This window comes from Neobacillus sp. BF23-41 (assembly GCF_041106275.1).
In genome coordinates, this window is record NZ_JBGBPR010000007.1 from 103,933 (window position 1) to 161,603 (window position 57,671).

The 57,671-nt window shown below is 37.4% G+C and carries 55 protein-coding genes, 4 pseudogenes and 1 riboswitch (2 of these 60 only partly in view); of the genes and pseudogenes, 8 read left to right on the plus strand and 51 right to left on the minus strand.

The features are described 5' to 3' along the window. A protein-coding gene (locus tag AB7942_RS13160; protein WP_369447187.1) for a sigma-54 interaction domain-containing protein crosses the window boundary here: on the plus strand, window positions 1-1,679 show its 3' portion. 367 nt of this gene lie to the left of the window's left edge; 1,679 of the gene's 2,046 nt are visible here — the last part of the coding sequence; its start codon lies off the left edge, out of view; the stop codon is at window positions 1,677-1,679. A 1,113-nt stretch (window positions 1,680-2,792) separates the two neighbouring features. Here the strand turns inward: AB7942_RS13160 and AB7942_RS13165 are convergent. The 10 genes and pseudogenes from AB7942_RS13165 to AB7942_RS13210 all read right to left on the minus strand — a co-directional run bounded on the left by AB7942_RS13165 (window position 2,793) and on the right by AB7942_RS13210 (window position 13,582). Then, window positions 2,793-3,395, minus strand: coding sequence for a HutD/Ves family protein (locus AB7942_RS13165; RefSeq protein ID WP_369447188.1), 603 nt, complete (start codon window positions 3,393-3,395; stop codon window positions 2,793-2,795). Window positions 3,396-3,448: 53 nt separating this feature from the next. After that, window positions 3,449-3,854 (minus strand): annotated as a pseudogene (locus tag AB7942_RS13170) (aromatic amino acid lyase); the annotation flags it as partial. A 182-nt stretch (window positions 3,855-4,036) separates the two neighbouring features. Further along, window positions 4,037-5,335, minus strand: a complete 1,299-nt coding sequence (gene hutI / locus AB7942_RS13175; protein ID WP_369447189.1) for an imidazolonepropionase — start codon at window positions 5,333-5,335, stop codon at window positions 4,037-4,039. 26 nt (window positions 5,336-5,361) lie between these two features. Next, the gene (gene hutU, locus AB7942_RS13180) at window positions 5,362-7,035 is read right to left on the minus strand and encodes a urocanate hydratase (RefSeq protein WP_369447190.1); all 1,674 of its coding nucleotides are present in this window, start codon (window positions 7,033-7,035) and stop codon (window positions 5,362-5,364) included. Window positions 7,036-7,240: 205 nt separating this feature from the next. Further along, window positions 7,241-8,539 (minus strand): Glu/Leu/Phe/Val family dehydrogenase, encoded by a 1,299-nt coding sequence (locus AB7942_RS13185; protein ID WP_369447191.1) that lies wholly within the window; start codon window positions 8,537-8,539, stop codon window positions 7,241-7,243. Window positions 8,540-8,612: 73 nt separating this feature from the next. Continuing rightward, on the minus strand, window positions 8,613-8,795 hold the full coding sequence (locus AB7942_RS13190; protein ID WP_026568610.1) for a YolD-like family protein: 183 nt from the start codon (window positions 8,793-8,795) through the stop codon (window positions 8,613-8,615). Between the two features lie 251 nt (window positions 8,796-9,046). After that, window positions 9,047-10,564 carry a histidine ammonia-lyase gene (hutH, locus tag AB7942_RS13195; protein WP_369447192.1) on the minus strand — a complete coding sequence of 506 codons (1,518 nt, stop codon included), beginning with the start codon at window positions 10,562-10,564 and terminating at the stop codon, window positions 9,047-9,049. 112 nt (window positions 10,565-10,676) lie between these two features. Next, window positions 10,677-11,126 (minus strand): histidine utilization transcription antiterminator HutP, encoded by a 450-nt coding sequence (hutP, locus tag AB7942_RS13200; RefSeq protein ID WP_369447193.1) that lies wholly within the window; start codon window positions 11,124-11,126, stop codon window positions 10,677-10,679. 724 nt (window positions 11,127-11,850) lie between these two features. Further along, window positions 11,851-12,720, minus strand: coding sequence for a hypothetical protein (locus AB7942_RS13205; RefSeq protein ID WP_369447194.1), 870 nt, complete (start codon window positions 12,718-12,720; stop codon window positions 11,851-11,853). A gap of 370 nt (window positions 12,721-13,090) precedes the next feature. Further along, window positions 13,091-13,582 carry a hypothetical protein gene (locus AB7942_RS13210; protein ID WP_369447195.1) on the minus strand — a complete coding sequence of 164 codons (492 nt, stop codon included), beginning with the start codon at window positions 13,580-13,582 and terminating at the stop codon, window positions 13,091-13,093. A gap of 498 nt (window positions 13,583-14,080) precedes the next feature. On the opposite strand from AB7942_RS13210, the gene AB7942_RS13215 reads away from it, so the two are divergent. After that, window positions 14,081-14,260 (plus strand): Spo0E family sporulation regulatory protein-aspartic acid phosphatase, encoded by a 180-nt coding sequence (locus AB7942_RS13215; protein ID WP_369447196.1) that lies wholly within the window; start codon window positions 14,081-14,083, stop codon window positions 14,258-14,260. Window positions 14,261-14,364: 104 nt separating this feature from the next. On the opposite strand, the gene AB7942_RS13220 is transcribed toward AB7942_RS13215, so the two are convergent. The 7 genes and pseudogenes from AB7942_RS13220 to AB7942_RS13250 form a co-directional block, all read right to left on the minus strand. Next, entirely contained in the window at window positions 14,365-14,595 is a 231-nt protein-coding gene (locus tag AB7942_RS13220; protein ID WP_369447197.1) for a hypothetical protein, read from the minus strand. 391 nt (window positions 14,596-14,986) lie between these two features. Beyond that, complete coding sequence (locus AB7942_RS13225) at window positions 14,987-15,127, minus strand: JAB domain-containing protein (RefSeq protein WP_369447198.1); 141 nt, start codon at window positions 15,125-15,127, stop codon at window positions 14,987-14,989. Between the two features lie 596 nt (window positions 15,128-15,723). Beyond that, window positions 15,724-15,912: a hypothetical protein gene (locus tag AB7942_RS13230; RefSeq protein ID WP_369447199.1), complete on the minus strand. Its 189-nt coding sequence runs from the start codon at window positions 15,910-15,912 to the stop codon at window positions 15,724-15,726. A 332-nt stretch (window positions 15,913-16,244) separates the two neighbouring features. Continuing rightward, on the minus strand, window positions 16,245-16,376 hold the full coding sequence (locus AB7942_RS13235; RefSeq protein ID WP_369447200.1) for a hypothetical protein: 132 nt from the start codon (window positions 16,374-16,376) through the stop codon (window positions 16,245-16,247). 192 nt (window positions 16,377-16,568) lie between these two features. Beyond that, window positions 16,569-16,697, minus strand: a complete 129-nt coding sequence (gene yhfH, locus AB7942_RS13240; RefSeq protein ID WP_168243678.1) for a protein YhfH — start codon at window positions 16,695-16,697, stop codon at window positions 16,569-16,571. A gap of 201 nt (window positions 16,698-16,898) precedes the next feature. Beyond that, window positions 16,899-17,182: pseudogene (locus tag AB7942_RS13245) on the minus strand (DDE-type integrase/transposase/recombinase); the annotation flags it as partial. A gap of 868 nt (window positions 17,183-18,050) precedes the next feature. Next, window positions 18,051-18,473: an organic hydroperoxide resistance protein gene (locus AB7942_RS13250; protein ID WP_369447201.1), complete on the minus strand. Its 423-nt coding sequence runs from the start codon at window positions 18,471-18,473 to the stop codon at window positions 18,051-18,053. A 179-nt stretch (window positions 18,474-18,652) separates the two neighbouring features. On the opposite strand from AB7942_RS13250, the gene AB7942_RS13255 reads away from it, so the two are divergent. Next, a complete protein-coding gene (locus AB7942_RS13255; RefSeq protein WP_369447202.1) occupies window positions 18,653-19,090 on the plus strand; it encodes a MarR family winged helix-turn-helix transcriptional regulator in 438 nt (145 codons plus the stop codon). A 79-nt stretch (window positions 19,091-19,169) separates the two neighbouring features. Here AB7942_RS13255 and AB7942_RS13260 read toward each other — a convergent pair whose 3' ends face one another. Further along, window positions 19,170-19,832 (minus strand): TetR/AcrR family transcriptional regulator, encoded by a 663-nt coding sequence (locus tag AB7942_RS13260; RefSeq protein ID WP_369447203.1) that lies wholly within the window; start codon window positions 19,830-19,832, stop codon window positions 19,170-19,172. Between the two features lie 233 nt (window positions 19,833-20,065). Here AB7942_RS13260 and AB7942_RS13265 point away from each other — a divergent pair, with 233 nt between their 5' ends. Then, window positions 20,066-20,704, plus strand: coding sequence for a nitroreductase family protein (locus tag AB7942_RS13265; protein WP_218346854.1), 639 nt, complete (start codon window positions 20,066-20,068; stop codon window positions 20,702-20,704). A gap of 32 nt (window positions 20,705-20,736) precedes the next feature. After that, on the plus strand, window positions 20,737-21,033 hold the full coding sequence (locus tag AB7942_RS13270) for a putative quinol monooxygenase (protein ID WP_218346700.1): 297 nt from the start codon (window positions 20,737-20,739) through the stop codon (window positions 21,031-21,033). A 135-nt stretch (window positions 21,034-21,168) separates the two neighbouring features. Here AB7942_RS13270 and AB7942_RS13275 read toward each other — a convergent pair whose 3' ends face one another. From AB7942_RS13275 to AB7942_RS13285, 3 genes are all read right to left on the minus strand, one after another. Further along, the gene (locus AB7942_RS13275; protein ID WP_369447204.1) at window positions 21,169-21,738 is read right to left on the minus strand and encodes a hypothetical protein; all 570 of its coding nucleotides are present in this window, start codon (window positions 21,736-21,738) and stop codon (window positions 21,169-21,171) included. Then, complete coding sequence (phaQ, locus tag AB7942_RS13280; RefSeq protein WP_369447205.1) at window positions 21,713-22,159, minus strand: poly-beta-hydroxybutyrate-responsive repressor; 447 nt, start codon at window positions 22,157-22,159, stop codon at window positions 21,713-21,715. The genes AB7942_RS13275 and phaQ overlap by 26 nt, the downstream gene beginning before the upstream one ends. A gap of 390 nt (window positions 22,160-22,549) precedes the next feature. Continuing rightward, window positions 22,550-22,642: a putative holin-like toxin gene (locus AB7942_RS13285; RefSeq protein ID WP_256358119.1), complete on the minus strand. Its 93-nt coding sequence runs from the start codon at window positions 22,640-22,642 to the stop codon at window positions 22,550-22,552. Between the two features lie 361 nt (window positions 22,643-23,003). Here AB7942_RS13285 and AB7942_RS13290 point away from each other — a divergent pair, with 361 nt between their 5' ends. Continuing rightward, complete coding sequence (locus AB7942_RS13290) at window positions 23,004-23,150, plus strand: hypothetical protein (protein ID WP_335397621.1); 147 nt, start codon at window positions 23,004-23,006, stop codon at window positions 23,148-23,150. Between the two features lie 8 nt (window positions 23,151-23,158). On the opposite strand, the gene AB7942_RS13295 is transcribed toward AB7942_RS13290, so the two are convergent. The 30 genes and pseudogenes from AB7942_RS13295 to AB7942_RS13440 all read right to left on the minus strand — a co-directional run bounded on the left by AB7942_RS13295 (window position 23,159) and on the right by AB7942_RS13440 (window position 56,553). Beyond that, window positions 23,159-23,632: a hypothetical protein gene (locus tag AB7942_RS13295; protein ID WP_369447206.1), complete on the minus strand. Its 474-nt coding sequence runs from the start codon at window positions 23,630-23,632 to the stop codon at window positions 23,159-23,161. 360 nt (window positions 23,633-23,992) lie between these two features. Then, a complete protein-coding gene (locus AB7942_RS13300; RefSeq protein ID WP_214733298.1) occupies window positions 23,993-24,166 on the minus strand; it encodes a hypothetical protein in 174 nt (57 codons plus the stop codon). Window positions 24,167-27,022: 2,856 nt separating this feature from the next. Next, a complete protein-coding gene (locus tag AB7942_RS13305; protein ID WP_369447207.1) occupies window positions 27,023-28,405 on the minus strand; it encodes an L-cystine transporter in 1,383 nt (460 codons plus the stop codon). 976 nt (window positions 28,406-29,381) lie between these two features. Beyond that, window positions 29,382-29,522, minus strand: a pseudogene (locus tag AB7942_RS13310) (GNAT family N-acetyltransferase); the annotation flags it as partial. Window positions 29,523-29,607: 85 nt separating this feature from the next. Further along, the gene (locus AB7942_RS13315; protein WP_369447208.1) at window positions 29,608-30,381 is read right to left on the minus strand and encodes an SDR family oxidoreductase; all 774 of its coding nucleotides are present in this window, start codon (window positions 30,379-30,381) and stop codon (window positions 29,608-29,610) included. A gap of 688 nt (window positions 30,382-31,069) precedes the next feature. Next, entirely contained in the window at window positions 31,070-31,819 is a 750-nt protein-coding gene (locus tag AB7942_RS13320; RefSeq protein WP_369447209.1) for an ABC transporter permease, read from the minus strand. After that, window positions 31,820-32,581 carry an ABC transporter ATP-binding protein gene (locus AB7942_RS13325; RefSeq protein WP_369447210.1) on the minus strand — a complete coding sequence of 254 codons (762 nt, stop codon included), beginning with the start codon at window positions 32,579-32,581 and terminating at the stop codon, window positions 31,820-31,822. A gap of 170 nt (window positions 32,582-32,751) precedes the next feature. Next, entirely contained in the window at window positions 32,752-32,910 is a 159-nt protein-coding gene (locus tag AB7942_RS13330; RefSeq protein ID WP_483310873.1) for a DUF1048 domain-containing protein, read from the minus strand. 13 nt (window positions 32,911-32,923) lie between these two features. Then, window positions 32,924-33,262 carry a DUF1048 domain-containing protein gene (locus tag AB7942_RS13335; protein WP_369447211.1) on the minus strand — a complete coding sequence of 113 codons (339 nt, stop codon included), beginning with the start codon at window positions 33,260-33,262 and terminating at the stop codon, window positions 32,924-32,926. Continuing rightward, window positions 33,259-33,603 (minus strand): PadR family transcriptional regulator, encoded by a 345-nt coding sequence (locus tag AB7942_RS13340; RefSeq protein ID WP_369447212.1) that lies wholly within the window; start codon window positions 33,601-33,603, stop codon window positions 33,259-33,261. The genes AB7942_RS13335 and AB7942_RS13340 overlap by 4 nt, the downstream gene beginning before the upstream one ends. A gap of 810 nt (window positions 33,604-34,413) precedes the next feature. Continuing rightward, window positions 34,414-35,289 carry a hypothetical protein gene (locus AB7942_RS13345; RefSeq protein WP_369447213.1) on the minus strand — a complete coding sequence of 292 codons (876 nt, stop codon included), beginning with the start codon at window positions 35,287-35,289 and terminating at the stop codon, window positions 34,414-34,416. A 31-nt stretch (window positions 35,290-35,320) separates the two neighbouring features. Then, complete coding sequence (locus AB7942_RS13350; protein ID WP_369447214.1) at window positions 35,321-37,741, minus strand: heavy metal translocating P-type ATPase; 2,421 nt, start codon at window positions 37,739-37,741, stop codon at window positions 35,321-35,323. A gap of 92 nt (window positions 37,742-37,833) precedes the next feature. Continuing rightward, window positions 37,834-38,073, minus strand: a complete 240-nt coding sequence (gene copZ / locus AB7942_RS13355) for a copper chaperone CopZ (protein ID WP_369447215.1) — start codon at window positions 38,071-38,073, stop codon at window positions 37,834-37,836. Window positions 38,074-38,169: 96 nt separating this feature from the next. After that, window positions 38,170-38,375: pseudogene (gene copZ / locus AB7942_RS13360) on the minus strand (copper chaperone CopZ). 16 nt (window positions 38,376-38,391) lie between these two features. Further along, entirely contained in the window at window positions 38,392-38,733 is a 342-nt protein-coding gene (locus AB7942_RS13365) for a metal-sensitive transcriptional regulator (RefSeq protein ID WP_088091082.1), read from the minus strand. Between the two features lie 311 nt (window positions 38,734-39,044). Then, window positions 39,045-39,167 carry a GapA-binding peptide SR1P gene (locus tag AB7942_RS13370; protein WP_369447216.1) on the minus strand — a complete coding sequence of 41 codons (123 nt, stop codon included), beginning with the start codon at window positions 39,165-39,167 and terminating at the stop codon, window positions 39,045-39,047. 882 nt (window positions 39,168-40,049) lie between these two features. Beyond that, window positions 40,050-40,307: a hypothetical protein gene (locus AB7942_RS13375; protein WP_369447217.1), complete on the minus strand. Its 258-nt coding sequence runs from the start codon at window positions 40,305-40,307 to the stop codon at window positions 40,050-40,052. Window positions 40,308-40,561: 254 nt separating this feature from the next. Further along, window positions 40,562-41,329: a response regulator transcription factor gene (locus tag AB7942_RS13380; RefSeq protein WP_369447218.1), complete on the minus strand. Its 768-nt coding sequence runs from the start codon at window positions 41,327-41,329 to the stop codon at window positions 40,562-40,564. Then, window positions 41,326-43,164 (minus strand): sensor histidine kinase, encoded by a 1,839-nt coding sequence (locus tag AB7942_RS13385; RefSeq protein WP_369447219.1) that lies wholly within the window; start codon window positions 43,162-43,164, stop codon window positions 41,326-41,328. The genes AB7942_RS13380 and AB7942_RS13385 overlap by 4 nt, the downstream gene beginning before the upstream one ends. Before the next feature lie 99 nt (window positions 43,165-43,263). Then, window positions 43,264-44,289 carry a TRAP transporter substrate-binding protein gene (locus AB7942_RS13390; RefSeq protein WP_369447220.1) on the minus strand — a complete coding sequence of 342 codons (1,026 nt, stop codon included), beginning with the start codon at window positions 44,287-44,289 and terminating at the stop codon, window positions 43,264-43,266. A gap of 54 nt (window positions 44,290-44,343) precedes the next feature. Continuing rightward, entirely contained in the window at window positions 44,344-45,639 is a 1,296-nt protein-coding gene (locus tag AB7942_RS13395; protein ID WP_369447221.1) for a TRAP transporter large permease, read from the minus strand. Window position 45,640: 1 nt separating this feature from the next. Beyond that, window positions 45,641-46,138 (minus strand): TRAP transporter small permease, encoded by a 498-nt coding sequence (locus tag AB7942_RS13400; protein ID WP_098934086.1) that lies wholly within the window; start codon window positions 46,136-46,138, stop codon window positions 45,641-45,643. A gap of 637 nt (window positions 46,139-46,775) precedes the next feature. Continuing rightward, window positions 46,776-48,560 (minus strand): phosphomethylpyrimidine synthase ThiC, encoded by a 1,785-nt coding sequence (thiC, locus tag AB7942_RS13405; RefSeq protein ID WP_369447222.1) that lies wholly within the window; start codon window positions 48,558-48,560, stop codon window positions 46,776-46,778. A gap of 142 nt (window positions 48,561-48,702) precedes the next feature. Then, window positions 48,703-48,817: riboswitch (TPP riboswitch) on the minus strand. Between the two features lie 173 nt (window positions 48,818-48,990). After that, window positions 48,991-50,199, minus strand: coding sequence for a Ger(x)C family spore germination protein (locus AB7942_RS13410; protein ID WP_369447223.1), 1,209 nt, complete (start codon window positions 50,197-50,199; stop codon window positions 48,991-48,993). Continuing rightward, a complete protein-coding gene (locus AB7942_RS13415; RefSeq protein ID WP_369447224.1) occupies window positions 50,196-51,287 on the minus strand; it encodes a spore germination protein in 1,092 nt (363 codons plus the stop codon). The genes AB7942_RS13410 and AB7942_RS13415 overlap by 4 nt, the downstream gene beginning before the upstream one ends. Before the next feature lie 25 nt (window positions 51,288-51,312). Continuing rightward, window positions 51,313-52,884: a spore germination protein gene (locus AB7942_RS13420; RefSeq protein ID WP_420490873.1), complete on the minus strand. Its 1,572-nt coding sequence runs from the start codon at window positions 52,882-52,884 to the stop codon at window positions 51,313-51,315. A gap of 445 nt (window positions 52,885-53,329) precedes the next feature. Next, window positions 53,330-54,025 carry a polysaccharide deacetylase family protein gene (locus AB7942_RS13425; RefSeq protein ID WP_369447225.1) on the minus strand — a complete coding sequence of 232 codons (696 nt, stop codon included), beginning with the start codon at window positions 54,023-54,025 and terminating at the stop codon, window positions 53,330-53,332. Between the two features lie 281 nt (window positions 54,026-54,306). Beyond that, entirely contained in the window at window positions 54,307-54,666 is a 360-nt protein-coding gene (locus tag AB7942_RS13430) for a protoglobin domain-containing protein (RefSeq protein WP_369447226.1), read from the minus strand. A 154-nt stretch (window positions 54,667-54,820) separates the two neighbouring features. Further along, a complete protein-coding gene (locus AB7942_RS13435) occupies window positions 54,821-55,474 on the minus strand; it encodes a vWA domain-containing protein (protein WP_369447227.1) in 654 nt (217 codons plus the stop codon). Between the two features lie 77 nt (window positions 55,475-55,551). Further along, window positions 55,552-56,553: a macro domain-containing protein gene (locus tag AB7942_RS13440; RefSeq protein WP_369447228.1), complete on the minus strand. Its 1,002-nt coding sequence runs from the start codon at window positions 56,551-56,553 to the stop codon at window positions 55,552-55,554. A gap of 208 nt (window positions 56,554-56,761) precedes the next feature. Between AB7942_RS13440 and AB7942_RS13445 the strand changes: the two genes are divergently transcribed. After that, complete coding sequence (locus tag AB7942_RS13445) at window positions 56,762-57,088, plus strand: winged helix-turn-helix transcriptional regulator (RefSeq protein WP_308160760.1); 327 nt, start codon at window positions 56,762-56,764, stop codon at window positions 57,086-57,088. Window positions 57,089-57,110: 22 nt separating this feature from the next. Continuing rightward, window positions 57,111-57,671: the 5' portion of a DsbA family protein gene (locus AB7942_RS13450; protein ID WP_369447229.1), read on the plus strand. It continues 369 nt past the right edge of the window; 561 of the gene's 930 nt are visible here — the first part of the coding sequence; the start codon lies at window positions 57,111-57,113; the stop codon falls past the right edge of the window.

A 57,671-nucleotide genomic window follows, 5' to 3' on the forward strand; every position in this document is an offset into this window, starting at 1 on the left:
AATTTATCCCTTTTCGGAAAGGTAACTTGTTTTATGAGAATGTTGAAATTGCCGTTTCACCAGGAGAAACACATCTTTGTCCCTCTTATATAAAAGAAGTAATTGACATAGGTGTGCGTCTTTTTGATATGACAACAATTCTGGAAGTTGTAGAATGCTGCGGTTTGAACAAGGATATATCCTCGAAGATTTCAGAAAGATATATTAGCAATATTATTGAATTACAACGTAAACTGCTATATGCAGAGCGTGATGCGAGGCAAATGAGCGAACACATCCAAAATGTGGTAGGAACTATCGATGATGGAATATTGGTAGTCAACCAGGAAGGTCGGATTACAGTATTCAATCATCGGCTTGCTGCATTGTTTCATGTTGTAGCGCAAAATACAGTTAATAAGGATATAGAACATGTGATAAATTGCCGGGATATCACCGATTTCATCATGAACGGTAAGGATGAAAGCAAGTTCTTTGACATAGATGGCGTAGGTGTCGTAATTTTTCGAGTGCAAATGATGAAAGAAAATACAATTATCGCAACTTTCAAGAGTGTGCATCAAGCTTTTGAAATTGAAAAGACAGCGCAAAGAGAAATGCGTAATAAAGGATTTCATACAAAATACGGATTTGATGATATTATCGGCGAGCATGATGTAATGAAAGATCGGAAGAGGATCGCCAAGAAACTTGCCTTGTCGGAGCATCCGATTTTAATTCAGGGAGAGACAGGAACAGGAAAAGAACTGTTTGCGCATGCGATTCATGAGCATTCATTGCGGAAAAACGGGCCGTTTCTGGCTGTAAACTGCAGCGCATTAACAGAAAGCCTGCTTGAAAGCGAATTGTTCGGCTACGAAGAAGGGACATTTACAGGAGCACAAAGGGGAGGCAAGAAAGGTTTGTTTGAATTGGCGGACAACGGGACTATCTTTTTAGATGAAATTGGTGACATAAGTCTTACAGTTCAATCACATTTGCTGCGCGTTCTACAGGAGGGGGAAATTCGCAGAATCGGTGGTGGAAGAATTATACCTATTAATGTTCGAGTGATTACCGCAACGAATAAAGATCTTCAAGGGAAGATACGGGACAGTTCATTCAGATCAGACTTATTTTACCGGCTGAATGTACTTAATCTCCGCATTCCACCACTCATTGAGAGAAGAACGGATATTCCACTTTTGATTAAACATTTCATCACAAAGAGCGGGAAGTGGGTAAAGACTGAACAAGACGTTCTGGAGTATTTCATGCAATATGAATGGCCTGGAAATATACGAGAACTAAAAAGCACAATTGATTACATGTTGACGGTTTGTGAAGGAAATGTCGTGACGAAAAGAGATCTTCCATCCATGTTGGGACAAGCGAAAGACGGCGTAATGTCCGAATATTCTACATGTGAAAATATGCTGGAAATGAAGGAGCGCGCTTTCATCTTAGAAGTAATCAAGCAATGCAACGAAAAGGGAAAAGTGGCAAGCAGAGAGTTGATTTCAAGTCAAAGCAAAGAAACAGACTTTGTCTTGTCCCCTCAGCAGATTCGCCTCCGCTTGGATATTTTAGAAAGTGAAGGATTTGTCGTCAAAGGCAGAGGACGGGGCGGCACGAAGATAACCGTTGCCGGAATAGAGTATTTATATTTTCTTAAGTCAAAGCGTGCAGTGTATTCTTAAAGCAATCATTCCTGCATTTTACTTTTGAATGAAAATGATATAATTAGCCACTACTAATAGGGGTAGTTCGCACATTTGAACGTTTTTGTACGTTAAAGAAATCTTAAAACTTAATATAGGGATCCCGCCATCGCCATCAAGCTAAGTTTAATTGAGGATAATTATTTAGCAAAGTTTAGGAGACGAAACGGAAATTTTCCAATATTAAAAGCCCAATTTCTCAGTGTTATAAACGAGAAATTGAGCTTTTTTCACTTCACAATCGCTCCCTTTAGTGCATTATGCCTTGTTCAACAATCTGGCCCTTCACATTTAGAAAGACGCTATCCTTATTCTAGATAAGCGCCCTGATTATGTATCCAATTGAGTCAAGAAGTTCAACTTGTGTCCCAAATAGGGACTAGCAACAACCTTGGAATCCCCAAGTAGTAGGAGTACAGCAACATTTATACAACCTATATCTTCTTATTCACCAGTGAATTCACAACATTAATAAATAATTAAGTACTAAACGCCTTTAATCTAGTTAAGGCGTTTATTACTCCTCTTCAGCGATTTCTTCAATTCACTTACAGAAGTAATAATAATGAGGATTTGGAGGTCTCTAAATTACATACATGTACATGGATTATAGCGCTATCTTCTAATGCCGCCTCTGTGAAAACCGGCATTTTTGGTCAGACAATTTTAAGAAGATAATTCAACATATCGGAAAACTTCTTCCTTTGGAATAATTCTATACTAGAAAGAAGATGGCAAACTGTTTCTGATACCCTCTATAAAGGCTTAAGCAGCCTTTTCACTTTCAAAGTTTACTTCTTCTTCCCCATGTCGTGGGTCCCCTTGTTGAACTAAATTCATCCTCCCTTTGTTAATTTGTTTCCTTTTTATAAAAGCGCCTACAAAATTTTCTTCAACATGTTTAGGAATATCAATATTTTAGGCAGTTAATTTTATTAACCTAAATAACTCCATAAGCGCCCTCAGTTAAAACACAATTTTTGTGCCAAATAAAAATTAATAAAAATCTTCAGACAACAGTACGTATGGTGCTTACATAATAATGACACATTTTACAGAGATGTACCGTCCTGAGAATTAGGCTTCCTGGTATTAATTAACAATACTTGCTCTAATAATAGAAACCTCTTTTTTAATTTTATTACAAAACTTAATACTCATTTCTTCAGATAAATTCTCCCTCATAATAATCAATGTATCACCTTTTTCGAAAAATAAAGACTCTTCTTTATCTATTTCAACTTTTACCATTCCTTCAACACAATAAAAAACCTCGGTCGTTCCTGTCGCATCCACCATTAAATCCTGAATATCCTTATTAAACTGAATGCAGGTAAGCCCTCCATCGCACCCCTCTGATAACATTAAATTAAAATCCTTAACCATACCTTTGCTTCTTGTTGTCCATCCACCATCAAAGCGATCTTGCTCAAAAGGCTTCAAAACCACCGAATGTTTTCCTTCATGCTCAAGATACATTTCACCATCAATTATCATTATTACTCTTTGGATACCTGGTAGATGCGTAAATAGGGATTCTTCTACTTCGACATCAGCAGTACTAATGCGCCATTGGAAATTCCGTTTACTATAATCCGCATCTTCAGGATAAATGGCCAGTTGTGTTGTTTTTCCACCGGACCATAAATTCGTAGGTTGTTCATTTTTTTTTGCAAATTTTATTGAATAAGTCATATTTCCACTCCACATATCTACCAATTTAATTAAGTCGAAGGTACCTGGAACCTATCTTCTTTGTTCGCTGAGGATGGAATTGAATCTGCACTTGCCGAGTGTGCCAAAGTTTTGTTTTCTGATACAAGAGATACAGCTGCATGATGATAGCCCCTGATTGCAAGCCTTGCTCGGCTTAAAATTGGCGGTAAATCATTTACTGTGGATTGATTAACCGTTCAATCCTTCTTTCAGATATATCGGCCATTTCCGCAACTGCAATTTTCATAAAATCCATTGCAAAAGCAATTGGCTGGCCATGGAAGTTGCCCCCAGAGATTACTTTCTCCCCATCATCAAAAATTATTGGATTATCCGTTGCAGCATTTATCTCGTTTCTAATTTTTCTTTTACATAATCGAGTGCTTGCCATGTGGCACTGTGAACTTGCGGGATGCACCGGAGTGAATAAGTATCCTGTTCCAAGCCTGGCGCTCCGAAGGAGGCACTGATGGGGAAAAGTGACAGCGGGACACCCACTACTACCACATTAGCGCCCTTGCTTTTTTCCTAATCGCTCTCTTCGTTAAAGTTTGAACCCCCTCATGACTTTTGCCATCTTTACACCAGGTTCCGGCCTTACCCACGTAAAACTTGGAGGATTAATGGTTGGATAAAGAAAGCTCTTCATGTAACTGACTACCCTTGACAACCACAGCACCGTTTTTCACAACAGTATCCACATGATTGACACCATAAGAGTATTGGAGCTTCATATAATTTGGAACATTAAAGATGGTGATATCCCCTTTTTTGCCCACTTCCAAGCTGCCGATTTCTTTGCCGCGATTGATCGCATGCGCCGCATTAATCGTTGTTGCCGTAATAACCTCGGCGGGAGTCATCCCCATTTTCAAACAGCCAAGGCTCATAATAAACGGAAGTGACACTGTCGGCGAGGAACCCGGATTACAATCCGTTGACAAGGCCACAGGTACACCTAAATCAATCATTTTACGGCCATTGGCAGACTCAGCCATTAAAAAGTAAGCTGTTCCTGGAAGTAACACACCTACAACACCTTTTTCCGCCATAGCTTTCATGCCTTTTTCTGATGCCTTTAATAAGTGATCGGCAGATACTGCTCCTACCTCAGCTGCTAATTCTGCACCTTCATATGGTTCAATTTCATCTGCGTGAATTTTTGCAAGTAAACCATGACGCTTACCTGCTTCAAGAATTCTCCGAGATTGTTCAGGAGTAAATACGCCATATTCACAAAAAACATCATTGAATTCCGCAAGCCCAAGTTCAGCTACCTTTGGAATCATTTCATTAATTAATAAATCAACAAATTCTTCCGGATTTTCCTTATATTCTTTTGGTACCGCATGCGCGCCCATAAATGTTGGCACAAGATCAATTACATGTTTTTCATTCAATTCTTTTGCCACTTCAAGCTGCTTTAATTCTGTTTCCCATTCCATCCCGTATCCGCTTTTTGCTTCTACTGTTGTAACGCCGTGACGCAAGAATTGATTTAAGCGCATATAGCTTTCTGCAAAAAGCTGTTCATGGCTGGCTGCCTGAGTTGCTCTTGTTGTAGCATGAATCCCGCCGCCGGCATTCATGATTTCCATATAAGTAGCACCTTGAAGACGCATATTAAATTCGTTTTCACGGCTTCCGGCAAACACAACATGTGTATGTGAATCAACAAGGCCTGGTGTCACTAGTTTGCCGGTTGCATCTACAACCTTTGCTTCTCCCAAACCCGCTGCATACTTTGCCGCTAATTCTGCATCCGTTCCAACCGCTTGAATCACTCCATCTTCAATCCAAACGCTGCCGTTCTCAATTATATTCAGCTCAGACATCGCACCCTTAACAAGGGGAGCTGTTGAGCTCCCCTGTAAAGTAACGAGCTGAGCAGCATTTCTAATAAAAAGTACTTTACTCATTCGTTTCAAATCCTTTCAATCTGGTCTTAGTCTTGCTTTAGCATTGGCATTTTGATGCCTTTTTCTTTTGCAGTCTTAATTGCAATGTCATAACCTGCATCAGCATGACGAACTACACCCATACCAGGGTCAGTTGTTAATACGCGCTCTAAACGTGCTTCCGCTTCTTTCGTACCATCGGCAACGATTACCATACCAGAGTGTTGAGAATATCCCATACCTACTCCGCCACCATGGTGTAAGGAAATCCAGCTTGCGCCGCCTACTGCGTTGATCATAGCATTAAGAATTGGCCAGTCAGAAACTGCATCACTGCCGTCTTTCATGCTTTCTGTTTCACGGTTTGGAGAAGCAACAGAACCAGCGTCTAAGTGGTCACGGCCAATAACGATTGGCGCTGAAACTTCACCTGAAGCAACCATGTCGTTAATGATTTTACCAAAGCGGTCTCTCTCACCATACCCCAACCAGCAAATACGTGCAGGAAGACCTTGGAACGCAATTCTTTCTTGTGCCATACGAACCCATTTGCAAAGATGCTCATCATCTTTATAAACACGAAGTAATGCTTCATCAATTTTGCGGATATCTTCTGGATCTCCAGATAATGCTGCCCAGCGGAAAGGTCCTTTACCTTCACAGAATAATGGACGGATATAAGCAGGAACGAATCCAGGGAAATCAAATGCATTTTCTACGCCTTCGTCTTTTGCTACCTGACGGATATTGTTACCGTAGTCAAATGTAACAGCACCTTTTTGCTGCATGGCTAACATTGCTTTTACATGTGTTGCCATGCTTTGTTTAGAAAGCTTCACATATAATGTTGGATCTTCTTCTCTTAATTTCGCAGCTTCCTCTAATGAATAACCAACTGTTACATATCCGTTAAGTGGGTCATGTGCTGAAGTTTGGTCTGTTAACACATCAGGGTTGAAGCCTTTTTCAATCATTAATGGTAAAATTTCTGCCGCATTGCCAAGAAGTCCGATTGATAGTGCTTTTCCTTCTTTTTTCGCTTCGAACGCTAATTTTAACGCTTCATCAAGATCTTTTGTTTTTACATCAAGGTATCTTGTTTCGATCCGACGGTCAATTCTCCACTCATCTACATCGATGGCAACACATACACCGTCATTCATGGTAACGGCAAGTGGCTGCGCGCCGCCCATTCCGCCAAGACCAGCTGTTAATGTGATGGTGTGTTTTAATGAACCGCCAAACTCTTGACGAGCAAGCTCAGCAAATGTTTCATACGTACCTTGAACAATACCTTGGCTGCCGATGTAGATCCAGCTTCCTGCTGTCATTTGACCGTACATCATCAAGCCTTTTTTATCAAGCTCGTGGAAGTGCTCCCAGTTTGCCCAAGCTGGTACGAGGTTTGAGTTAGCAAGCAATACGCGCGGTGCATCTTTGTGAGATTTCCAAACGACCACTGGCTTGCCTGATTGAACTAAAAGTGTTTCATCATCTTCTAGTTCTAAAAGCGTTTTCACAATTGCATCAAAAGATTCCCAGTTACGAGCTGCTTTTCCAATTCCGCCGTAGACAACAAGATCTTCTGGTCTTTCTGCTACTTCTTGGTCAAGATTGTTATAAAGCATACGAAGTGCAGCCTCTTGTATCCAGCCTTTTGCATGTAATTCAGAGCCTTTATAATTTTTAATGATTCTTTTTTCAGATGTTTTTGTTTCCATTGTTTCCACTCCCTTTGCTTAACTATGACTTAATTATAAAAATATAATCTTCTGAAAAATACAAATGAAACAGTAGAAAACGTATAAATTTTTTTGAAATTGGGGGTGTTCATATAAAATTCAAAAATTTCTGTACCATTCCCAACGAATCATGAACTATATGAATTCCAAGGATATTTCTGTTATTAAATAATAGATCATATATTTAAACCCATCCACGATATTGGGATGCTTCTGCAATTTTTCTTATTCCAACCATATATGCAGCCAAGCGCATATCTACTTTGTATTGTTGGGCCGTGAAGAAAACCTTTTCAAAGGAATCGACAATTTTAGCACGTAACTTTTGGGCTACTTCTTCTTCTGACCAATAAAAACCTTGGTTGTTTTGTACCCATTCAAAATATGAAACAGTTACACCGCCAGAGCTTGCAAGTACGTCCGGTACAAGTAATACGTTACGATTTGTTAATATGTGTGTGGCATCAAGTGTTGTTGGTCCATTCGCGGCTTCAACAATAATTTTAGCCTTAATCTCATTTGCATTCTCGCGTGTAATTTGATTAGAAATCGCTGCAGGAACAAGAATTTCACATTCTTTTTTAAGTAACTCCTGATTCGTAATAACGTTTGTAAATAAATTTGTTACTGTACCAAAACTATCGCGCCGATCAAGTAAATAATCAATATCAAGCCCTTCCGGATCATAAAGCGCACCATATGCATCCGAAATACCAATCACTTTTGCTCCTGCATCTTTCATAAATTTTGCCAGATAACTTCCTGCATTCCCAAACCCTTGGATAATAACGCGTGCACCCTTTATTGGAATCCCTCTTCGTTTTGCTGCCTCTTCGATGCAAATCGTCACTCCTGCAGCCGTTGCCGTTTCACGTCCTTGAGAACCTCCAAGCACAATCGGCTTTCCTGTAATAAATCCTGGTGAATCAAATTCTTGAATTCGGCTATACTCATCCATCATCCATGCCATAATTTGCGGATTTGTATAGACATCTGGTGCAGGAATATCTTTCGTTGGCCCGACAATTTGGCTAATAGCACGCACATATCCTCGACTTAAACGTTCTAATTCAAGAAACGACATGCTACGCGGGTCACATATAATTCCGCCTTTCCCACCACCGTATGGAAGATCAACAATACCGCATTTTAAACTCATCCACATGGACAATGCTTTTACTTCCTCTTCACTTACCTCCGGATGAAAACGTATTCCCCCTTTTGTAGGACCAACAGCGTCGTTATGTTGAGAACGGTATCCAATAAAAATTTTAGTGGAACCGTCATCCATTCGGACGGGGATACGTACCGTGAGGATTCTAAGCGGTTCTTTTAATAACTCATACATTTCCTCGCTATACCCTAATTTTCCAACTGCCTTTTTTATAATAGATTGAGTGGAACTTAATAAACCCAATGTATCACTTTGCGAGCCATCTTGTTTTTGAACTCGTTCGCTATTTATATCAACTGCCACTTTCATTCGATACACCTCTTATATAAGTTGTTTGAATTGATTGTACCAATGTATTATTTAATGCAAAAAAAGGTAATATTTAATGAATTTTTCTAATATCGGATAAACGAATGGAGAGATTTTTTTGCTGTCTGTCTTTTAATAAAAGCGCTTGTTTCTGTATATCAATTAGACATACACGGCCATTGCATGTTAGTAATGAACTATTCTCATAGTAAGTAATTGTAATATATTCTTTTTTTGTTAACTCTTTTAAAAACATCTGTTATACCCTCTCACCGAAGCATAAATAAAAATAATTTGATCCTTTAGGTCTTATAAGTTCTGTAATTTTCAGTAAGAAAATAGTCACCGGAGCAACCCAGACTCCGGAATGACATTAAAAATTTGAACAGGAGGCGAGCTTAGTAACCACTATAGCTATTCCCTCCATTTCCGAAATAGGGATGATTTTGAGAGATGTTGGTCTGAAAACAACTCTATCAACTTGTTTACTGTTCAGAAATTTTCTCTTTATCTAACATGTAAGTTTTTTTCTACAAATGATTTCCAGTCGATTTGATATAACCAGCTTGCTGCCGCCTCAATATCTTTTGAGAACACACGATCTTGCTTAATGCTTGGGATAATCTTTCTTGCTTTCGAATATAAAGCTTTAGTAAATGAAGCCATCTTATCCGTCCCACGGTATTCAACCGCCTGCATCGCACATATCATCTCAATGGCCAGAACTCTTCTTGTATTTTGAATAATTTGATGTGCATGCCTTGAAGCGATTGTTCCCATGCTTACATGGTCTTCTTGATTTGCGGATGATGGGATTGAATCAACACTTGCTGGATGTGCCAACGTTTTGTTTTCTGAAACCAGAGAAGCTGCAACATATTGCATGATCATAGCCCCTGATTGCAAGCCTTGCTCAGGGCTTAAGAATGGCGGTAAATCATTTAACTGTGGATTGATTAATCGTTCAATCCGTCTTTCAGATATATTGGCCATTTCTGCAACAGCAATTTTCATAAAATCCATTGCAAAAGCGATTGGCTGACCATGAAAGTTACCACCGGAAATTACTTTTTCTCCATCATCAAAAATTAATGGATTATCCGTTGCTGCATTCATCTCAATCTCTAATTTTTCTTTTACATAATCAAGTGCCTGCCATGATGCCCCATGTACTTGCGGGATACAACGGAGTGAATAAGCATCCTGTACCCTCAATTCACCTTGCATCGTCGTCAATAAACTATCACTTAAGTAACCGCGGATTCGTGCTGCTACATCAATTTGCTGTTGATAACCTCTAGCGATATGAACTTCTTCTGCAAAGGCATCAATAATTCCAGTTAAACCTTCAATGGTCATAGAGGAAATTAACTCACTTTGGAATGCAAGTTGTTCTGCCTCTAGATAGCCTACAACTCCCATTGCTGTCATTGCTTGGGTTCCATTGATAAGGGCAAGGCCTTCTTTTGCTTCAAGTATTACAGGGAAAATCCCTTCTTGTTGAAAGGCTTCAAGTGAATCAATTCGATTTCCTTTATAAAATACTTCCCCTTCCCCGATAAGCACTAATGCTAAGTGGGAAAGCGGTGCCAAATCTCCACTTGCGCCAAGGGAACCTTGCTGAGGGATCACAGGAATAATATCTTTATTTACTAGGTCTAATAACCTTTCGATAACAAGCGGCCTAATTCCGGAATAGCCTTTTAAAAGTGCGTTAGCGCGAAGAAGAACCATTGCTTTTGAGACAATCTCTGGGAAGGGCTCACCTACTCCGCAAGCATGGGAACGAATTAAATTAAGCTGAAGATCTTGAACATGTTCTTTATTTATAAGGACATCACTAAATTTTCCAAAACCAGTTGTAATCCCATAGACTACTTTTGATTCTGAAACAATTCTTTCAACTGCTTCCCGGCTCTTTCTGGCAGCCTCCAAACTGTTTTCTGAAGCGCTTACCTCCTGATTACCGTATAAAACGTCCTTCATTTGTTTTAGTGTTAAACTTTGACCTGTTAATACAATCATTTCTTACACCCCTTATAATTTTTTTTACAACCAAAAGGGGGCTGTATTGATAGACGTATCCCGTCGTCAATACAGCCCCCTGTTTAACTAATAACTATAGGCTTTTAATTATTTAAATGTGGTTAATACCCAATCCAATCGCTTCATGTTCAAGCCCACGAACCGGTGCTCCAATTGTTCCATACACAGCAACAGCAATCCATTCGCCTTCTGCCTTGCTTTCAAACGGCTGGCCTCGAAGTATTGCAAACCGAAGCCCTGCTGTTCTCAGCATACCGCCAAGCTCTATTTGACCACGTGTTACTCCCTGAAGCGCTTCAATAATCGCATGATACAGCGCATGAATTTCTCGATAAAGATCAGGGTTGACTATTTCTTGCCTTTTCGCTGATGTCTCAATGGCTGCTACGATTTTTTGCAGCTCCATTGATCCGACCTTTCCTTTTCCATAACGCCAATTCATTAGCGCTAACTTACTTGCTAATGAGGCCTCTTCCTCTTCTTCTGCAAACGCGTACATGATTGCCTGTTGCCCGATTCTTCTGTCGAACTCCTTAGACATGCCGTTACCTCTTTTTTAATTTTCTAAATCAACTAATAACTTGGTTCTATCTTAAACGTATTCATATAGTTGAGTCAATATAATTTTTCTCATATTTTATTTATATATTCTTCCAAAAAATAAGGGTTTTACGTTTTTTATAGAAATATCAAATACCAGCAAATAAAAAAATCCATGAACCATGTATGCTACAACCAAACCACCCTGTCGCATGCCCCATACATTTTATTTTAATTAACGTCACTTTCTTATGTTACGATTTACCGCAATTAATCCCCTAAAAAAATTGCCCTATCGGTCCAATAGAGCCTGTTACTTACTACTTTAAATTACAGTACAATTCTTTACAATCTTCTTCACACATTTAACATAAATATCCAATTTTTTAAAGAATTATTCCACAAAAGGGCCATATTCTGGAGTAAATAAGGATTTATTGGAGTGTCTTGAACCTAAGTAAACTAGAAAATACCCCTCTATGGTATGTGAAGCGTTTTTTATAAAAAATTTTAAAATAGGTATTTGACATAGAATTTTATTACGTTAAAACTGCTACAAACATGCTGTCAATAAAGGAAATCATCACGTCTCTCCACCTTCTAAATAACGTTGAACCGCCGCTAACTTATCATCTGCAGTAAATTTAGCAATAGAAAAACTGCACCCCTCACTGTTAGAATGTGTCCAACAATTGGGGTGCATTTCAAACCCAGATAGGTCTTTTTTATTTTGGTACATTTATGGTAAATGGCACAGTAATTACTTTTCCGTTTTGTTGGAATTGTCCCCAAATTTTATAGAGACCACCCTCAGGGAAACTTGTCATAAATTTCGCATCTGGACCTGTTGCTTTTTCGTCTATTGGATGAACATGTAAATAAGTTTCTGTATCACCACTAATTGCTACAACATGTCCTACTGCACCTAAATATGGTTGTAAATTAGTAATAGGCTGCTTTGTATTAGCATCTTTAATCGTGAATGTCATCGTCAAGTCCATTCCAGTCATCAAATGGTCAAATTTCAACGTCACCTCTTTACCATCCACTACTTTTGTTAATTCCTTTTCTTCTGTTAAAGGTGTAGTCTTTACTTTGTTTCCTGCTACTGTTACGTCATAAGTTTTTACCATTTTTTCTGCTCCTTTAGGTACAAAATCGGCAAAGAGCTTATATTCCCCTCCGGAAGGAAAATTTGAATTAATTGTAAATAATCCGTTCCCTTTATATTCAGGATGAATATGGTCAAAATAGGATAAATCTTTACTCACAACAATTAAGTGCATGAGTTTTTCATGTTCGACATCAAAATCCTTTATTGGTTGACCATTCTTATTATTTACCTGAATGTTTAAAGGGATTTGTTTTCCACTTTCAGGTTTTTCATTAAAGGAAAACTCTACTTTGGTATTATCCTTTTGAGGAGTGGATGTCATATCACCGTGATTCATCCCTTCATGGCTTGTTTCCGTTTGTTTTTTATTTGAGTTATGGTCCATATCTCCATAATCCATTGAATCATCTTTTGAACAAGCTGCTAAGAATACTGATATAATTAGTGAAAAAACAACCAATTTAAGAAATCTTCGCTTCATCGTAATCCTCCTAAAAATTAGAATCATACAAATCCTACAACAAAAATGTGCAGAAAATATGCATTTATTTCGGTTACGATGTTTTTTAAAAATACCTTTTGTTTTACTGCGTATTTTTCGATTTCATAAAAAATGATTCCAACTACGAAACCTTAGTGTAATAAATAAGTGTATAATGACGGAACAGGAATTGTCGTCCTCGTTTGACGTTAGAATTGTCACTCCCGCTAAAATCTGAAGCCATATCATATCGCTACGGCTTTTAATTCGTTTAAATGCATCTTTAGTACTTGAACACTTGAACATTCATGACCATATCTCACCCTTATGGGTTTAACTAGAAAAACTTCTGGTTTAGTTTAATCCTTTTTCAAACGAACTTTCTCCTGCTCGCAAAACAATTCGACTGTAGATTTACTCCAATACGGTGTACCTGCAAGTTCAACATCCGCTTTCGGATTTTCCCTCTACTATAATACACATTTAATTTCCTCTTATCATAATTCACACCATGTTCCGATAAGAAATCAGCAAACTGTTTTTGATTAAAATAATGATCTGTTGTTTCTCTAAGGATGGAAAAAGTAGGTTTCTGAATTAAATACGTATCCTCTCTGAAGAACTGAGTCATTAATTCTAATGCGAATTCAAGCCATTCATTCTCTAAATGGTGATACAACAATCCGATATTAAAACTTTCCTGTTCAGGCGCTTCAAAAAACCAAGCTAATTTGAGGAATACAGCTTCAACATCTGTTAATCCTTTCGTTGCTTCTTCCACCAATAAGATGTTCTCATAAGCTTTTAACTTACTTTTAAATTTCGGGAACGTTTCAATGATTCGTTTAGTGGAGCGTTTCACCCTATCCCCTCCTGTTGAGTCTACATCAAAACAGTCCATATATTGTTTTTAAAGCTGTATCCATGCACAATATAAATGCAGCCGTTTTATTGGGGATCGATGCTCTAATTATGAGGAAACATACAAAATCTGAAAATAACAAAGGAGAGGGTTCCTTCTCCTTTGAATCTATATTTTACCTTCAGCTTTCATACTGAAATAACTCAGCATTGGCATTACATAATCATTGGAAAGCACGAAATAGAATGACATATATCGCTAAAAAGCAAATAGACTTACAGGCAGTATTTTCGCAGGTGGAAACCGCTAGAAACCGACAAGTACCAACTAAAAAGGGCTCTCGTTTCCTTTTTTTTATTCCTTAGTTCTTCATTTTTTGTAACTTTTTAGGTTGTTTTGTCATATGTATTCCAATTGTGTGAAATTTTTCGCATAATAATAATTGCGTAGAAAATCGATTTTATCGAATTAAACAGTTAAAGAAAAATAGGGGAATGGATGATGGTTAGCGAGATCGAGAAATTAGAAGACCGAATCTATCAATTAAGAGAAGAATTGATCCAAATTGCAAAAGCAACCGGCTTAAAAAGCAATGAAACCCTTCAATACAGTCAGAAATTAGACGATCTCATCACGATGTATCAAATAAGTAAAAATAAACAATATAAAGAAATTTGATTAAACTCCTGTATTGTCACATGATGAATATGGGAATTTTTTTTGATTTTTCTTTTGATGGTTATATAGTTAAAGTCCTCAAGATGGTTACGAAACATCCTTAATTATGTTGCATTTTGCGTTAATTGAATGAAATCATCTAGAACCTTTGAATCGACAATCTGTTCAAAGTCGCATGGTTGCTCTAATGTAATACCCCTTTGACGAGCAACTGAAATCAATAAACCTAATTCATAATACATATTTTTCGTTAATAACCCTTTTTCTATGTTTTTCATCATTTCATCATAAAAGGCAATTAAAAAATCAGTAGGTAACTTTTCATAAAAATCCATATTTACATCTCCCCTATAAAAAATGTAGGAAAACCTTTTTGGACAAAAAAGAATCACCTTAACCCCATTATAAATAATCATTTGTTAGTTGTTTGTCGATTTTATTGAATATTCACAAATAATTCAACAATATTTTATCTTCATGAGTGTTAGAAAAATGCTCCAAGTACAGTTTGAGATATTTTCTAATCAAAGTATCAATTAAAATTCTTGAAATGAGATTCGGGAATAGTACCATTTTAGAACAAACTTTTTATTGTTATTTATGCTGCATTCATGAGCAGCATAGTTGCAGCCGTCTTGTTGGGGGCTCGATGCCCACAAGCAAGACGAACTCACACAAAAAAAAGGAAAAATAAAGAAGAGGGAGAAACTCCCTCTCCCTCGAATCTTACATTCTACCTTTTTCTTTCAAGCTGTAATATTCGGCATCAGCATTCACAATCAGGTGATCCAGTACCTCGATTCCTAGAATTTTACCTACTTCCACCAATCTTCTTGTGACTTCAATATCTTCATTCGAGGGTGACATTTTGGCAAGGATGCTGGTGGCTGACAATGATGGATGACTTAGGGGCAGTTTGGGAGCGTTTTTTGCTTCCTTTACTGCCCCTTAGCCTACTTGGATTTGCCGATTTTGTTTGCCTGGCGCCCGCCCTTCACGCGGTCATAAGCCCATCATTATAATGGAGAGAACAAAGAAGGCTCACTACCGTCCGAGCGTGGCAGTCGAACATACCGCAGGTATACGTCGCCTAATGGCAAAGGACTCGATGCCCTTTTGCCATTAAAAAACACGGCCTGAGCGTCCGATGCGAATAGCTGCCGAAAGGTAGTAGCATCGGTTGAAAGGCGAGGCTCAATGCCGAGCTTTTCAATTAATATTAGCGATTTTTATTCAAAAGGATTTCGATAGAAAGACTACGAATAAAAAGAGCGTACTGTCTCCTTGCGTTTAGCATGGAGGCAGTCGGCCTTATTAGGGGTTCGATGCCCCTAATAAGCCGCCAGCACGCTTTCAATCATTAGGAGCAAAGCGAAGCGAGCGACACAATTCCTGGCGTAGCCGGGAATTGTCCATGCTCTTCAGTAAACTTTTTAAAAGATGATAAAAACAAAAGAAGGGGCTTACCCCTCCTTCCTTTCTGCGACTTCTTCCATCATGGCTTCGATCCACTCGATGGCTTCTTGTTTGCTGCTGAAATCATCGGTTAGTCGTACAAACTGTGTAGTGACTTCGTCCTCCTGGAAATATTTATCTACATAATATCCAGTACTTGAGATTGCTACCTTCAACCCATGAAAACTTGTTTCCATTCTCCATCACTCCTTTTTTTGTTTGACCTCTACGAATCTTTGCGAAAAGGGCTGTCAATAGGCTTGAAGTTTGAGAAGCGTTAGCGTAGCACCCTTGACTGCCCTTATGAGCAAACGATTACAATAAAGAGAACAAAGAAGGAGATTAATAGGGTCCGTATAATACGATCCAACGAGCTACCGTTGGCTAAGTTTGGGAGAGAAGCCCAAGGTCTTTAAGATTTTCGACTCGTTTGGTACGGCGGCCAGCCGTAAATGGAACAGGAACCTACGGAATGTAGGCGTTAGTTAAATAGACTAAACTAATAAGAGGATACTATGTTCAAGTCTGATTATTTACTTACTATCATTTGAATTTGTTCTGTCGTTAAGTTCCGAATAAACTCAATAAAATCAATGGCCATAATTCCAAATTCCTCACATTTCTCCATATACCTGCTATAGGCTTGTTCATACATTCCCATTTTACTTGTTCTCCTTTCGTTCTGTCCCTATGACTTTTTGAAGGATTATTCATAGCAGTCTATCTGCATGCCCTGTTCTTGGTATGAGCCCCACCTACGCTGTGTACCGTGATAGCCACCCCTGCTTTCTGACCTATAGTTGTGAAAAAGGAACAGGGTAATCGTCTAGCACGATTAATCATATTCGTTACCTTAGGCTTCCTGATTTCCGATGCATCTTTCACACTCATATAAATAAGATTCGTGTTGTTCCTCAATGGTTTCTCCACATTCACGACATTCTTTTTCCGGTAAGTTACGGTAGAATTCTAAAGTTAACATGTTCATGACCTCCTGATATAGTGGGCTATATTTGTTAGATTAATTGTATTATAACAGATTTTAAAAGTCAACAACTGTTATATAATTATTTTTAAGCTTACTAGGTGTGAATTTTTAGATTGAAGATAGTCAAAAAGATGGTTCTTGTGAAAAAATTATTTGATAAAGACAGTGAACCTAAATGACCTGTTCAATGACAGTTTATAATGCGATTCCAAACAACTTATGTATGAGTTTAACTTCATTTTGGACAGACTTCACCTTTTGATGAAATTGCCTTTTTTTCATCATATGCATCGCTTCAATGCATTCAATATAGAGGTGGCTGTTTCAGACGACTTAAATCCCAACATAGAATGTACACGTTTCTTAATGAAACGATGATCTTGTTCCACTATTTTGTTAGGATACCGGATTCGCCTGATTTTGACGCCTTCAGGCATCATCTTTTCCTCTTTTAACTGTTCAATGACTAAAGGATACGACGCTTAGTTAAAGTTCTGAATGGAAGTTTCCAATCCTAAATAAACATGCTTATCTATTCTAAAGAAAAGAACTCACATGGTATTAGCCCTATCACTTTTATTGATGTCCCTCGCTTCGAGTTATCGCCTAAAAGTCTGAAGTAGTATTTTTCTGAATTTTACATTATTTCGAGATGGCATTGTGATCTGATTGCAATTTATGTAACTTAATTAACATGTGTATGTTCTTTTTTTCAGAAAATTTCATGTTATGATTAAAGTGACAACTTATTTACTAAATGAAGTTGGAGGTTTATTCAATAATAAAACACGGAAAGGGGGATTTCTAATGGATATTTGCATTTCATGCGGAGAGGAATTATCTATTGTGGAGAGGAATCGAGCGGAATGCCGGGAGTGCAGAGACACAACAACAGAAGCTTACGCAGAAGCGGAATGATCATGACATTTAATCTTTGTATGATAGCTTTATATAAAAATACAAATGTCCCTAATCCTTTTAACCGACCTTGGACAGGAGCCTAACCTGTTTTCAGGAGCAAAAAGCAAAAAGGTTGAGTTTAAAGCTCCACCTTGGAAATAGATAATTTTACCAATTCAATTCTTAATGTCTCCAAATTCACTTCAATCGAAATCCGATACGATAAAACTTTCTGAATATATTCCTTCCACAAAGTTAGAAATCGTGGCCATTTTTGCACCTATTACAGTCCGTGCTTATATGCGTCGTACGTAATTTGAATTAATTTTAAGGGCACTGAAAGCAAATGGTAAAATAGAAAGAGGCTTATTCCTGATTTTTATGCAGGTTAGCCCCTTTTCTATTTATCAATAAATTCCTCTCCAGGACGTTTCTAAAGGAGAAATTTTAGATTACACTCGTTATTAATTTGACATCCATATTCCCATTCGTTGCTTTAGAGTAAGGACAAACACCATGAGCTTTAAGAACTAACTCCTCTGCCTCTGCTAATGATACCCCTTTGATCGACACGTTTAAGACCGCAGCTAATTTAAACCCTCCATCCTGATCTTTTCCAAGTGAAACTTCCGCCGTAACTTTAGAGTCAATTCGTTTTCTCGCTTGTCGTGCGACCAAATTTAGCGCACTATCGAAGCAGGCTGCATAGCCGGCAGCGAATAATTGCTCTGGATTCGTTGCATTTTCTTTACCTTGACCGCCTAAAGATTTTGGCATTGAAAGAGCTAAATTTAATGTTCCGTCACTGCTTGTTACTTTCCCTGCTCTGCCACCTTCAGCTGTTGCACTTGCGGTATATAATAATTCCATAAAAAATCACCCCAAAATATAATTTTATAAAATTTAATTGTGCACAATTTATTTTATAAAATTATAGTAACGATAAAGTATTCTGAAGTCAATAATTAAATTGTGTAAAATTAAATTGTGGTTTAAATAATTGTTAATTGTATTATAATGGTACTAATGAAAGATGAAAGGACAAGAAAATGGAAAATAATCAATTAAAACTTGAGAACCAAATATGTTTTAAGATTTATTCAGCCGAACGTGAAATCACTAAATTATACAGAAATTTATTAGAAGAATTGGATGTAACGTATCCTCAATATTTAGTATTATTGGTACTTTGGGAGGAAAAATCGGCGACGGTTAAAGAGCTTGGCCAAAAGTTATTTTTAGATTCGGGAACGTTATCACCTATGCTAAAGCGAATGGAAGGGAATAATCTTATTGAACGCCGAAGATCAATAGAGGATGAAAGAACGGTCATCATTTCATTAACCAAAAAAGGTGAAGACTTAAAAGATAAAGCTCAATGTATTCCTTCAAAATTGCTAGAAAATCTGTCCTTAGACATGAAGGATTTAAAGAATTTAAATCAAACACTATCAACCATTTTAAATAGAATTCAACAGAAAATATAAAGCTCGTTTAAAAACGTAAGTTGCCAACAAAAAAATACTAAAGACTCTTACCAGCGCGTAAGAGTCTTTAGTATAGTCATTAGATGGCTGCCAGCTTTTTGAGGATGCTTTCCACCATTGCATTAATATCTTCATTTTCCGTGTTTTGCAAGTACTCGGGCTTTAGGACCTGGGTTTTCTTCGCCACATAATAATCGAATAGAGCCTGTTTCAATGACAATTCCTCTTCCACTAAAAAGGTTGTATTCACCAATTTCCCTACTACCGTTTCATCCTGAATAATTAAGATGGAGGGATTCAATTGATTAAAAACTTCTGCATTCATGCCATTTCGATAAAATGTATGAATGGCAGATAGTTGCTCTTTTCTTGATTGCATCTTTTTTTCATAAAGATGCCTACAGCTTCTTTTTAAATCAGTCAAATATATATCTGAAGCATAAACAGCAGAAAAAACAGCTTGTTCAAACACTTTTTGGAAACGAAGTGGATAAGATAACTCTTCATTGGAAATGGTTTGACCCGCTTCATTTATATAATCAATACAGAGATTAGTCAGCTCCAAAATAATGTCTTCCTTCGAAGAAAAGTAGTTATACAAGGAAGCCCGGCTTAAATTCATCGTTTTTGCGATATCTTGAATGGTAAGGGAAAGGAATCCTTGAGTCCGAACGACATGGATTAACTTTTTTACATAGGCTTTTCTCATCATCTGTCTTTCATCAGCTGCAATTTTTCTCAAACTACCACTCCCTATATCAGGAAATTATATCATAATCCAATGGTGTTCATTCAAATTCTGATATTCCAATTCTTTTCAGTTTACAACTAAAAGAAAGTGGAGTAAGGTTATACGCAGTTAACATTTTAGACACTTTATAATATTTTTGTCTAAAATGAATAAAAGTATTTAAAGAACTCAAATATTATAGACAATACTTAAAACGAAAAGAGGAGAATATAACAATGACTTCTATGACTACAGCACAAATAACGAATGATTTTAATAAAATTGTGACAGAACGCCGTTCCATTAAAAATTATGATAAATCCGTAAAAATCAGCTATGAAGAAATGTCAGAGATTCTTACATTAGCAACACGTGCTCCTTCTTCTGTTAATATGCAGCCATGGCGCTTTCTTGTGATTGAAAGTCCTGAGGCAAAAGCAACACTTGCCCCACTGGCACGTTTTAACCAAACTCAAGTTGTAACATCATCAGCAGTTATTGCTGTTTTTGGTGATATGAATAATTTTGAGAAATTTGAAGAAATCTACGGAGCAGCTGTAGAGAAGGGATTTATGCCTTTAGAAGTAAAAGAAGGAATTCATGCTTCCTTTTCAGGCTATTTTGAAACGATTTCACGTGAAGATTTGAAAGATGTTGTTTTAGTGGATGGCGGACTTGTATCCATGCAGTTAATGCTGGCTGCCCGCGCTTATGGATACGATACAAATCCAATCGGCGGATATGAAAAAGACAAAATTGCAGAAGCATTTGGATTGGATAAAGACCGTTATGTTCCGGTTATGTTAATCTCAATTGGTAAAGCAGCAGATAACGGACATCCATCAGTCCGTCTGCCTATTGATCAAGTCGCGCAATGGAAGTAATGAAATTTAAAGTAAGAAGGGATTGACGTTCGATGATTATTATTCATGCAACATTCCATATAAATCCAGCGAAACAGGATTTGTTTCTAGAGGAAATTCAGCCGTTAATTGCTGCCTCAAGAGAAGAAAACGGAAATATTTCATATCGCCTTCAAAAAGATACAGAAAACGAAAATGTATTTACGATGGTGGAAGTTTGGCAGGATATGCAAGCTGTTGCCAATCATAACTCAAGCGAGCACTTTACCAAGTTCGTAGCAAATGCAAAGAACTTTTTGACTGCACCATTAGAGGTTAAAGCATTTGAGGGGCATCCATTAAAATTATAGATTTCGGCTTCTTAATATCGTTAAAATTTTTAAACTATAATCCAAGTAATAGATTTTGAATTTATAAAAGAGACAATCGCCCGAATGATTGTCTCTTTACTATTTTTAAGGATGAATCTTAATGATTTATCCTTATTAATTATTTACATGTACTTTTACACTTTTCTCGATCATGGAAAAGATGTTTTTATGGTTGTTTTTTGCAATTTCCACATAATCACTTGTAACTTTTAGCAAGTCGTTTCGACGCTCTCTTACATAGTGTACATAATTCTCACTATTTTCCACAAGGTTATTATCAAATCGATCGATTAGATCGAAGGATAATTTAATTGGAGTTAACGCTAGATTCTCTACACGATCAGATACATCTCGAAATTGGTCTGTAAGCTCTGGAAAATCAATCTGTAAGACATCATTTTTATTATTAAGGGCGCTTACACTATCAACGATTTCACTGTTGGTCTTTTTAGATTCTTGATAAAGATTTAAAAAAGAATTTCTAAAGTCTTTATTGAACTTAATCGTTTCTTTTACAGTCTTTAGATAAGCTTCTTCTCCACTTTCTTGTAGTTCCTTTGCCCAATCTAACGATAGTGCGAATTGATTCCATATTGTGTCTACAAATGGCATGACTTGATAACTTTCTTCCTTAACTTCAGCAGCTTTCTTTACTTGCTCACTTTTTTTTGTCGTTGTACTCATTTTCATTCCTCCTCTGGTCATTGGTGCCTTTCTCTATAGGATCCTTCCTTTTAAATGAAGGGATAAAGAGCTCTAGTAAATTAGAATACATTGTGAAGAATTGATCTAACATTGATTGGTAGATTTCTATTTGATTTGCATATCCCTTTAAGTATGTAATGCCTACCTCTGAGATTTTGTAACGTCGCTTTGCCGGACCATTTCCCGTAGTATCCCATTCAGATGAAACAAGGTTTTCCTTTTCAAGCCGACGAAGGAGCCGATATAAGTTTCCTTGATCAATCGTATGAAACCCAAATGTTTCAAGCTTTTGAAATAGCTCGTATCCATGAAGTGACATTCTACTAAGAATTAATAATATAAAAGGCAGAACAAAACTCTTTGATGGTTGAATGGTTTGATTGGCGCTATCTTTTGCCATGGGATTATCTCCTTAGTTCTTCTATATGTGTAATTTACACATATAGGGATATTATGTCAATCATTTTTATTATAAATTACTTAAAATATTTAAAATATTTTTTATGTTATTCCGTTGGCACAAGAGACGGCTACTACTGATTCAACTGAACAAGATTCGGAAACACCTTGAAAATGGGTCTAACCTAGGAACGTAAAATTTCCATATCAGTTAGACCCTCCCGATCCATTTAGTGCCAACGCGACACGTACGGAATGATGGGAAGCGTCTTTTGCTTCCTTTTCAGACCGTAGTGATGCCGCCAATATTGAACTAGATCATCTTCTTTCTAAAATAACCTCTCCTACCGATGTATACGAGACAAAAAAACAACACGCATTTTCAGCGTGTTCAAGAATTCTTATCTTTATCATGAAAATTCAAAACAGCGATTACAAACATGCCAAAACTAAGCATCAAGGACAGAACTTCGAATGTAGCCATTTATTAATCGCCTCCTTACCCCTATCCTTCCCCGATCCAAGTTTGTCCCATACCAGGGTATAGAAAATAAAAAAAGATGCCTACACCTTTATCATTTATTTTTTGTGAAACCTTGCCATTTGATTTTACCTTGATTTCCTATCATGACACTTGTCTCCTTTGTTCTTTCTTATGCAAAAGGAATATTAGTTCGTTTTTTTCGAGTGGGGAGCCATGGTTGTTTCATTGCTCCATGAAAAGAGTGATGAAACTTTTACACCGGTAGATTTTAGAGCTGATGCCTTTCCTCCTCTTTTTTTACACTGTTTGCATTATTTAGCTAAATTTAACAAAAGATAATAAAAAAGGAGTTAGATGTAGAATGAGAAGAACAAAACCTGAGATAAATTTTCCTGAGACATTTTTACAGATAGCCTTAGGAGCAGTATTGAGCATTTTACAAGGTGTATTCATTTATAAGAGCATCAAGAATGAAATAGAAAAGGGAAAAAGAACTGAGGCTAAATAAGCCTCTTTTTATTTTGGTTTTAGCTCTTCTTGGACTACTTTTATCTGACCACTAATCAAAGAACCTAAAGGCAATAATTCTGTTACTCCTTTTAAATCCACTTTATGCTCATTTACATATATCCCCATAACATAATAAAAATATTGTAGGTTACTGAAAAGGGAATGTTCATCTTTATCATCTAACTGCTCTATAAATTCAATAGTATCACTGTGTTTTATCCATTTATCATTCTTTAAATTACTGTATTGCTTGGATGCTTGGAAATCATAGACCTCCCAACCAGACTCCTGCATCATCTGTTTTATATGTATTAACTGAACAAGGTTAAACTCAATTTCTTTTCTTACTGAATTAAGAGCAATTCTCTCACTTTTTCTTTCCTGTGCTATGTCTCTCTTTCTTTGCACTTTAAATTGTCTGTTAAGGTTTAACCATGAAACAGTACCTCCAATAAAAGCTCCTAGCAAAGCAGATGCCATTGGAATATATGCTCTAAGCATCAATCTTTAAAATACTCACTTCTATAATTAGAGAGCTTTTTAAAACTGCGACATGATGTCAGAGCTAGTTATTTTATAGGAGGATGAACTGTGTTTTACTGACAAATGACTTCCCTCACTGGACTACTGTAGCTAAATTTAGTCAAAACAGAAACACAAATAAAAAAAGCAGCCAGTTTCCGTTGACCGCTTTTAAGCAAGAACACTAGCACCCACCATTACGCATTTTCGTATTGCTCTAAAGGAACTTTAAGCATAACAAAAAGGCTTCACGGGGAGCGAAACCTTTTTATTATCAGAGTTCATATTATTCTAATGTCTTGATGGAAATTAAATTTTCTATCCTACGTTACTTTCTTCTATGGCATGTTGCCAACTTGGGTAGTAATACAAAGCACTCCGCATTAAATCAGGATAAAGTTGTTTTACCTCTTTTTTACGTAGAGAATTACCTTGGTTGTGTAACTTCTGGATCTGAGTAATGACTTCCTTTGATGTGAATGGAACATCCATTTTTTCATTCCTCCCTTTCCAAGTTATCTTTACTATTTTTCCCTTTGGCCAACAATATAAAACTTGAAAACATAGTTGCCTATTCTTCGCGCCTATGTTTTAACAAAGTCTAGCATATAGTATTGGTATAGTGAAGAAATCTGCTCTATATAAAAAATCCCAACAAGAATGGAGGTTGATATAATCAGTGTTTCCGAAAGTTATTCTTCAGGGAGAACTGTAGTATTCCCTTTTTGACCCAATGGCGTAATAATTCGGTCCAAACTTATTAAATTTTTCTCTTTATGAAAATCTTTAAGATTTTTCTTCTTTCTAAATTGCCCATTGTTTAAGGGTGTCACGCTCACCTGAATACGAATGAAAGGTAAACAAAGACCATGTTTTCAAAATATGTATGGTAGCGTAGATAATTTGACGTTTGCGGGCCATTTTCTTCACATAATCCAGATGATAATTATGTTTTGCTAACTTAAATAAATAACTTTGATTATTGCAATTACAAATATAATAACAAACGTAAGATTTACCATGTTTGTAAGGTACATACTCTGCAAGAAATCGAGAAGTTCTTGCAGAGTAGATATGATTGGAATATCAGCGATAAATGTTTAGTTTTTATATAGATTTTCCCTATGCCAACTCATAAACTGCAATTGAATTGTATTCATCGAGATTTTCAAACTTTGATTGATATACAGAAAAAGCCTTGAAGTTTTTTTTTTACAAAAAGAAATCAAAATAGTCCCATTTTCTCTGAAACTAATATATGCCTTGTCAAATAATGCATCATGATTTGGTCATAGAAGTAAACCATTATTGGAATCTAACCTTTTTTGATGGTTTGATTGACTCCATGGTTTTATAGGACTTGCTACTAGGAAACGTTCATCTGAAACTCCGTATACTCTACATTTCTTTTCAATATTTAATAGGGCTTTCTTAAAAGCTGATTGTCCAATTCTAGACTTAATAACTTATTCTTTCTCATTTTCTGTTAAACCGATCGCAAAGGATTCCAGCTCTCTTAGGAATTGGAATCCATGAAAACTTGTCTTCATTCTCCATCACTCCTATTTTGTTTGACCTCTCCGAATATTGGCGAAAAGGGCTGTTAACTGGCTTGAAGTTTGGGAAGTTTTTTAAATTCTCTTCTTAAAAAAGTTCCCAAACTTAGCGAAGCGATAGCGTAGCACACTTGACTGCCCTAAAGAGCTAACGATTACAATAAGGAGAACAAAGAAGGAGATTAATAGGGTCCGAGCGAATAATGCGATCCAACGGGCTCCCGTTGGCTTGGTTTGGACGAGGAGCCCAAGGTCTTACAGGTTTTCGGCTCGTTTGGTACGGCGACCTGCCGTAAATGGAACAGGAACCTACGGAATGTAGGCGTTAGCCGTACAGACCGTGGTTATCGGGCCATTTAGTGCCAAAGCGACACGTACGGAATGACAGAAAGACGCTTTTTCTTTCTGATCAATCCGTAGTGCTGCCGCCCGAAGCAAGTTCTGTATATTTTTGAACGAATTCTTTAAAGTCATGATTTCTAAAGAAAAAACACAGCCATAAGGCTGTCTGGATAACGAAAAACAGAGTAAGGATTAGAAGAATATGTAAAAATCTATTTATACACATGCCTCTCATAATAAGAGCGAAATATTTCTATTCTTCCTCGAATAATCGTCGAACAAGTTCCCCAAAAGGGGATGATTTTTCCCCTTTTGCAAGTAGAACGAAAAACACGCATAGGCGATCGGTCAAGGGCGCTCTTCGCACAATAAAGTTTTTACTGTTGCGAAAGCGCAATTAAGTAAAAAAGTTTTTTGCCCCTTGACCAATTGACTAGCTTTTTTAGCTTTTAGCCGGAAAGGTTCGGGTGTCCTACCGGCTGGAAGGTTAGAAAGCTTGTGCTGTTTTACTATTCGGAAGGCAAAAGGGAGAAATCAATAATAAAAGCAGCCGGTTCGGCTGCTTTCCTTTTGTCTTTTATTCCTTTAATCTTTCAAATTTTTGACTTTCGAGTTTTCGGTTCGTTCGGTATGACGGCCTGCCGTAAATGGAACAGGAACCTACGGAATGAAGGCGTTAGCCGTACAGTCCGTGGTTATCGGTCCATTTAATGCCGAAGCGATACGTACGGAATGACAGAAAGGCGTCTTTCCTTTCTGATCAGTCCGTAGTGCTGCCACAAAAGAATGTACTTTACATTTATTTAAAAGCCCTTCAAGTCTTTTTCTGAAGAAAAAAAGCTAGCCTAAATGCAGCTAACACAATTTATTAAATCACTGAAGGTATGAATCTATAAATCTCTTCAAATCCCTGAAAATTTTTAGTGTAGTTAAATGATAAATTTCATGAAAAAGCGACTGTCTCGAAAACAAAACAAATGTTCCTTAAAATAAAAGCAGTAAAAATCTTGATATATCATTGAAAGAAAAATTTAGAGTTGTTTTCATGTCAGAATTAGAGCCTGTGGAATACGATTGGAACCCCTTTCGCGATGATCCCATTATCAAAACAACAAATTGATATGAAGTCCTGCTTCATGTTAATTTAGACAGCGGTTATTCATTATCAAGAACTATATAAGAAATTACAATGAAGACTTAGAAGGATATGAAACAAATGTAATTGAAGAAGGCATTAAATATGCATTAGGATTTTCCGGCAAGGAAATACCTAAAAATATAGAAAGAGACACCAAGGACCATTACCTTGGTGTCTCTTTGCTTATCATAAATTAAATGCTTTAATACGCTCAAACTAAAAGTAGCAGGAAAAACATTACTGTCCACTCCAAGCTGACAAATCACAGTGATTTGTCCATGATCGGTGCCTGCCCCATTTATTTCACCATTTTTAGGCTTCTACAATGTTGGGTTGTTTGTATACTTCTGTTTCGAATTCACCTGTTGCTTTACTAGTTAGTACCCCAGAAGTCATCGCTCCACTGACGTTTAAGGCTGTACGGCCCATGTCAATAAGAGGCTCGACTGAGATTAGTAGACCGACAATCGCAATTGGAAGGTTCATTACGGATAACACGATTAGTGCTGCGAACGTTGCGCCACCGCCAACACCTGCGACACCAAATGAACTGATTGCCACTACTAGAATAAGAGAGAATATGAATCCTGGACTTGTAGGATCAATACCTGCAGCTGGAGCAACCATTACCGCTAACATCGCTGGATAAACACCTGCACATCCGTTTTGACCAATTGAAAGTCCAAAGGATCCCGCAAAGTTTGCAATCCCTTCAGATACACCAAAATCCTTTGTTTGCGTTTTAATTGTCATTGGCAATGTCCCTGCACTTGTACGTGAAGTAAAGGCAAATGTCAGGGTTGGTAAGCCTTTTTTCACATAATGAAGAGGACTTAGTTTTGCAAATGATAATAATAGTAAATGCACAATAAACACTAGAATAAGCGCCACATAGGATGCAATGACAAACTTTCCTAATTTCACGATGGCATCATAATTACTTGTCGCTGCAACCTTAGTAATGATTGCTAGAATACCATAAGGTGTTAAACGAAGAATTAGTGTTACAACCCTCATGATTACTGCGTATAAAGTATCGATGATCTTCGCAAAAAATTCTGCATGCTCCGGTTCCTTACGTTTTACACCAAGGTAAGCAATTCCGATAAAAGCTGCGAAAATAACGACTGCAATCGTTGAGGTTGCACGAGCGCCTGTTAAATCTAAAAACGGGTTACCTGGGAATAACTCTAGTATTTGTTGAGGAGCTGTCATAGCATGAACCCCGGCAGCTCTTTCCTGTAACTCCGCATTTCGAGCTGCTTCAGCCTCGCCTTCAGTTAACTCAATTCCATCAAGCCCAAAGCCTAAAGCTGCTCCAATTCCAATTGCTGCAGAGATGGCGGTCGTTCCAAGTAGAATTCCAATAACTAGAACACTAATTTTTCCAATATTTTTTGTTAATTTTAATTTTGTAAAGGCTCCGACAATCGAAATGAATACCAGCGGCATAACAACCATTTGTAATAGTTTTACATAACCACTGCCAACAATGTTAAACCAATCGATTGTTCCTATTGTAACCTCGGATGCTGTTCCATAGATAAGATGAATAATAAAACCAAAAATAAGACCTAAACCCAAACCAATGAAAACACGTTTTGAAAAAGATACATGCTTCTTTTGCAAGATAAACAAACCAAACATGAGCAAAAGCAAAACAGCAATATTCACAATAATAAGAATCGTGTTCATCCTCTTCCCCCTCTTTTATTTACTAATAATATTAACGAAATTTTAATACACAAATTCCAATCGGTCAAGTAGGAATTAATAGATTTAATTTTCAATAAGATTAACACTTTATAAAAAACCAACTTCAGCCTTATTTAATCAACGTTTTGATTAAATCCTGATTCAGCCTGCTTCAATACTATCTTTTTGCATCCAATTTCAGAAAAAGAATGTCGAAGGTTGTTTTCAAAAGGGAAACAAAAGGTTATCTCCCCGTAGCCAGGAAAGATAACCTTAAAATATAGATTCCCACATAATGGATTTAAACTGGAATCTGGACCCCTTATGATTAAGAGCCTTATACAAATATCATTTTAAGTGCTGTAAAGAATTCCTTTTCTGCACACGGAATGCTAGATATAATTTATTTTTCTTGCTATATGCACGTAACTGCCTAGCTGGCTTGCATCTCGTTACTATGTCCAAGCTATTAAAGGTTATCGGCTCGTTTGGTACGGCGGCTTGCAGTAAATGGAACAGGAACCTACGGAATGTAGGCGTTAGCCGTACAGACCGTGGTTATCAGGCCATTTAGTGCCAAAGCGACACGTACGGAATGACAGAAAGACGCTTTTTCTTTCTGATCAATCCGTAGTGCTGCCGCCCGAAGCAAGTTCTGTATATTTTTGAACGAATTCTTTAAAGTCATTATTTCTAAAGAAAAAACACAGCCTTAAGGCTGTCTGGATAACAAAAAACAAAGTAAGGATTAATAGAATATTTAATAATATATTAATACACATGCCTCACTACAAAAATTCCTTTTTTGAAGTCATTTTACGAAACAATCAGTTCCCTCCAAATAAAAACGGATAGATATATTGTATCATTCGTTTAGAGTATTGAATATTCCATCTTTAACTAACCTGCTTCTTTAGTTCAATAAGAAAAGCTGCCACAATGACAGCTCCGATATTTAACTATTGCACCCGATAGTTTAAAAAGACTGTTCCCACTCTTTTTGTAAAATCCCCATTTTAATTGCATCAAAGTATTGACCATTTACCATTCTTGCATGTCTTATTCTTGCTTCTTCTTTCATTCCCAATTTTTCTGCAACCTTCATCATTCTTATATTGGTATATATCCTTAAATTATCCTTAAATTATCCTTAAATTTAATACAGCAAAAAGGCTCTAGAACCAGAGCCTTTTTAGTTTAATTTATCTTTTAAATCCACCTTCTGAATGTATAATCTGACCTGTAATCCAATCTGCTTCATCGCTAACTAGAAATTTAATGCTCTTTGCAACATCTCTCGGTTCACCTATTCTACCGAAAGGAAACAACGGTTTTAATTTACTTCTTATTTCTTCTGTCATCCACCCTGTATCAGTTGGGCCTGGATTTATTGCATTGACCGTTATTCCTAATGGTGCTAGTTCAGCGGACAATGTAATAGTTAGAGCATCAACTGCTCCTTTTGTTGTTGCATATGCTAATTCACCAGGCATTGGTCCTTGAAACTGACCCGAAGTAATATTGATTATTCTTCCACCAGATTTCTTATCAAACCTTTGAGCAAATTTACTACTTAATAACGTCGTTGCACGAACATTAACCATGTAATGTTTGTCTAATTCTTCGACAGTTATATTAGAAAAATCGTTGTTAGATGAGTATGCTGCGTTATTAATCAAGATATCAGGATAACCAAGTTGTTCAGAAACTCTATTTATAAGTTGTTCAGGTGCATCATGTTGCGTTAAATCCAACTCCATACATGACACCTTAACACCTTTTTTTAGTAATTCTCCTTTTAATTTCATTGGCTCATTTAAATCAATGCTCCAAGGCATTTTTTTATCATATTCCGTCCAGTACGTAAAAAAGATATGATAACCCGTATCAGCTAACTCTTTACAAATAGCTGCTCCAATCCCTTTCAGACGGCTTACACCCGTAATAATTGCAATTTTATCTTTTAATTGGTTCATTATATATTCCTCCAAATGAAGGACGCATAAATAAGGTCAAAAGGAGATATAAGTTTTCCCACAAAAAAACAGACACACAAAAGGCATCCATCCTATAAAAAGGGATTTTTGAAGCCAAATAATGCAGTCCTTGAATGATTATAGATAGTCAAATAAGCCCTCAATGACGAGAGTGAAAAATTAGTCTATCCAATTTCTAATCATTACAAGTTCATCCACATTTCGAATCCTTATCCCCTTTCAATATATCTCCACCATATTCATTTTAACAATAAAGTAAAAATATCACAAAAATTAAATTTATTCTTAATAATTTTGTTTTCTTATTGAAGAAACTGCTTCGTTAGCACAATAAGAAAACGGGATCGCCGCAGCCATCCCAATCTTGAACTCTTGCACCCTTTAGTTTAAGTACATTTCTTCACAATCTCACACTAATAATACTTTTTTAAGTCCATTTTTGTTTAAAAGCCTATTTCATAAAATGGTCCAATATAAAAATAAAAGCACAATTCTTATTCCAGAATTGCGCCCGATTGTTGAATACCATGAAGGTGTTATATCGACAATAGTTCCCCTGAGGACATGACAAATAATTAAAGCAAAGAAAATTTTTCCGTTCATTTTCCAAACATATATTTTATTTCGGAAGATTTAGTTGCCACGTGACATCGAACCGATGGTGTACTTACCCTAACTGACGTTTAAATGCATTACTGGCGAAGAAGTAAGCGATGACCATGATGCCGACGCACCAGGCAAGCGCGAACCAGATACCGTTGCCAACAGACCCTTCATACAAGAGGGCACGAATCGCATTCACGATTGAAGTCACGGGCTGGTTCTCAGCGAACGCACGGACAATTTTAGGCATGGTTTCGGTGGGGACAAAGGCCGAACTGATAAACGGCAGGAAAATCAGCGGGTATGAGTATGCTGTCGCCCCTTCCATAGACCCCGCTGTCAATCCGGGAATGACCGCCAGCCATGTCAGCGCCAGCGTAAACAGCCCGAGTATCCCAGCTACCGCGAGCCAATCCAGTATATCAGCGTTGGAACGGAAGCCCATCAAGAGCGCGACGAGGATAACCACCACGACAGTAAGCGCATTGGAAACAAGCGAGGTCAACACGTGAGCCCACAAAACCGACGAGCGCTTGATGGGCATAGTAATGAAACGCGCCATCAGCCCGCTCTTTACATCCGTAAACAGCCGCACGGAAGTGTAAGCGACGCCGGATGCGATAGCCATCAGCAAGATTCCCGGCAATAAATAATTGACGTAGTTGTCCGTGCCTGTCTCTATGGCGCCGCCAAATACGTAGACAAACAGCATCAGCATCATAATCGGCGTAATCGCCACCGTGATAATCGTATCCGGGCTGCGCATGATGTTCCGCATTAAACGCCCTAGTAATACCCCAGTATTGCTTTTCATTTACATCTCCTCCTTTTTGCCGATGATCGCGAGGAAAATTTCCTCCAATGTCGGCTGCTTCTCGATGTACTCCACTTTCGCTGGCGGGAACATCTCTTTGAGTTCGCTAAGGGTACCGGTCGTGATGATTTTTCCGCCATGCAGGATGGCGATACGGTCCGCCAGTTGTTCGGCTTCCTCAAGGTACTGGGTCGTCAGCAAAATGGTCGTTCCGCCGCCGGCAAGCTCCTTGACGGTATCCCAGACTTCCATCCGCGCTTCGGGGTCAAGCCCTGTCGTCGGTTCGTCGAGAAAAATGACTGCTGGCGTCGCGATCAGGCTCATGGCGATGTCAAGCCGGCGCTTCATCCCACCGGAATACTTATCCGCCCGGCGGTTAGCTGCATCGGTCAGGCTGAATCTTGCAAGCAGATTGTCCGCGACTTGAGCGGGATTGGAAACTCCCCGCAACTTGGCGATCATCATCAGGTTTTCCCTCCCGGTGAGCATGCCGTCTAAAGCTGCGAACTGCCCTGTCAGGCTGATGCTCTGGCGAACATGATCTGGTTGACGCTGGATGTCAAAGCCGCAAATACCTACTTCTCCACCATCGGGCTGCATCAGCGTCGAAAGGATGTTGACCGTCGTCGTCTTGCCCGCTCCATTTGAGCCCAGCAGTGCGAAAATTTCGCCACGCGGCACCTCAAAATCCACCCCCTTTAAGACTTCCCTATCTTTAAAGGATTTTTTTAACCCTTTTACAGAAATCGCTGCATTGCTCATACTTTTTTCCTCCTTATAAAAAGCGCAGCAAGGCGCTAGATTGCCTATCCTTTTCTACTCAGTCTGACTGATATTCTGTATTACTTACTACCGGGTTAAAAATATAACTGAATAGTGAAGGTGACATATTACACTTGTAACCAGCTATTCAGTAGGAATTATCTATTGATTTACTTTTTTCCCAATCGCTTCATGATACACTGATTCAAATCTTCACGATACTTGTCGACAAAGGTTTTAGCGTTTGCCACTAGTTCGTCGGCAAAGGAAGCCAAGTCATCCCCATTGAAGGTTTGCGTCGTTAGTGTGGATGCTAGGCGAAAATCCACTAGGATTTCGCCGTTAGCCACGACCAATCGTATCGTTCAAATTCGTGCGATATTTGTCCATCCAAGTTTTCGCGTCCTTCACTAGCTCGTCGCAGAAAGCAGCCACGTCCTTGCCCGTGAGGTCAGTGACTTTCTTGCCTTCCGCTGCACCTTCCTCGAAGAGGTCGAGAATGCCTCCAAAGATACGGCTGCTGTCCTTCCAGTCGGTGAGACCACTAGAGGTCCACAAATATTTTTTGATAGCGTTGTAAGCATTGCGGTACTCACTTGGAAGTGCCTTCGCACGCGCCTCCATCGCCTTCCATTCCCGCTTGTCATCCAGACTTCCGATAATTTTTTCAAAAATACTCATATTACTTCTCCTTTTAATTTTATTTTAGTTTTAAGTTCGTTAATTTTGCTTGAGATGAAATCCCATTTTTTCCAAAAAATTTCAAGCTGCTCTTGACCTGCTGCGTTGAGTGTGTAAAATTTTCTTGGCGGTCCCATAGTGGATGGCTTTTTCTCGATGTCCACCAGATTGTTTTTCTCAAGCCGCATGGTAATCGTATAAACTGTGCCTTCAACCACATCAGTGAAGCCAAGTTCTCGCAGCTGTTGCGTGATTTCATAGCCGTAAGTTTCGCCACGGCTGATGATTTCAAGCACACAACCCTCAAGCACCCCTTTCAGCATTTCCGTGATATTTTCCAATTTTTTACCTCCATTTATATTTTACTTATATTTTTTTCAGTACTCTGTAACACAGGTATTTTGCGTTACTTATATTCAGTGTTACTGACTACTAGTATATAGTATTACTAAATAGCATCACTTGTCAATAAAACTTTTCGTCAAAAAAGCCCGTTTTTACGACTTCAAAGATGTTTTTATTAAATTTGACAGCTTAGACTTTAGCCAGACACGTGATTATTCTCAAGAAGAATCTAAATAATTTAAATATAACTGGTGAAGGGGTTGATGACCAGGAACTCGCTCATTTTGGTGGACATGATTTACATGTTAAAGTGACCAAAATGATGATTAGTAATACAAACGGTCTCGACTTCGCAAAAAAAGCAGGCGACTATTTAGTAACAAACACAACTCTTTGTGCAAGAATAGCGCCCTTTAATCGGGTAACATGACTGGCGTTTTTAAACAACCTTTGTAAATGTAACATCTTTATTGTCATTTAACAGCTTCAAAATATAGCCTTAGATTTGACTTTGTTGCAATTGTCTCTTGACACTTATTACAGTAGAAAAGCGCCCTGTTATACAGAAACGCCTTTTTCGATATAGAGATAAGATGTTACAGTTCACTTTCATGGTTCTTAAATGTTTTCCCATCATGGTAGTAAAGTTCAGATCCTAAATTAACATTTCTTTCTTCTTTCAATTGACGAATAAGCTCTTCACTTTTTGTTTTATTCATTTCTTTATACAAGGTTCCTTGTGGATATAGAACAGCGCTCGGACCATGCCATCTAAGTTCATAAAAATTCCACTTTGTTCTTCCTATTTATTTGACCTCTATAACAAATGGATAGCTATTGACTTTACCATCAAATTTAAATTCTCCCCACACTTTGTAGATCCCAGGCTTATCAAATTTTGTTTCAAATTGTGTCTGTTCTTGTGATTTAGGGTGCACATGAACAAATTTCTCACCCCTATCATCCAAAATAACAACATGGCCTAAAGCCCCTAGATAGGGCTCTGGAGTAATCCCTTTGGTATCAAAACTTAACGTAACATCTTTGTTTATTCTTAGCTCTGTAGTTGTTAATTCAACTGTCTTTTCATTGATTGTTTTTGTTAAGTTTGTATCAACCTTTAGTGAATTTTCTTCATGTTCACCATGACCTTTCCCCACATGCAGCTCTATCGGACTAACCTGATAGGCAAGGTTTTTGGGTTTAATATCAACAAATGCTTTATAAGAGTTTTCAGGTAGGGCGAATTTCAATGTATAAATGCCATTTCCCTTTTCCTCAGGATGTAAATGATAATAATCGTCTAAGTCGGCACTTACAATAATTAAATGCATAATCTTTTCATGTGAAATTTCTAATTCAGGTGATTTTTGATCTTTGTCCTTCACATCTATGATCATTAAACCATCTTCATATTTTACGTTTGTGACCACTTCGCTTTCTGATTGAGCTACATGATCTGAATGCCCTGAATCCTTACCATCACTTCTTTGGCTAGTATGATGATCGTTATGTGCTTGCTCATTAATAGATTCTTTTTCCTCGTTGCCATTTGTTTCCGCATGGGTATCAGTGTGATCGTCATTACTGTCAAAGCTTGCATATACGGTATATCCGCCAATTACTAACCCGAGATAAATAATAGCTGAAATCGCCCAGGTCAAAATGTTTTTAAGTTTCATAAGAAACACTCCTCTCTTTTTAATAGATAGATTATCCTTTTAACTTAATCCTTTGTAATCTGAGTGCATTTAAAACAACTGAAACTGAACTAAACGCCATTGCTACTCCTGCAAGCCATGGTGCCAGAAATCCTAGTGCTGCAATTGGAACTCCTATAGCATTATAAGCAAAGGCCCAAAATAGATTTTGCTTGATATTTCGAATCGTCATTTTACTCATAAAGATGGCATCGGCAATACTATTTAAGTCTCCTCTGATTAAGGTGATATCAGCAGCTTCCATTGCTACATCAGTACCTGTACCGATTGCCATACCAATATCTGCAATAGCTAACGCTGGTGCATCGTTAATACCGTCACCGACCATCGCTACTTTCTTTCCTGCTTGTTGAAGCTTTTTTACTTCCTCTGCCTTACCTTCTGGCAGAACCTCTGCTATAACATGATCAATTCCGACCTCATTTGCAATTGCTTGAGCCGTCTGCTTGTTATCGCCTGTAATCATAACAACCTCAAGACCCATATTTTTTAACCGTTCAATCGCTTTTTGAGAGGTTTCTTTAATTGTATCTGCGACAGCAATCACTCCAGCAAATTGATGATCAATTGCGACTAGCATTGCGGTCTTACCTTGCTTTTCTAAGTTTTCCATCTTAGGTAATATGTTCCCAACATCAATATTATTTTTCTCCATAAGCCGGCGCGTTCCGATAAGCAAGTATTTGCTTTCCACTTTAGATTGTATTCCAAATCCAGGAAATGCTTCAAACTGTTCGGAGCTGCCCGGTTCTATGCCTTTATCTTTAATGCCCTCAACAATTGCCTCAGCTAACGGATGTTCAGAATTTCTTTCTGCAGCACCGACTAACTTTAAAAATTCCTTTTCTTCAAATCCATTTGAAAGAATAACATCTGTAAGTGTTGGTTTTCCATTTGTTACAGTTCCCGTTTTATCAAGGAGCACTGTATCCAATCGATGAGTCGTTTCAAGATGATCCCCGCCTTTAAACAAAATTCCATATTCAGCAGCCCGGCCTGACCCTGTCATAATGGACGTAGGTGTAGCTAAGCCTAGTGCACATGGACATGCGATAACTAATACAGCAATTAACTTTTCAAGAGCTACTGCAAACTCTCCGGGACTTACCACAAAGTACCAAACTAGAAATGTCACAATGGCTATCCCAACAACAATTGGGACAAAAATTCCTGATATAACATCGGCTAAACGTTGGATTGGTGCTTTTGATCCCTGAGCTTCTTCGACTACTTTGATGATTTGAGTTAAGGCAGTATCCTTTCCTACCTTTGTTGCTTTTACCTTTAAAAACCCGTTCTTATTAATGGTTGATCCTATTACGAAGTCTCCAACTGTTTTATCGACAGGAATACTTTCACCTGTAATCATTGACTCATCAAGAGCAGATCTTCCTTCAAAAATCACTCCATCTACAGGTACCTTTTCACCTGGTTTCACATATACGATATCACCAGTGATTACCTCTTCAATTGGTACATTCAATTCTTGCCCGTCTCTTAATACTGTGGCCGTTTTCGCCTGTAAACCCATAAGCTTTTTAATGGCTTCAGATGAACGTCCCTTTGCTTTTGCTTCAAACAGTTTACCTAATATAACAAGAGTAATTAACGCAGCACTTGTTTCAAAATATAATTCCACCATATGTGCATCAGAGCCTATTGATAAAATACTCAAGTAGATACTGTAGAAATAAGCTGCTGAGGTTCCAAGCACTACCAAAACATCCATGTTTGCACTTTTATTCCTTAATGCTTTATAAGCACCTACGTAAAATTGACCGCCAACTAAAAATTGAACTGGAGTCGCAAGCGCGAGTTGAACCCAAGGATTCATGAACATCTTTGGCAACCAAATAAAAGAAGTCAATTCAAAATGACTGACCATCGCCCAAAGTAAAGGGATCGATAAAATAGCAGAGAAAATAAATTTCCCTTTTTGCTTTTCTATTTCTTTTTGTCTTTGATCAACCTTTTCTCCTTTTGCTTCTTGCTTTTGTTCCAAGCGATAACCCAATTTATTAATGGCCTCCTTCATATCTGAGACCGAAACTTCATCAGGATTATATTCTACAAGGGCTGATTCTAAGGCGAAGTTTACCGTTGCGGTTTGGACACCATTTAGCTTATTTAAACGTTTTTCAATTTTATTCGCACACGCTGCACACGTCATTCCGCTAATATCAAATTCAGCTTTCTCACTCACTACTTGGTATCCTAAAGATTCCACTTTTTCCTTCAATTGATTTACATTTGCTTTAGACGAATCAAATGTTACTTTTGATTTTTCTAATGCAAAATTTACGCTCGCATCCTCTACTCCATCTATTTTTTTGAGACCTTTTTCTATTCTCACTGCGCAAGCTGCACACGTCATTCCAGCTATTTGAAGTGTTGTTTCATTTTTATCGATCATAACCTTACACTCCTATCACCATATACTATAGTGGGGTATATTTTTTGGGGGAATAAAACGTGCCGCTAAAGACAGCACGTTTTTTACAGTTCTTAGTGACAGCTTTGACCTATAGACGATTTACTCAGCACTACATCATAACCATGATCTTCTATAATGTCAGTAATTTCCTTTAAAGAAACCTCTTTCGAATCAAATGATACATCTACTTTTTCTTCATGTAAGTGAACCTTTACAAAATGAACACCATTTAATTTTCCTACGTTACCTTCAATTGAATTTATACAATGCCCACATGACATTCCTTTCACAGCTAATATTACATTCTCCATTCTTTCATTCTCCTTATTTATAATTACCATACCCCTGTATAGTATATATTTTCTGAAAAGAAATCGTGCTTTATTCTGCACGTTTTTTAATCAAATTTATTGGACATCATACCCTTGGTCATCAATTGTTTCTTTTATCTTATCAATCGTTACTTCGTTCTGGTTAAACTCTACACTAACAGTTCCTGAATCCAAGTTTACTTTAACAGTAGTAACTCCGGATAATTTGCCTACACTGCCTTCAATTGAATTTATACAATGCCACATGACATACCTTTTATGTTTAGAGTCATTTTTTCCATATAGCTTAGTCTCCTTTTATTTTTTCATTAATTTTTGAATTGTCACCATTACCTCATCTAAAATCTCCGTATCCCCTTCTTGAATTTTTTCTAGAACACATGACTTCATATGCCCTTCAAGTAAAATACGAGCGACACTGTTTAAAGCGGATTGAGTCGCAGATATTTGAGTAATGACATCATCACAATACGTATCTTTTTCAATTAATCCTTTAATTCCTCGAATTTGTCCTTCAATTCGGTTTAATCTTGTTGTTAAGTTATTCTTCACTTTATCTGATTGGTGGCTTTTTCTTTCACCGTCTGATGAGCAGCATTGATCGATTTCAACAATTTCATTAAGATTTTCTGAATTCATCAACATTGCCTCACCTCCTTAATCACATAATACTATACCCCTCTATGGTATGTGAAGTGTTTTTTATAAAAAATTTAAAAATAGGTATTTGACATAGAATTTTATTACGTTAAAACTGCTACAAACATGCTGTCAATAAAGGAAATCATCACGTCTCTCCACCTTCTAAATAACGCTGAACCGCCGCTAACGTATCATCTGCAGTAAATTTAGCCATAGAAAAACTGCACCCCTCACTGTTAGAATGTGTCCAACAATTGGGGTGCAGTTCAATTTGAGAACGGCTTTTATAGTATTGATTTATGTTTGAATTATTTAGAAGGCTTCTTTTGTTTTTTATCACAGCAAGTGCATTGTCCGTATAAAGTTGATACTTTCTCATTCTCAAAATGATCAATTGTGTTATTGCAAATTTGGCAAATGATAGTTCCCATTAGAAAAACTCCCTTTTGTTTGAATTTTATAAGATAGACAATTCTAATTTCTTAAAATGTAAGCGTTATTTATTTGTTAATATTATAATAGTATATCACATTTGGTTTGTCAATTATAAATTGTATAACACATTTAAATACATAATGTCGATTGTTAGGGAAAGATAATACAGATAAATTGAGTAGTGAGCAGGTGAGTTAACCCTGCTTTTTACCTTGCAGACCTAGAGTCTGCCTTTTCAGTTCTTTGAGAAACAAAGTTTTATTTCAATTTGACATCAATAATATAAAAAAAAAAAGCGTAAATTCCGAATCCAATTCATCTAGAATTTTGATTTTTTTAGCATATCGATCTATTTTTGTGACGTAAATAATCCATTTTTCCATGTGATGATTTTCAAGAGGGTTTCTTCTTGTAGGCACTCTGATAGAAGTAGTTCTAAGGACATCAACAATTAAGTACAGATACATATATTGAAAATGTAAAAATTCCTGGACACATAGTAGATGGTACCGCCAATAAAAAATTAGGAATTGAAAATGTTAAGTTTAAATTTTCTAGGTTTCTTACCATCTATCAACTCTATTCCTTATCATCTGACTTAGGACCACATATTAATGAGGGTCCCATGATAGATGGTGTACTTTACCGAGCGAAAACCTCAATGAATGATGCACTTTGGATACTAAGGATAACGGAAGATTTATTGATTTGGATAAAGGAGCGACTAATACAGGAGGATAATTCCATTTCAGTAGATACACTTGAATTTTAAGAACAAAGTTAACAATAATTAGTACAATCATTAAAAAAAGATAAAAAACAAAAAGAGGGAGCCTATCCCTCTTTCATTTTTCCCACCTATACTGTGTACAAAATGTTTAATTCTTTAAACACTCATCCTTCAAGGATTTTTCTTGTACAACTTTCAAATTTCTTACTACATATATATAAACTTTCTCCACGATTTCATTCAAATCTTCAAAATAAAAATCACTTGGTATAAATTGAGCATTCTCTGTTAGTATTATATATCGCTCTTCCCCATTAAATCTTTCACTATAGAAATCAACTAAACTTAGGTTATCAAACATCTTTACATTTAATCGACCATTTTCTCTTTCATAGTCATGATCCAACTTTTCGCCATCCCACCACACAATAACCATGGTTTTTGGGGCAAAATAAAAAAGAGGTGAAATTGAGACCTGCCAGTTTTCATATTTTTAGGTGTTTTTGTGATTTTTTAAGATTTTAAATTATTCAGATATATGTACCCATAGCCAAAGTCCTAGCTTTAGACCTTCTAAGACCGCAAAATTGATATAAATTAAGCGCAAACTTAAATCAATCAAAAAAAGAAGCCAAAACTAGATTCTTGGCTCGTCGACCTTTATGGAGTTTTTTCCGGTACCTTTTCAATCGCTGATTTTCGAAACTCTGATGGTGAAAAGCCTGTAATCCTCTTAAAGTTGTTACTAAAATAAGCTAAATCCGAGTATCCGACTCTCTCAGCAATCTCAGCTAATCGTAAGGTTGTTTTTAGTAACAAACGTTTGCTTTCCTCTATTCGCAGCTCGGTAATATAATCGACAAACTTTTTGTTCAGCTGTTGTTTGAATAATTGACTAAGATAACTAGGATTCATATGGACAGACTCTGCCGCATCTTTCAGTGTAATTTGGTCTAATGGTGTTTTTTCTAAATACTGCAAAACCTTTTCGATCGTTGAGGAAGGAAGATTTTCATCCTCATTTTTGGGAGTATTCCTTTTTGTCTCTTCTTTTGATTTCATTTCTAGCCACTTTTCAAGGCAATCTTTTAACTCAGTTTCCTCTACTGGTTTTAGAAGATAATCGGTTACCCCGGTTCGAATCGCATGTTGAACAAATTGAAACTCGTCATGAACACTGATCACAATGACATCCTGTTTCTTCTTCAATTGACTCAATTCTTTTACTAACGAAAGCCCGTCCATTATCGGCATTCGAATATCCGTTAACACTAGATCCGCATCATTATGCTTAATCCAGTCGAGCGCTTCTAACCCGTTTTCACATTCGTGGACCACTTGCAAAGGAAGCTTCAACTTGTTTATCGTCCACTTAAGAGCTGTTCGAACCCATCTCTCATCATCAACCAACAAGATATTTTTCTTCATACTCTCTCCACCTCCACATGATGATCTAGTATGGGTAAATGGATCAATACCTCAGTCCCTGAACCCTGTTCACTTTGAATGGTTATTCCATACTCAGGTCCAAACAAATAATGAATTCTTTGATGAACATTTACGATTCCTATATTTTTCCCAACACTAGTGGCCGTTTTTAAATCCATTCTTTTCTTGATTTCTTCTAAAATATGATCCTTTATTCCTTCACCAGTATCGGAAATGCGAATAACAATGGAAGACTCAGAATGACGGAAAGCTGATATCACAATTTTTAATTTTCTAGTATTAGGACCATAACCATGAACAAAACAATTCTCAACCAATGGCTGGAGTGAAAATTTTACCATTTCCAGTTCCATTACCCATTGAGGAATATCAAACATGTACTCAAAACGGTCCTCAAAGCGAAACTTTTGAATCTGCAAATACATTTCACAAAAATTCACTTCTTCTCTAAAACTCACGGTAGATGAATGATTATTTAGATTATACCGAAGTAGTTTTCCAAGTGAGAAAGACATGGTTGCAATATTTTCCTGATTTTCTTCCAATGCCATACCCCTAATGGTTTCAAGGGAATTGTATAAAAAGTGGGGATTCATTTGTGATTGCAGCATTTTTAATTCGACTTCTTTTTGTTTAAGTGACATTTCTGCTTCCTTTAACTTAGAGACGTATACTTCTTCAAGTAGATTGGATAATTTCTCAACTGTATTATTAAAACCAGCAGTCAATTGTCCGATTTCATCATTAGAATCTACTCCAATTCTTCCATCTAATTTTCCAATTTCAACTTCCTTCATAAAATGTTGCAGACGACGGATGGGACGAATGATGCTTGTGGCGAATCCGAACCCGATCAAATAGGCAATGATCAAAGACACAAGAATAGTTAAGGATATGGCTTTTTCAATTTGAACGATTCCCCCCGTCAAATCTCGGTATGGGACTGCCGATAGAAACCTCCAGCCGAGGTTTCGAGAGAAAGTATAGGTAACAAAATCTCTCCGTTCATTTTCTAAAATTTCCGTGGTGCTTCCTTCTGTTTTCAGGTTTGAAAGTTGTTTGAATTCAACCCTTTTCCCGAGTTTTGAGTAGTCAGGATGGTAAATATAATGCCCGTTCGCATCTAAAATGGAAAAATAGCCATTTTTACTGATAGTTACCTTGTTAGAGATTTCTTCAATTCTTCTGAAATTGATATCAATAATAAGCATGCCTACAGGTAAGAGAGTCTGGGGATTATAAAGTCTCCTTACGAGTGAAATGACAGGCTGTTCCTTATTTTCTAATTTTAACTTTCTCATAACTAACATACTCATCCCATTAAGTGGGACAGACGAATACCAATATTCCTTTTTCATTTTCGCAGCAGGATAGAAATTTCTATTTCCAAGAGTATCAATTACCTGATTGTTATTAAGTAGTATAGTGATATTTGTTATATCTGCTCTTGAGTATTCTGCTTCTTTAAGGGTGTTACGAGTTGGTTCAATAAATTGATCTCTGTTTTCTGACGTTTTCAATTTCAAAAGGCTCGATAATTCAGGAGAGTTGATAATTTTTAGGCTGGTAATCTCAAAATCTTGTAAATAATATTCGATATGTGTCTCTACTTGATCAATTACTTGGCTGCTCGATTGTCTAAGTACATTTTCAAGTTCAACCGATGAACGATTGTATGAAATAACTCCAACTGAAATGACTGGAAAAATAACCAGAAAACTGGAGAAAACGCAGAGCTTTATCATCAGTGATTGATTTTTTAAGAGGATGTATCGTTCAAGGAATTCTGCGATTTTTCTCCACCACTTCATCATTGTTGTTATTCATTCCTATCTATTAGTGATTTTTTAAACAGAAAAGACCTAGCTGGTAAATGGATATATTCACCAACTAGGCTTACTGCCAGCTATAGATTATGGACGTGCTTTTTCAATGGCATCCATTACCTCTTTATAATCTTTTGAATATTTATCAACCATGGATTTAACAGCGTCTTTCCAAGGTGTAATATCATCAACCTCAGTGAGGGTAACTCCTGCCTCTTTCAGTTTCTTAGTAGAACGCTCTTCCCACTTATCCCATTCTTCTCTTTGAGCTTGAACGGAATCAAGTGCTGCTTGTTTCACAATTTTTTGATCCTTTTCTGAAAGCTTATCCCATGCTGCTTTACTAATAAGCAGGACTTCAGGGATCCGTTGATGATGGTCTAAAATAAAGTTTTTCGCTTCTTGATAATGGTTAGAAGAGTCTAAGCTTGGGATGTTATTTTCTGCACCATCAATGATTCCTGTTTGCAGCGCACTGAATACCTCGCCATATGGCATTGGTGTCGCACTTGCCCCAAGAGCTGCCATGAAATCAATATTGATTTTACTCTGCTGCACACGGATTTTTTGCCCTTTTAAGTCCTTTACACCTTTTAGTGGTTTAGTAGAATAAAAACTACGTGACCCAGAATCATAATAAGCAAGCCCTTTCATTTTTGACTGCTCTAAACCATCTAACAATTTTGTACCCATTTCACCGTTAAGAAAATTCCATAAGTGTTCTTCGCTTTCGAATACATATGGGAGTCCTAGTGCAGTGAACTGATCATTGAACTCGGCAAGTGGACTGGAATTGATTCTTGTGAACTCAATGGCTCCAAGCTGAACCTGTTCCAACACTGATTTTTCATCCCCTAATTGGGCAGAAGGAAATACCTCAATTTTAATTCGGCCATCTGTTCTTTCGTCAACCAATTCGGCAAACTTTTTGTCTCCAACAACAGTTGGATAATCTGGCGGCTGATTATCTGCCAACCGGAACGTATATTTAGGCTCCTCAGATTTCGAACCCCCATCTTTTGTACCCGTTGTTGCTTCTTTCCCACAGGCAGCTAGGATGCTACCCATTAAAAGCGTTGCTGCAAGAATTCCTGTAATCTTTTTTTTCTTCATTCTTGTAACCCTCCCTTAAAAAATTTTATTTTTTTATTTTCACCTTTCCTTCGGTTACTTGACTAACATATTAGGAAGCCAAAGGACTACCTCAGGAATATAGGTAATAACCAACAGAACAATTAGTAAAGCATAGAAAAATGGCATCATTGCTTTTGTCCCTTGTTGTATCGAGACCTTTCCTATCGCACATCCGACGAATAAAACGGTTCCTACCGGCGGCGTTAAAAGGCCAATCCCAGCATTTAAAATCAGGACAATTCCGAAGTGCACGGGATCCATCCCAAAGCTGGTTACAACTGGAAGGAGAATAGGTGTCATAATTAAAATCATTGGCGCCATGTCCATTGGTGCTCCAAGGAGAAGCAACAAAATATTAATAATCAATAGAATAATAATTGGGTTATCAGAAATATTTAAAAATAAGTCCGTTACCATTGAAGGAATTTTCAAGTAAGCTAATATCCAGCCAAATGAAGCGGATGCTGCTATTAAGAAAAATACCATCGAAACAGTTCTCATCGTCCGGGTTAATATTTTCCATACATTCGAAAATTTTGCTTCCCTATAGACAACAAAAGCTAGAATAAAAGAATACAAACAAGCTAATGCCCCAGATTCCGTTGCGGTAAACCAGCCACTCATAATCCCGCCCAGAATAATGACAGCTGGGCTTAAGGATAAAAGTCCATGTAGAAGGATCCCGCCAATTTCTGACTTTGGAACAGGGTCCGCTTTTTGGTAGCCTCGTTTTCTAGCAATAATGTAACCTGTGATCATCAAGGAAATTAACATAATAAATCCAGGAACAATCCCAGCCATAAATAAACTGGCGATGGAAACACCACCTGCTGCTAAGGAATATAAAACAAGATTATGACTCGGCGGAACTACCACACCTTGAATGGCCGATGCAATCGTTACTCCCACTGCATAGTCTGCTTCGTATCCCTTCTTTTTCATCATCGGAATCATAACTGAACCAACAGAAGAAACGTCGGCGACGGCAGAACCAGAGATATTTCCAAAGAACAATGCAGCTACACTGTTAACCATGGCGAGCCCACCGCGGATTCTTCCAACCATTAAACTTGCCAGATTCACAATTCGAGTCGCAAGGCCGCCCTCACTCATAATTTGTCCTGTCAAAATAAAGAACGGAATGGCAAGTAAAGAAAAGGAATTCATCCCTTGAATCATTTGCTGGCCCACTACCGGTAGGGGTATACCAAGATAGATAACCGTCAGTAGTGACGAGGCAATCAACGTAAGGGCAATGGGAAAACGAAGTAAGATTAAAATAACAAAGCTTGAAAGTAAGATAATGATCCCAATTGTGTTGCTGTCCAAGTTACATACCCTCCTCTATCTCTTTGTGACGAGTGGTGTTAATGTTAAAGAATTGCAAAAGCGAATATACACAAATCATCACACCCGTGACAGGCATAACCGCATAAGTGATACTACTTGGCCATTTTGTCGCCGGCAGGGTTGAATCCATCATCAATACCGTGAAGTCCCAGCCCTGGATCACCAAATATAATCCGAAAGCAAAAATAGAGGCACTGATAATTTTATCTAAAACTTTATTAAAACTTTTAGGAAATAGATTCGTGAAAGAATCAATGCCTAAATGGATATACTCTCGAAATCCCACTGCTATGGCCATAAAGGCAAACCAAGCGAGTAACAAAAGAGTAACTTCCTCTGACCAAAAGAAAACAAAATTAAATAATTTCCTGGTAAAAACTTGTAGGGTGACGACAAAAATTAAAGCAATTAACGATAGTAGTGTGAATTTTTCAAAAATGGCATCGATGACTAGACCTACTTTTTTGATTACATTCATTTGATTCCCCCCATTTGAAAACGTTTTCCTGTCTCTCATTTTATGAATCTTTCGAATGTTTTTGAATGTTCTTTTTTTAGGATAATTTGTGATTTTTTTAGGTGGAATTTGAAATCCTTTCTATTTGAATCCATTTACTTGTTTTTGTAAGTTTAATAAACGAATTAAATATAGATTAAACTTACCATGTTAACGGTATTCCATCAACTGGTTAAAATATTAGGCTCTAGCAGAAAAGGTGGACGGCCTTATAGGGGACAATCGGAAGTTTTGCACGCAAAAAGGCACAACTAGGCTATATTGCTAGTTGTGCCTTTTTCTATACTATGTATCAGATCTGTCCCGCAAAATTTTTGATTACCACAGAAAAATGTGCCAGTCACTCTAAGTAATGGCTTGTGACTGGCACTATTATTGCTCAAATCAGAGTGATGTTTTCAAGTTCCGTTTAGGCTGCTTTTGCTTTCTCTACCGAACCAGTACTATTAATTTAAGCAGGAAATCAACAATGCTCATTAACAGCACAATTTTGCTGAATCCCCTTTAAACGCTCCTCTAAAAAAGCAAGGCTAGTTTTCATTTGCGTAATTTCCTTTTTAATCTTTTGAACATTCATCCGTATAACCTCCCAAGAAAGTTACTGATATATGTTGCCCCCAGATTGCTTAAACTCCTTAGCTTTTTCCTTCATACCTGTTTCAATAGCTTCATTCGTATCAAGTTTGTTTTCTTTCGCATAATTACGAATATCTTGAGAGATTCTCATGCTACAAAATTTTGGTCCACACATTGAACAGAAATGTGCTGTTTTTGCACCTTCCGCAGGTAAAGTTTCATCATGATATTCTATTGCTCGTTCAGGATCTAAAGATAAATTAAACTGATCTCTCCAACGGAATTCAAAACGAGCTTTTGATAAGGCATCATCTCTTTTTTGGGCTCCTGGATGTCCTTTTGCCAAATCAGCAGCATGGGCGGCAATTTTGTAAGTAATAACCCCTACACGAACATCCTCTCTATTCGGTAATCCTAAATGTTCTTTAGGCGTTACATAACAAAGCATAGCTGTACCATACCAACCAATCATTGCAGCCCCAATTGCAGATGTAATGTGATCATAACCAGGTGCTATATCAGTCGTAAGAGGTCCAAGTGTGTAGAATGGTGCTTCCTGACACACTTCTAGTTGTTTATCCATATTTTCTTTAATTAGGTGCATAGGTACGTGTCCAGGTCCTTCAACCATTACTTGTACATCATGTTCCCATGCAATTTTTGTTAGCTCTCCAAGAGTCTCTAATTCTGCAAACTGCGCTTCATCATTGGCATCAGCAATAGACCCAGGACGTAAACCATCCCCTAAAGAGAATGCAACATCATAAGACTTCATTATTTCGCAGATTTCTTCAAAATGAGTATATAAAAAACTTTCTTTATGGTGGTGTAAACACCATTGTGCCATGATTGATCCACCGCGGGATACAATACCTGTTAACCGTTTTGCCGTTAATGGAACATATCGTAAAAGAACACCAGCATGAATTGTGAAGTAATCAACACCTTGCTCCGCTTGTTCGATCAAGGTATCACGGTAAACCTCCCATGTAAGATCTTCAGCAACACCATTTACTTTTTCAAGTGCTTGATAAATGGGGACGGTGCCGACAGGAACAGCTGAGTTTCGAATAATCCATTCTCTTGTTTTATGAATGTTTTTACCTGTTGATAGATCCATAATATTATCAGCACCCCAGCGTGTCGCCCAAGTCATTTTTTCAACCTCTTGTTCGATGGATGATGAAACAGCAGAGTTACCAATATTCGCGTTAATTTTAACATGAAAATTACGTCCTATTATCATAGGTTCTGACTCTGGATGATTGATATTAGAAGGAATAATCGCTCGACCTTTTGCAACTTCTTCACGTACAAATTCAGGTTTCATATTTTCCCTTATTGCGATAAATTCCATTTCAGGAGTAATAATTCCCTTTTTTGCATAATGAAGCTGTGTGACATTTTTCCCTTTTATTGCACGTAATGGTTTGCGCTTCAAACCTGGAAACACGTTATGATTGGCACGAGGATCATTTTCTTCCTTATACCCATTATCTACAGGCTTAATTTCTCGACCTTCATATTCTTCAACATCTGATCGTTCATGAATCCATGTGCTTCGAATAGCAGGAAGACCTTTTGAAATGTCTACAGAATAATTTAGATCCGTATAAGGACCGCTTGTATCATACACGCGTACTGGAAGGTTTTCCTCTTCACCAAACGTACCTGTTGTCGGGCTTAACTCAATTTCACGCATTGGTACTTTAATATCGGATCTCGAACCTGTTACATATACTTTTTTACTTCCTGGAAAACTAGACATGATGGAAATGTTTTGTTCGTTTAATGAAGTCGTTGACATAATATATCTCTCCTTTTTTTGAATATAAAGGACGAGATAAAGAACATAACAAGTGGAAAAGCGTATAAAAGTACATCAAAAAGCCGGGCCCATAAATGGTTGGACCCGGCTAATATGTATGCAGAAGTATAGGTGCAGTAAAGTTTGTCAATTCTAACTTCCCCACGCTGGTATGATCCAGATCAGGTCCCAAGAGTCAAGAAACTTCATCGTGTTTCTTTCTCAGCCCAACTTATTGGGCACCCCTAGTTATTTATATTCAATTAAGTTACATTATATATGAGTATCGGTAAAAATGAAATACATAATATTATTTAAAGTGATATAGTCGTTTTAGATAGTATGTCTAGGATAGAGAGAAAGGTTAGATATCTTCTTGCTTGGGTTTTAAGAAGAATAATTCTTTTTTTGTACCCTAAAAAAAGAAGTCTTACTTGTGACCTGACGCTCCATAATCTTTCATTGTTATTTTTACGTTGTAGTAAATTGGAACCTCACTGAATGTTTGATCCCAATCTTTTTTGACTTTTTCCCATACTTTCGGATGCTCAATTCTTAAACGGTTTCCAAAGCCAGCAACGTCTACTCGATATTCCTTTTGCGTTTTTTTAATTGTATGAACAACCAATCGTTTTACTTCTTTTTCGGTGGATTCTTCTGCCCTTTTTAGAAATGTATTATCAAAAGAGTTACCTGAAACCACCCAATTCTCAGATAATCGCCCTTCTGATTCGATGTTTACATCAAAAGAGATATTGTTTCCCTTAACATGAGAGGTGATTTTACTTTTCATAGACTCAAGCTCATATACAATTAGCCCACTCGTCTGTTTATCAAAACTTTTCACCACACCGCCTTTCCCCTTGCCTGTTATCCATGTTATCCCCTCTAATTCCTCTTCATTTAAAAAACCACGCAGTTTTTTTGTCTTTCCTTTTATCACGGCAGCTCCTGCAAATTTCACTTCTCCATTAGCCGAGATCACATTTTGCAAAAGAAAACTGGATCCTGATTGTAGCTTACCGTCTAATTTAATAATCGAGATAGGAGGCAAAATTCTTGTCGTTCGATAGGCATTATCTACCATTCCAAACAGACGAAATGCTGGAACTTCTCCTGCTTTCTTTGATACTAGGGTATTGGTAGCTCTCCCTTTACTAATAAACATAAGGCAGCTTGGTCTAAAATCATTATCCCGAAGATATTGATCAAGTAATCGATCTAAACTATACGATCGTGCAAGTTTATCACCGATTACAATGACTTTCATGTGACTGGCATTAAAAGGAAGATCCGTTACTAATGATAATTCACGAACCTCTTGAAGGATGGAGTCTCCCGTTTCAGAAATATTAACATAAGATTGTTGTTGCGATCCCCCTTCTTTACTCATTGAACTTGCTAATTGTGAGGTAATAAGTTGATAAGTTGTAGTAATCTGATCTTTTTTGGAATAGCCTTCATCTTGTTCGTTTATCTTTTTCTCTATGGTTGACTTCTTCCCTATATCGAATGCCACCCCTACACCCAAGCTTAGCTCTTCAATTTCATGACTGCTCCAACAGCCTGTAAGAGAAAAGAGTAAAAGGACAGACAGCGAAACCAAGAGAAATCGTATATTGTTATGACTTAACTTCATTGTTTTCTTCCTTTCCATCTCGCGATAATAAGAAGGAGAAGTGGTAGTAAACCAAATAAAAACAATGCAAAATTGCTAATCATATCCCCAAGTTTAAATAGATCATTGATATTTTTGGGGGTGATGGAAATGACGAAAATAAGCGGAAGTAAACCAAACATAAATGAACTAATGTTCTTTTTCGAAAGTTGAGCCAGCCCTAAAGCACCTACGTAGTAGCTGATGGTAAAGGTAGTAAACATTTGCATAATCCAAACCACCAGCAACAAAGAATCAAACCGTTCAAAGATCAAACCGGTTACCTCAAAACTTCGTATCAAATCAAGTGTTGGCCATGTTCTCGTGACCACTTCATCGACGGATAACGCTCCGATCACCATCACAACGGTTATCCCATAAAAAATCAATGGAACGGAAATTCCAATTAGGACCATTTTTACTGCTTTGTTTGGCTGTTGCATAAACGCCATGATGACCAGCAGGACTTCTGGACCTGTAAATGCGAGAGTCGTCGCCTTTACTCCTTTTAGCACAGGGATGAATCCAGTCCCCAATACCGGGCGTAAATTATCGATCTCAAATATTTTTAGGCTCAAAAAGGCTACTAGCAAAAAAAGGAAAATCGTAATAGGTAATACAATTTCAAACAGACGGGCAATCGGGTTGATACCGCCTATGATCAGATAGAGACCTACCCACATAAATGGCATCATAATTGCCCAGATAGGGGTACCTTCCAGCAAAAAATACCTTATTACTTCCGCCATTGAACGGAGTTGAAACCCGGAAGTTAAAAGAAAATAACATACTATAAGTAAACTAAGTAACCCGCCCACCCATTTTCCTACAATTTCACGGCTGTATTGATAAATTGTTTTTTGGGGAAACTGTTGGCATAATTTGACCATGATCACCCCTGCGATTATCGCGATCAGCCCGCCTAAAATAACACTTATCCATACATCTGGTGTATTCACCTTCTCTGCAGCTGTTCTGGGCAGTGTGAGGATTCCTGAACCAAGTATAAAGTTGCTGATGATAACAGCTGCTTGTGGCGTGGTAATTCGATCTTTTGGACTGACAATCATCCTTTCATGTTCCTTTCACAATAGGTTATCCTTTACGTATAGGATTTTTCGTATGCATCATCTTTGGACGACGTTTCATCATCATTAGGGGCATGCGAACCATCAAATCTTTCCATTCACTTAAACGATAAGGAACGGCTGGACTCATATAAGACACGCCAAAACTTTTTAGTTTCACTAAATGGCTTGTCATGAAAAGGAAAAATAGAATGACTCCATATAATCCAAGTATGGCAGCACAAAGCATGGCTACGAAGCGAAGAATACGCAATGTAATCCCTACACTATATTGTGGATTGGCAAAAGATGAGATCGCAGTTAACGCCACTACTATCACCAAAATGGGGCTAACAATCCCTGCCTGTACAGCTGCTTCACCAATGATTAACCCACCGACAATTCCCATTGCTGGACCAATTGGCTTCGGTAACCGGAGTCCAGCTTCCCTTAAAACTTCGATCGATATTTCCATAAATAACGCTTCGATAAGTGCAGGAAATGGAACACTAGACCTCGCCCCTATAATGGAAATGGCTAACTTAGTAGGAATCAATCCTGGATGAAATGAGATGAATGCAATATACAAAGCCGGTGTAAAAAGAGCCAGAATGGCTGCTAGATAACGAAGTAAACGGATGAACGTGCCAGGAATCCACCTTTCATAATAGTCTTCTGGTGATTGTAACATCATGCTAAAGGTAACCGGAACGATCAAAGCGAAAGGCGTCCCATCTAGTAAAATGGATACCCGACCTTCCATCAAGGCAGCAATCACACGATCAGGACGCTCTGTACTCTGTACCTGTGGAAAAGGACTAAGATAATTATCTTCGATAAGCTGCTCTACATAACCTGATTCTGGCACATTATCAAGATCAATTTTCTTAATTCGCTTTTCTACCTCTTGTACTAATTCCGGATCCACAATTTCATTTATGTAAGCGACGACTAAGTCTTTTTTTGAACGCTTTCCTACTTGAAATTTTACTAACGATAAATTTTCAATTTCACCATTCCCTCTCAAAAAAGATGTATTATCACTTAAGGATTCAGTGAAACCGACCCGTGGACCTCTGACTAATGCCTCTGATACTGGCTCTTCAATCGTCCTTGTTTTTAATTTTGTTGTACCAAGGATTAGCGCATCTAATGATCCATCAATTAAAAGCGCGGTAGAACCTGTTAATACTTTTGATACTAACTCTTTAATAGAACCAATCTCTTCTACTTCACTAATAGGCAGCACTTGATTTTTTACAAATTTGTTTAAATCGCTTCCCTTCACAAAGGATAGCTCCTGTTTATATTCTGTTGTGAAATCAACCATCAATGATGTCATAATATGTTTATTAATCAGATCTTTATCTGATAATCCATCCACAAAAATAATGGATGCTCGAATGCCGGTACGCCCAATATTAAACTCTCGAAAGTGCACATCCCAGTTATGACCGATTTCTTGTCTAACTAATTCTAAGTTTAAAGTCAAATCATCTGTAAACAGATGATTTGAGCCTTGAGGCTTAGATTCCTGTTGATCTTCAATTTTGTTAGGTTGTTTTTCTTTTTTTCTAACCTTTAATTTCCGTTCTCGCATTTTCATCACTCTTCCTTGCGAATCCAATTAAAAAATCTGAAGATCATGTACGGAATGAAAAACACGATAAAAGCTTGTATAAAAACTTTCCAGTCTGGAAGATAGGAAACAATAGAATTCCACATATTAACCACCTTTTTATGCCCAAATAACAGTAGCTGAAACCACGAACCAAAGTATGTAAAATTAAGTGATTTCCTTAATGTTCCTTGGATAGCATTATCTTTAGCTTATACGTGGAAATTTAAACATTATATATAACAACCCTTCATCACTCTGGGCTCCAACGTTTTATATGTATTTTGAACAAGTTCTACCAGCGGATGATATAATTTCCCGATCCTGAGCAGCGGTGACTACTCTTATAGGATGTGCATAAAAAATAACTCATTAATTTAAAGCAAAATTAATTAAAAAAGGCACCATCCAAAATTTTGGATAGTGCCTATTTCAATAGTTCATTAACTGTAATGAATTTATATCCCTCGTTTGATAATGATTGCAATATTCCTTTAATTGTATTTAGCTCTTCGCCAGTATCATCATACATGGGGTGTATCAAGATTATAGAACCAGGTTTTACATGTTTTTTCACATAACTCACTTTGTCAGTGGCAGAAGTATAGTAAGTATCTGGTTCAAGACTCCAAGTGATGGTATTTCTATTATTCTTATATAAATAATAAGGCAAGCCTACGAGTTTTTTTCCATTCGGAGGTCGGAAATCAATTTGACCTTTATACCCTGCTTCTCGAATTAGTTTATCCGTTTTTTCAATTTCCTCCTTGATGTAAGAAGGGGATTTAAAAACCATCCGCTGATGGGAATATGTATGATTTCCTATTTGATGCCCAGCACTTACAATTTTTTTAGCTTCTTCAGGATTTTTTTCAATTTCATTACCAATTAAAAAAAAGGTCGCTTTTACATGGTATTTTTGTAACAAGGGTAGAATTTTTTCTACATTTTTTGTTGGTCCATCATCAAAGGTCAATGCGACTACCTTTTGATCGGTCTTCACCTGGTCGGTTAGTCCACCAAATAACTGGAAGGTTCTAGAATTCATTAACTTATAGGTTCCAAGTAAAAAAAGGAACACTAACAAAATTCCAACTCCACTATATATTAACTTCTTTTTCATAAAACCAGCCTTTCTTTCGAATTTAATTAAAGTCTATTTTTATAGTATCATAATCTACTAACTTTCCAAGATGAGGTATTTACTGTAAAACTTTAAAACTATCTAGAGTAAATTAAAAAGGTAATTCATCATCATCTGCCTTTTACTAAGTCGATAATGTGAAAAAGTGCCAGTTCTCAAAAGGAACTGACACTTTTCGTATAATTATTTAACAACTCTTTCCCGAACCACTTCACTTCGATAAGATCTGCAACCTCGGAAAGTGCCATATACTATGGGACTCATTTAATAATCTTATTCAACAAAAAATCTACTTTCTCTTTAAGATGTTCTTTTACTCTAACATCAAGGTCCATTTCATCCATCGTCTCTTTTAATTTTCCGAACCATGCTGAGGCCCTATCTGGAGCTATTTGAAATGGGTGTCTTTCTTTAACCTGTGATACCTGCTCACCTTGTTCCTGAGTAGATTCCTCTGAAACTAAGCGATTTATAAATACTCTTTGCCGATTTTTCAGCAGCTCTATATCCGTGTTTCTTTCATTAAACATGTTAATATAGTAGGAATCCTTTAGTAGCTTATCATAAAAGCGGTCAACCAACTCATTCACTTTTTCCTGGTCTAATGCAATGGTCATCATCAATTCCCTCTTTTTCTTGATTGGAGTAGTTTCTACTATTATTGTAGTGTAAATAATAAACCAGATTTGTGACTTACATCACGAAAAAGACCTTTTGAAAGAATAAAGACACCTTTGTTTTCTAAACAGCAGGTGTCCCTAAAATAGATATAAATTAATCATTCTTCGAACGGCGATTATAATCCTTTTCAATTCCTTTTTTCCAGCTTCGATCAATCTTTTTGCCACTTCGAAGGTTGACCACGGCTTCATTTACAGCTTCATAATTTAATTGCGTTCCTTTATTGTCCGCGTGGTAATCAACGGCGAAATCCTCATCGATTCCAAATCGAGCAGCAGTCGAAATGGCATCGATATTGGCTCCAAGGAATAGGAATTCCCAGCCATATTTCTCCTTTTGGTGTTGAACCATTTTTTTGATTTTGTCGGCTGTGAATTCACGGCTGGCATTTTCCATCCCATCCGTGGTAATAACGAAAAGTACTTTTTCAGCACGTTCATCCTCGCTGGTTCTCTTTTGTACATTCACGAATTTTTGTATGGTAAAACCAATGGGATCTAATAATGCAGTGGTGCCGCCTACTTGATAATCTTCTTCAGTGATAGGAGAAATGCCCCTTACATTGATTCGGTCGTGGAATAATTCGTACTCGTGATTAAATAATACGGTCGTAACAATGGCTTCCCCTTCAGCCTTTTGCTGTTTCTTCAGCATCGCATTATAACCACCGATTGTATCAGCCTCAAGTCCTGCCATGGAGCCGCTTTTATCTAAAATAAACACTAATTCTGTTACTTTTCTTTTCATGAATATCATCCTCCGTTCTTTGATAAACAAAGGATAACACTAATCCATTACGAAATGGTCGCTTGGGAAGCGACATTTCAGGCACCGAGTATTGGCTGGTCAAAAGCAAATAAAGCCTCATTGATTTCATGAATATTGTAATTAGCATGTTGAATAAAATACTCAATAATTACATCGAATTTATTGCTGCGTGACAAGGTATAACCGGCTGCAGCTAGCAGCTCCATCGTTTCATCCACAGTTAATTTTAACGCAACAGCAAAAGCAATCGTTGTTTTCTTTTTCGGGGTATAATCGTCTTCATTTCGGATTTTGGAGAATAATCGCCGGTCAATATTCGCCCTTTTATACGTCTCTACATCCGTCATTCCTTTTTCATCAATGAAACGAAGCAGCCGCTCGGAAAAAGATTCATCGAGTTGGTCCAACAGGTTGACTAAGGAATACTCTGCTTCTTTATACAGATCCGGCTGAACAAATTCGACTTCTTGCGGTTGTTCCAATATATATCGTTCTTCTCTATTACGATTAAACGTGATTTCTACTTCTTCTACATAATGCTCATCAATATATTGATGAATCGATGTAAATAATTTCTTGCTTAAACCGAAAGAACCTTTGTCAAAAACAACCAGATAAACAAGCATATCATGATGTAATAAAAAAGAGCCGATGGTCGAAACCGCGATATGTAATGCTTCCTCCTTTGGATAACCATATATGCCAGTCGAAATTAATGGAAATGCAATGGATTCACATTGATGGTTTTTTGCCAGCTCCAAGGAGTTATAGTAACTTGACTTTAATAGTGCTGCTTCATGTTTGGAACCACCCTGCCAAATAGGTCCAGGTGTATGTATGATATATTTGGCCTCCAAGTTAAAGCCATCTGTTAAAACGGCTTCTCCAACCCTGCATTCCCCCATTTTATCGCATGCTTTTTGCAACTCATTGACACCTGCTGCACGAAATATAGCACCGCATACGCCACCACCCATTTTCAGTGATGTATTCGCAGCATTCACAACCGCATCCACCTTCATCTTTGTAAGATCATGGCGAACAATTTCTAATGGCATAAGTTTTCCCCTCCCCAAACCATTTCTTATAGTGTTCATTATATCAGAAAAAAATTTGATATTCGTAACAGTTGGTGACACTCTTTTACTGGTCCTTCAATAAATAAAGCATGCGCGTTTGACAAAATTCGGGTTGTGACACAGGTACGCCCATGATATACTTTTTATATCAGATATACTTTTTATATCAAGTTTTTTCTCTTTGGAGGTGGTTTTTATTAAGATTTGCCCATATTTAGAATACTCATTCCAAATACTAGGTAAAAAGTGGAACGGGTTAATCATTCACTATTTGTCCCTTTGTGAAAACAATTCAACTAGTTTTACAGAAATGGTTCAAGAAATTTCTAACATTACGCCCAGAGTCTTATCCATGAGGTTAACTGAACTCATAGAGTATGGTCTAGTGAAGAAAGAAGTGATAGATTCACCCACCGTAACAATTTCATATAAATTAACCGAAAAAGGGCAAGCACTTGTTTCTGCCTTACAGCCTATCCAGAAATGGGCAATTGAATATAAAGATAAGGTTTAATTAATAAATAGGAGTGATCAAAATGAATAGCAAAAATAATATGATTTGCGATTTGGAAACAGGGGTTTGTGGAAGCGCAGGAGACGAGGGAATGGGAATGGAAATGATTGACTTTAATCAACCCAAAAAAACGATTAATCTTTATTATGTTACCGACCCAATCTGTTCCCACTGTTGGGCACAAGAGCCAGTGCTCCGTCGTTTTGAAGAGCAGTATGGCGATAACTTTACCTTCCATACGGTTATGGGAGGATTATTAGAAAAATGGGGCGATGGACCTGTCGACCCAGCAAACGGAATCGCCAAACCGTCTGATGTTGCTGGACATTGGAGAGAAGTTGGTGAATATACGCGCATGCCAATTGATGGCACACTTTGGTATGACAATCCGATTCACTCATCCTATCCCCCATCGATTGTATTCAAAGTCATTCAAAAGCAAAATGAAGCGTTGGCTAGTGTGTTTTTACGCCGTGTGAGAGAAGCCGTTTTCGCTTTCAATCAAAATATTGCAGAGAAGTCGATTTTAGTGGAAATCGTGAATAATCTTGGACTTGATGGGGAAGCAATTGTAAAAGAAGCG

What these genes read in the sequence shown, in the direction of transcription:
- AB7942_RS13165 (WP_369447188.1), bottom strand. Translation starts at nt 3,395, where the DNA reads ATGACTTATTCAATAAAATTTGCAAAAAAAAATGAACAACCTACGAAT.
- hutI (WP_369447189.1), bottom strand. Translation starts at nt 5,335, where the DNA reads ATGAGTAAAGTACTTTTTATTAGAAATGCTGCTCAGCTCGTTACTTTA.
- hutU (WP_369447190.1), bottom strand. Translation starts at nt 7,035, where the DNA reads ATGGAAACAAAAACATCTGAAAAAAGAATCATTAAAAATTATAAAGGC.
- AB7942_RS13185 (WP_369447191.1), bottom strand. Translation starts at nt 8,539, where the DNA reads ATGAAAGTGGCAGTTGATATAAATAGCGAACGAGTTCAAAAACAAGAT.
- AB7942_RS13190 (WP_026568610.1), bottom strand. Translation starts at nt 8,795, where the DNA reads ATGTTTTTAAAAGAGTTAACAAAAAAAGAATATATTACAATTACTTAC.
- hutH (WP_369447192.1), bottom strand. Translation starts at nt 10,564, where the DNA reads ATGATTGTATTAACAGGTCAAAGTTTAACACTAAAACAAATGAAGGAC.
- hutP (WP_369447193.1), bottom strand. Translation starts at nt 11,126, where the DNA reads ATGTCTAAGGAGTTCGACAGAAGAATCGGGCAACAGGCAATCATGTAC.
- AB7942_RS13205 (WP_369447194.1), bottom strand. Translation starts at nt 12,720, where the DNA reads ATGAAGCGAAGATTTCTTAAATTGGTTGTTTTTTCACTAATTATATCA.
- AB7942_RS13215 (WP_369447196.1), top strand. Translation starts at nt 14,081, where the DNA reads ATGATGGTTAGCGAGATCGAGAAATTAGAAGACCGAATCTATCAATTA.
- AB7942_RS13220 (WP_369447197.1), bottom strand. Translation starts at nt 14,595, where the DNA reads ATGGATTTTTATGAAAAGTTACCTACTGATTTTTTAATTGCCTTTTAT.
- AB7942_RS13225 (WP_369447198.1), bottom strand. Translation starts at nt 15,127, where the DNA reads ATGTCACCCTCGAATGAAGATATTGAAGTCACAAGAAGATTGGTGGAA.
- AB7942_RS13230 (WP_369447199.1), bottom strand. Translation starts at nt 15,912, where the DNA reads ATGGAAACAAGTTTTCATGGGTTGAAGGTAGCAATCTCAAGTACTGGA.
- AB7942_RS13235 (WP_369447200.1), bottom strand. Translation starts at nt 16,376, where the DNA reads ATGGGAATGTATGAACAAGCCTATAGCAGGTATATGGAGAAATGTGAG.
- yhfH (WP_168243678.1), bottom strand. Translation starts at nt 16,697, where the DNA reads ATGTTAACTTTAGAATTCTACCGTAACTTACCGGAAAAAGAATGTCGT.
- AB7942_RS13250 (WP_369447201.1), bottom strand. Translation starts at nt 18,473, where the DNA reads ATGGAATTATTATATACCGCAAGTGCAACAGCTGAAGGTGGCAGAGCA.
- AB7942_RS13255 (WP_369447202.1), top strand. Translation starts at nt 18,653, where the DNA reads ATGGAAAATAATCAATTAAAACTTGAGAACCAAATATGTTTTAAGATT.
- AB7942_RS13265 (WP_218346854.1), top strand. Translation starts at nt 20,066, where the DNA reads ATGACTACAGCACAAATAACGAATGATTTTAATAAAATTGTGACAGAA.
- AB7942_RS13270 (WP_218346700.1), top strand. Translation starts at nt 20,737, where the DNA reads ATGATTATTATTCATGCAACATTCCATATAAATCCAGCGAAACAGGAT.
- AB7942_RS13275 (WP_369447204.1), bottom strand. Translation starts at nt 21,738, where the DNA reads ATGAGTACAACGACAAAAAAAAGTGAGCAAGTAAAGAAAGCTGCTGAA.
- phaQ (WP_369447205.1), bottom strand. Translation starts at nt 22,159, where the DNA reads ATGGCAAAAGATAGCGCCAATCAAACCATTCAACCATCAAAGAGTTTT.
- AB7942_RS13285 (WP_256358119.1), bottom strand. Translation starts at nt 22,642, where the DNA reads ATGGCTACATTCGAAGTTCTGTCCTTGATGCTTAGTTTTGGCATGTTT.
- AB7942_RS13290 (WP_335397621.1), top strand. Translation starts at nt 23,004, where the DNA reads ATGAGAAGAACAAAACCTGAGATAAATTTTCCTGAGACATTTTTACAG.
- AB7942_RS13295 (WP_369447206.1), bottom strand. Translation starts at nt 23,632, where the DNA reads ATGGCATCTGCTTTGCTAGGAGCTTTTATTGGAGGTACTGTTTCATGG.
- AB7942_RS13300 (WP_214733298.1), bottom strand. Translation starts at nt 24,166, where the DNA reads ATGGATGTTCCATTCACATCAAAGGAAGTCATTACTCAGATCCAGAAG.
- AB7942_RS13305 (WP_369447207.1), bottom strand. Translation starts at nt 28,405, where the DNA reads ATGAACACGATTCTTATTATTGTGAATATTGCTGTTTTGCTTTTGCTC.
- AB7942_RS13315 (WP_369447208.1), bottom strand. Translation starts at nt 30,381, where the DNA reads ATGAACCAATTAAAAGATAAAATTGCAATTATTACGGGTGTAAGCCGT.
- AB7942_RS13320 (WP_369447209.1), bottom strand. Translation starts at nt 31,819, where the DNA reads ATGAAAAGCAATACTGGGGTATTACTAGGGCGTTTAATGCGGAACATC.
- AB7942_RS13325 (WP_369447210.1), bottom strand. Translation starts at nt 32,581, where the DNA reads ATGAGCAATGCAGCGATTTCTGTAAAAGGGTTAAAAAAATCCTTTAAA.
- AB7942_RS13335 (WP_369447211.1), bottom strand. Translation starts at nt 33,262, where the DNA reads ATGAGTATTTTTGAAAAAATTATCGGAAGTCTGGATGACAAGCGGGAA.
- AB7942_RS13345 (WP_369447213.1), bottom strand. Translation starts at nt 35,289, where the DNA reads ATGAAACTTAAAAACATTTTGACCTGGGCGATTTCAGCTATTATTTAT.
- AB7942_RS13350 (WP_369447214.1), bottom strand. Translation starts at nt 37,741, where the DNA reads ATGATCGATAAAAATGAAACAACACTTCAAATAGCTGGAATGACGTGT.
- copZ (WP_369447215.1), bottom strand. Translation starts at nt 38,073, where the DNA reads ATGGAGAATGTAATATTAGCTGTGAAAGGAATGTCATGTGGGCATTGT.
- AB7942_RS13365 (WP_088091082.1), bottom strand. Translation starts at nt 38,733, where the DNA reads ATGAATTCAGAAAATCTTAATGAAATTGTTGAAATCGATCAATGCTGC.
- AB7942_RS13370 (WP_369447216.1), bottom strand. Translation starts at nt 39,167, where the DNA reads ATGGGAACTATCATTTGCCAAATTTGCAATAACACAATTGATCATTTT.
- AB7942_RS13380 (WP_369447218.1), bottom strand. Translation starts at nt 41,329, where the DNA reads ATGAAGAAAAATATCTTGTTGGTTGATGATGAGAGATGGGTTCGAACA.
- AB7942_RS13385 (WP_369447219.1), bottom strand. Translation starts at nt 43,164, where the DNA reads ATGATGAAGTGGTGGAGAAAAATCGCAGAATTCCTTGAACGATACATC.
- AB7942_RS13390 (WP_369447220.1), bottom strand. Translation starts at nt 44,289, where the DNA reads ATGAAGAAAAAAAAGATTACAGGAATTCTTGCAGCAACGCTTTTAATG.
- AB7942_RS13400 (WP_098934086.1), bottom strand. Translation starts at nt 46,138, where the DNA reads ATGAATGTAATCAAAAAAGTAGGTCTAGTCATCGATGCCATTTTTGAA.
- thiC (WP_369447222.1), bottom strand. Translation starts at nt 48,560, where the DNA reads ATGTCAACGACTTCATTAAACGAACAAAACATTTCCATCATGTCTAGT.
- AB7942_RS13410 (WP_369447223.1), bottom strand. Translation starts at nt 50,199, where the DNA reads ATGAAGTTAAGTCATAACAATATACGATTTCTCTTGGTTTCGCTGTCT.
- AB7942_RS13415 (WP_369447224.1), bottom strand. Translation starts at nt 51,287, where the DNA reads ATGATTGTCAGTCCAAAAGATCGAATTACCACGCCACAAGCAGCTGTT.
- AB7942_RS13420 (WP_420490873.1), bottom strand. Translation starts at nt 52,884, where the DNA reads ATGCGAGAACGGAAATTAAAGGTTAGAAAAAAAGAAAAACAACCTAAC.
- AB7942_RS13425 (WP_369447225.1), bottom strand. Translation starts at nt 54,025, where the DNA reads ATGAAAAAGAAGTTAATATATAGTGGAGTTGGAATTTTGTTAGTGTTC.
- AB7942_RS13430 (WP_369447226.1), bottom strand. Translation starts at nt 54,666, where the DNA reads ATGATGACCATTGCATTAGACCAGGAAAAAGTGAATGAGTTGGTTGAC.
- AB7942_RS13435 (WP_369447227.1), bottom strand. Translation starts at nt 55,474, where the DNA reads ATGAAAAGAAAAGTAACAGAATTAGTGTTTATTTTAGATAAAAGCGGC.
- AB7942_RS13440 (WP_369447228.1), bottom strand. Translation starts at nt 56,553, where the DNA reads ATGCCATTAGAAATTGTTCGCCATGATCTTACAAAGATGAAGGTGGAT.